The organism is Bradyrhizobium sp. USDA 4369, assembly GCF_054056435.1.
This window is the reverse complement of the sequence record NZ_JBSRYH010000001.1, coordinates 5,620,783-5,678,453: the sequence shown is the minus strand read 5'-3', so window position 1 is coordinate 5,678,453 and position 57,671 is coordinate 5,620,783. Positions and strand designations below refer to the sequence as shown.

41 protein-coding genes, 1 tRNA gene and 2 pseudogenes (2 of these 44 only partly in view) are annotated in these 57,671 nt (G+C 65.3%); 13 read left to right on the top strand and 31 right to left on the bottom strand.

The window, feature by feature from the left end; translation table 11 throughout:
• The 11 genes and pseudogenes from ACVIJ6_RS25745 to secE form a co-directional block, all read right to left on the bottom strand.
• Positions 1 to 1,801: the 5' portion of an ABC transporter ATP-binding protein gene (locus tag ACVIJ6_RS25745; protein ID WP_456775005.1), read on the bottom strand. The gene continues 272 nt to the left of window position 1, outside the view; only the first 1,801 of its 2,073 coding nucleotides appear in the window; it begins with the start codon at positions 1,799 to 1,801; its stop codon lies off the left edge, out of view.
• 209 nt (positions 1,802 to 2,010) lie between these two features.
• Complete coding sequence (locus ACVIJ6_RS25740; RefSeq protein WP_456775004.1) at positions 2,011 to 4,074, bottom strand: FAD-dependent oxidoreductase; 2,064 nt, start codon at positions 4,072 to 4,074, stop codon at positions 2,011 to 2,013.
• Positions 4,075 to 4,410: 336 nt separating this feature from the next.
• On the bottom strand, positions 4,411 to 8,610 hold the full coding sequence (gene rpoC, locus ACVIJ6_RS25735; RefSeq protein ID WP_012045051.1) for a DNA-directed RNA polymerase subunit beta': 4,200 nt from the start codon (positions 8,608 to 8,610) through the stop codon (positions 4,411 to 4,413).
• A 134-nt stretch (positions 8,611 to 8,744) separates the two neighbouring features.
• Positions 8,745 to 12,863, bottom strand: a complete 4,119-nt coding sequence (rpoB, locus tag ACVIJ6_RS25730) for a DNA-directed RNA polymerase subunit beta (protein ID WP_456775003.1) — start codon at positions 12,861 to 12,863, stop codon at positions 8,745 to 8,747.
• 547 nt (positions 12,864 to 13,410) lie between these two features.
• Positions 13,411 to 13,788, bottom strand: coding sequence for a 50S ribosomal protein L7/L12 (rplL, locus tag ACVIJ6_RS25725; RefSeq protein ID WP_456775002.1), 378 nt, complete (start codon positions 13,786 to 13,788; stop codon positions 13,411 to 13,413).
• A 61-nt stretch (positions 13,789 to 13,849) separates the two neighbouring features.
• Positions 13,850 to 14,368: a 50S ribosomal protein L10 gene (rplJ, locus tag ACVIJ6_RS25720; protein ID WP_008963452.1), complete on the bottom strand. Its 519-nt coding sequence runs from the start codon at positions 14,366 to 14,368 to the stop codon at positions 13,850 to 13,852.
• Between the two features lie 661 nt (positions 14,369 to 15,029).
• Positions 15,030 to 15,983 carry a 2-hydroxyacid dehydrogenase gene (locus ACVIJ6_RS25715; protein ID WP_456775001.1) on the bottom strand — a complete coding sequence of 318 codons (954 nt, stop codon included), beginning with the start codon at positions 15,981 to 15,983 and terminating at the stop codon, positions 15,030 to 15,032.
• Between the two features lie 77 nt (positions 15,984 to 16,060).
• Positions 16,061 to 16,753, bottom strand: a complete 693-nt coding sequence (gene rplA, locus ACVIJ6_RS25710; protein WP_456775000.1) for a 50S ribosomal protein L1 — start codon at positions 16,751 to 16,753, stop codon at positions 16,061 to 16,063.
• A 5-nt stretch (positions 16,754 to 16,758) separates the two neighbouring features.
• Positions 16,759 to 17,189: pseudogene (rplK, locus tag ACVIJ6_RS25705) on the bottom strand (50S ribosomal protein L11).
• Between the two features lie 398 nt (positions 17,190 to 17,587).
• On the bottom strand, positions 17,588 to 18,145 hold the full coding sequence (gene nusG / locus ACVIJ6_RS25700) for a transcription termination/antitermination protein NusG (protein ID WP_012045057.1): 558 nt from the start codon (positions 18,143 to 18,145) through the stop codon (positions 17,588 to 17,590).
• Positions 18,145 to 18,336 (bottom strand): preprotein translocase subunit SecE, encoded by a 192-nt coding sequence (gene secE / locus ACVIJ6_RS25695; protein ID WP_041750849.1) that lies wholly within the window; start codon positions 18,334 to 18,336, stop codon positions 18,145 to 18,147. The genes nusG and secE overlap by 1 nt, the downstream gene beginning before the upstream one ends.
• Positions 18,337 to 18,754: 418 nt before the next feature.
• Here secE and ACVIJ6_RS25690 point away from each other — a divergent pair, with 418 nt between their 5' ends.
• Positions 18,755 to 20,005 (top strand): ABC transporter substrate-binding protein, encoded by a 1,251-nt coding sequence (locus ACVIJ6_RS25690; RefSeq protein ID WP_456774999.1) that lies wholly within the window; start codon positions 18,755 to 18,757, stop codon positions 20,003 to 20,005.
• 67 nt (positions 20,006 to 20,072) lie between these two features.
• On the opposite strand, the gene ACVIJ6_RS25685 is transcribed toward ACVIJ6_RS25690, so the two are convergent.
• Complete coding sequence (locus ACVIJ6_RS25685; protein ID WP_456774998.1) at positions 20,073 to 20,666, bottom strand: MarR family winged helix-turn-helix transcriptional regulator; 594 nt, start codon at positions 20,664 to 20,666, stop codon at positions 20,073 to 20,075.
• A gap of 407 nt (positions 20,667 to 21,073) precedes the next feature.
• On the opposite strand from ACVIJ6_RS25685, the gene ACVIJ6_RS25680 reads away from it, so the two are divergent.
• From ACVIJ6_RS25680 to ACVIJ6_RS25665, 4 genes are all read left to right on the top strand, one after another.
• Positions 21,074 to 21,865 (top strand): crotonase/enoyl-CoA hydratase family protein, encoded by a 792-nt coding sequence (locus ACVIJ6_RS25680; RefSeq protein ID WP_456774997.1) that lies wholly within the window; start codon positions 21,074 to 21,076, stop codon positions 21,863 to 21,865.
• A gap of 122 nt (positions 21,866 to 21,987) precedes the next feature.
• The gene (locus ACVIJ6_RS25675) at positions 21,988 to 24,063 is read left to right on the top strand and encodes an acetate--CoA ligase family protein (protein ID WP_456774996.1); all 2,076 of its coding nucleotides are present in this window, start codon (positions 21,988 to 21,990) and stop codon (positions 24,061 to 24,063) included.
• Between the two features lie 101 nt (positions 24,064 to 24,164).
• The gene (locus ACVIJ6_RS25670) at positions 24,165 to 25,352 is read left to right on the top strand and encodes a thiolase domain-containing protein (RefSeq protein ID WP_456774995.1); all 1,188 of its coding nucleotides are present in this window, start codon (positions 24,165 to 24,167) and stop codon (positions 25,350 to 25,352) included.
• 3 nt (positions 25,353 to 25,355) lie between these two features.
• Complete coding sequence (locus tag ACVIJ6_RS25665) at positions 25,356 to 25,742, top strand: Zn-ribbon domain-containing OB-fold protein (RefSeq protein ID WP_456774994.1); 387 nt, start codon at positions 25,356 to 25,358, stop codon at positions 25,740 to 25,742.
• Between the two features lie 98 nt (positions 25,743 to 25,840).
• Here ACVIJ6_RS25665 and ACVIJ6_RS25660 read toward each other — a convergent pair.
• Positions 25,841 to 25,916, bottom strand: a tRNA-Trp gene (locus ACVIJ6_RS25660).
• 150 nt (positions 25,917 to 26,066) lie between these two features.
• On the opposite strand from ACVIJ6_RS25660, the gene ACVIJ6_RS25655 reads away from it, so the two are divergent.
• Positions 26,067 to 27,302 (top strand): serine hydrolase domain-containing protein, encoded by a 1,236-nt coding sequence (locus ACVIJ6_RS25655; RefSeq protein ID WP_456774993.1) that lies wholly within the window; start codon positions 26,067 to 26,069, stop codon positions 27,300 to 27,302.
• Positions 27,303 to 27,607: 305 nt separating this feature from the next.
• On the opposite strand, the gene ACVIJ6_RS25650 is transcribed toward ACVIJ6_RS25655, so the two are convergent.
• Together ACVIJ6_RS25650 and ACVIJ6_RS25645 are read right to left on the bottom strand one after the other, a co-directional pair.
• Entirely contained in the window at positions 27,608 to 28,375 is a 768-nt protein-coding gene (locus tag ACVIJ6_RS25650) for an SDR family NAD(P)-dependent oxidoreductase (protein WP_456774992.1), read from the bottom strand.
• Between the two features lie 197 nt (positions 28,376 to 28,572).
• On the bottom strand, positions 28,573 to 29,280 hold the full coding sequence (locus ACVIJ6_RS25645; protein WP_456774991.1) for a histidine phosphatase family protein: 708 nt from the start codon (positions 29,278 to 29,280) through the stop codon (positions 28,573 to 28,575).
• A gap of 145 nt (positions 29,281 to 29,425) precedes the next feature.
• Here ACVIJ6_RS25645 and ACVIJ6_RS25640 point away from each other — a divergent pair, with 145 nt between their 5' ends.
• Positions 29,426 to 30,211: an SDR family NAD(P)-dependent oxidoreductase gene (locus tag ACVIJ6_RS25640; RefSeq protein WP_456774990.1), complete on the top strand. Its 786-nt coding sequence runs from the start codon at positions 29,426 to 29,428 to the stop codon at positions 30,209 to 30,211.
• 824 nt (positions 30,212 to 31,035) lie between these two features.
• On the opposite strand, the gene ACVIJ6_RS25635 is transcribed toward ACVIJ6_RS25640, so the two are convergent.
• The 3 genes from ACVIJ6_RS25635 to istA all read right to left on the bottom strand — a co-directional run bounded on the left by ACVIJ6_RS25635 (position 31,036) and on the right by istA (position 34,486).
• Positions 31,036 to 31,389, bottom strand: a complete 354-nt coding sequence (locus ACVIJ6_RS25635) for an NIPSNAP family protein (RefSeq protein WP_456774989.1) — start codon at positions 31,387 to 31,389, stop codon at positions 31,036 to 31,038.
• A gap of 743 nt (positions 31,390 to 32,132) precedes the next feature.
• On the bottom strand, positions 32,133 to 32,957 hold the full coding sequence (gene istB / locus ACVIJ6_RS25630) for an IS21-like element helper ATPase IstB (RefSeq protein ID WP_456771792.1): 825 nt from the start codon (positions 32,955 to 32,957) through the stop codon (positions 32,133 to 32,135).
• On the bottom strand, positions 32,954 to 34,486 hold the full coding sequence (istA, locus tag ACVIJ6_RS25625; protein WP_456771791.1) for an IS21 family transposase: 1,533 nt from the start codon (positions 34,484 to 34,486) through the stop codon (positions 32,954 to 32,956). Before istA ends, istB begins: the two co-directional genes overlap by 4 nt.
• Before the next feature lie 200 nt (positions 34,487 to 34,686).
• Between istA and ACVIJ6_RS25620 the strand changes: the two genes are divergently transcribed.
• Positions 34,687 to 35,844, top strand: a complete 1,158-nt coding sequence (locus ACVIJ6_RS25620; RefSeq protein WP_456772950.1) for an IS481 family transposase — start codon at positions 34,687 to 34,689, stop codon at positions 35,842 to 35,844.
• Positions 35,845 to 35,948: 104 nt separating this feature from the next.
• On the opposite strand, the gene ACVIJ6_RS25615 is transcribed toward ACVIJ6_RS25620, so the two are convergent.
• Both ACVIJ6_RS25615 and ACVIJ6_RS25610 read right to left on the bottom strand, forming a co-directional pair.
• Complete coding sequence (locus ACVIJ6_RS25615; RefSeq protein ID WP_456774988.1) at positions 35,949 to 37,007, bottom strand: phosphotransferase family protein; 1,059 nt, start codon at positions 37,005 to 37,007, stop codon at positions 35,949 to 35,951.
• A gap of 263 nt (positions 37,008 to 37,270) precedes the next feature.
• Positions 37,271 to 38,506 carry an acyl-CoA dehydrogenase family protein gene (locus ACVIJ6_RS25610; RefSeq protein WP_456774987.1) on the bottom strand — a complete coding sequence of 412 codons (1,236 nt, stop codon included), beginning with the start codon at positions 38,504 to 38,506 and terminating at the stop codon, positions 37,271 to 37,273.
• Between the two features lie 227 nt (positions 38,507 to 38,733).
• Between ACVIJ6_RS25610 and ACVIJ6_RS25605 the strand changes: the two genes are divergently transcribed.
• Positions 38,734 to 39,405: a TetR/AcrR family transcriptional regulator gene (locus ACVIJ6_RS25605; RefSeq protein ID WP_456774986.1), complete on the top strand. Its 672-nt coding sequence runs from the start codon at positions 38,734 to 38,736 to the stop codon at positions 39,403 to 39,405.
• 36 nt (positions 39,406 to 39,441) lie between these two features.
• Positions 39,442 to 39,681 carry a hypothetical protein gene (locus ACVIJ6_RS25600; protein WP_456774985.1) on the top strand — a complete coding sequence of 80 codons (240 nt, stop codon included), beginning with the start codon at positions 39,442 to 39,444 and terminating at the stop codon, positions 39,679 to 39,681.
• Between the two features lie 197 nt (positions 39,682 to 39,878).
• Here the strand turns inward: ACVIJ6_RS25600 and ACVIJ6_RS25595 are convergent, their stop codons facing one another.
• Together ACVIJ6_RS25595 and ACVIJ6_RS25590 are read right to left on the bottom strand one after the other, a co-directional pair.
• Entirely contained in the window at positions 39,879 to 41,105 is a 1,227-nt protein-coding gene (locus ACVIJ6_RS25595; protein WP_456774984.1) for a CaiB/BaiF CoA transferase family protein, read from the bottom strand.
• 319 nt (positions 41,106 to 41,424) lie between these two features.
• Positions 41,425 to 42,436, bottom strand: a pseudogene (locus ACVIJ6_RS25590) (methyl-accepting chemotaxis protein).
• Between the two features lie 1,345 nt (positions 42,437 to 43,781).
• Here ACVIJ6_RS25590 and ACVIJ6_RS25585 point away from each other — a divergent pair.
• Positions 43,782 to 44,351, top strand: a complete 570-nt coding sequence (locus tag ACVIJ6_RS25585; RefSeq protein WP_456774983.1) for a hypothetical protein — start codon at positions 43,782 to 43,784, stop codon at positions 44,349 to 44,351.
• Positions 44,352 to 44,487: 136 nt separating this feature from the next.
• Here the strand turns inward: ACVIJ6_RS25585 and ACVIJ6_RS25580 are convergent, their stop codons facing one another.
• Positions 44,488 to 45,246: an NUDIX hydrolase gene (locus ACVIJ6_RS25580; RefSeq protein WP_456774982.1), complete on the bottom strand. Its 759-nt coding sequence runs from the start codon at positions 45,244 to 45,246 to the stop codon at positions 44,488 to 44,490.
• Positions 45,247 to 45,354: 108 nt separating this feature from the next.
• Here ACVIJ6_RS25580 and ACVIJ6_RS25575 point away from each other — a divergent pair, with 108 nt between their 5' ends.
• The gene (locus ACVIJ6_RS25575; RefSeq protein ID WP_456774981.1) at positions 45,355 to 46,392 is read left to right on the top strand and encodes an SPFH domain-containing protein; all 1,038 of its coding nucleotides are present in this window, start codon (positions 45,355 to 45,357) and stop codon (positions 46,390 to 46,392) included.
• Positions 46,379 to 47,308 carry a sugar kinase gene (locus ACVIJ6_RS25570; protein ID WP_456774980.1) on the top strand — a complete coding sequence of 310 codons (930 nt, stop codon included), beginning with the start codon at positions 46,379 to 46,381 and terminating at the stop codon, positions 47,306 to 47,308. Before ACVIJ6_RS25575 ends, ACVIJ6_RS25570 begins: the two co-directional genes overlap by 14 nt.
• Before the next feature lie 212 nt (positions 47,309 to 47,520).
• Here ACVIJ6_RS25570 and ACVIJ6_RS25565 read toward each other — a convergent pair whose 3' ends face one another.
• The 8 genes from ACVIJ6_RS25565 to ACVIJ6_RS25530 form a co-directional block, all read right to left on the bottom strand.
• Positions 47,521 to 49,482, bottom strand: a complete 1,962-nt coding sequence (locus ACVIJ6_RS25565; protein WP_456774979.1) for an alpha amylase C-terminal domain-containing protein — start codon at positions 49,480 to 49,482, stop codon at positions 47,521 to 47,523.
• Between the two features lie 22 nt (positions 49,483 to 49,504).
• Complete coding sequence (locus tag ACVIJ6_RS25560) at positions 49,505 to 49,876, bottom strand: tRNA-binding protein (RefSeq protein ID WP_456774978.1); 372 nt, start codon at positions 49,874 to 49,876, stop codon at positions 49,505 to 49,507.
• A gap of 667 nt (positions 49,877 to 50,543) precedes the next feature.
• Positions 50,544 to 51,518 (bottom strand): ABC transporter ATP-binding protein, encoded by a 975-nt coding sequence (locus tag ACVIJ6_RS25555; protein ID WP_456774977.1) that lies wholly within the window; start codon positions 51,516 to 51,518, stop codon positions 50,544 to 50,546.
• Positions 51,515 to 52,504, bottom strand: a complete 990-nt coding sequence (locus tag ACVIJ6_RS25550; protein ID WP_456774976.1) for an ABC transporter ATP-binding protein — start codon at positions 52,502 to 52,504, stop codon at positions 51,515 to 51,517. The genes ACVIJ6_RS25555 and ACVIJ6_RS25550 overlap by 4 nt, the downstream gene beginning before the upstream one ends.
• Positions 52,505 to 53,087: 583 nt before the next feature.
• Positions 53,088 to 54,005, bottom strand: a complete 918-nt coding sequence (locus ACVIJ6_RS25545) for an ABC transporter permease (protein ID WP_456774975.1) — start codon at positions 54,003 to 54,005, stop codon at positions 53,088 to 53,090.
• Positions 54,002 to 54,943: an ABC transporter permease gene (locus ACVIJ6_RS25540; RefSeq protein WP_456774974.1), complete on the bottom strand. Its 942-nt coding sequence runs from the start codon at positions 54,941 to 54,943 to the stop codon at positions 54,002 to 54,004. The genes ACVIJ6_RS25545 and ACVIJ6_RS25540 overlap by 4 nt, the downstream gene beginning before the upstream one ends.
• Positions 54,944 to 55,035: 92 nt before the next feature.
• Positions 55,036 to 56,640: an ABC transporter substrate-binding protein gene (locus ACVIJ6_RS25535; RefSeq protein WP_456774973.1), complete on the bottom strand. Its 1,605-nt coding sequence runs from the start codon at positions 56,638 to 56,640 to the stop codon at positions 55,036 to 55,038.
• Between the two features lie 277 nt (positions 56,641 to 56,917).
• Positions 56,918 to 57,671 carry the 3' portion of an N-carbamoyl-D-amino-acid hydrolase gene (locus ACVIJ6_RS25530; protein ID WP_456774972.1) on the bottom strand. 203 nt of this gene lie beyond the right edge of the window, so the window shows 754 of its 957 coding nt (coding positions 204-957); its start codon lies off the right edge, out of view; its stop codon occupies positions 56,918 to 56,920.

Sequence of the window (57,671 nt, the reverse complement as noted above, 5' to 3'; positions counted from 1 at the left end):
CCGCCTCCGTGGTCTGGTCGAGCGCCGAGGTCGCCTCGTCGAGCAGCAGCACCGAGGGGTTGCGGATGATGGCGCGGGCGATCGCGATGCGCTGGCGCTGGCCGCCGGACAGCGTGTCGCCACGCTCGCCGACGATGGTGTCGTATTTCTGCGGCAGGCTCATGATGTAGCGGTGGATCTCGGCCTTCTTGGCCGCCTCCTCCACCTCGGCGTCGGTGGCGCCCTCCTTGCCGAGCCGGATGTTCTCCCGCAGCGACATGTTGAACAGCATGTTCTCCTGGAACACGACCGCCATGCTGCCGCGCAGCGAATCGCGCGTGACCTTGCGGATGTCGACGCCATCGATGGTGACGCGGCCCTCATCGGGCACGTAGAGCCGCAGGATCAGGTTCAGCAGCGTGCTCTTGCCGGAGCCTGACGGGCCGACGATGGCGATCCGCTTGCCGACGTCGAGCTTGAGGCTGAGATTGTCGAGCACCGGCGTCTCGCTGCCCTCATACTGGAAGCTGACGCGCTCGAAGGTGATGTCGTGGCTGATGCGCGGCAGGTCCGGCGCGCCCGGCCGGTCGGCGCCGCGGGTCGGCTCGTCCAGCAGCTCCTGCATGTGGCGGATCGCGGCCGCCGAGGAGATCGACACCGGGAGGAAGTGCATGACGTGGGCGATGTTGTAGGACACCTCCCAGAACGCGCTCTCGAAGGTGACGAAGGTGCCGACCGTGATCTGGCCCTTGGTGGCGAGATAGGCGCCGATCGCGAGTACCACCAGATGCAGCAGCAGCACCGCGATGGTCACGGTGCGCTCGACCATGGTCGAGAGGAACATCGCGTCCGCGATCTTCCGCCTTGCCTCGTCGTTGCGGAAGCTGAACCAGCCGAACACCTTGCGGTGCAGGCTGAACGCCTTGATCACCGCCTGGGCAGCGATGTTCTCCTGGATCACGCCGAGCAGCGAGGCCTCGTTGAGCTTCTGCTCGTAATTGGCCTGCACCGCCTTGGGGGTCAGGATGCGCGGGCCGATCAGCGTGATCGGGAACACCAACAGCGCGATCGCGGCGAGCTGCCAGTTGAGGAACAGCATCAGGATGATGCCGGCGATGAGCTCGAGCAGCGGCAACGCAGCGCTGTTGGCGAAGGTCTTGACCACGCCTTCGAAGGCCGACATGTCGACCGAGAAGCGTGACAGGATCTCGCCGCGCTTGGTGCGCTGGAAATAGGCTGCCGGCAGGTTCTGCACGTGATCGAACAGACGGGTGCGGACATCCGAAATGATGCCGGCCGCCAGCCGCGCATCCCAGCGCTCATAGAGCACGGCGACGATCGAGGTGAAGATCCCGGCGACCGCAAGCACGCCCAGGATGCGATAGAGCGCCTCGAAATCCTCCTCGCCGAGCGCGTCGTCGATCAGGAACTTGAGGCTGAGCGGCATGATGACGTTGAACAGCGTCTCGATCAGGACGCCGATCGTCACGAAGGCCAGCATCTTCTTGTATTTGGCCAGCAGCGGCGAGACGAAGCCGTAGATCGTGGCGAGCGCACCGGCGGCCTCGCGCGCGGTGTAGACGACGAGCTCCTCGTCGTCGTCATCATCGTCGAGCTCGAGGCCGGCCGCATCGCCGTCCTCCTCGTCGTCATCCTCATCCTCGACGAGCGGCGGCTTGTCGCTCGGCAACGTCTTTGCCGTTCCGGCTTTGGGAACCACGGCGACGGCTGCAGCCGTGGCCCCCGGCTTGTCCACAGTGTCGGCCGGATCAGCGGCCGACCTGGATTTCTGATTTTCCGGCGGTGAAGATTTGGGCGCCATTCAACGAACCGATCCTGCACGGCCATATGACCGTAACGGATGAAAGCGGTCCGGCTTTAACATCTGTGTCCGCCGGCCGCCAGCATTCTCGCGACACGGTGCCGCATCGGCGGCCGAACCAGAGGCTGTCACGCACCCAGCGACTGCCGCCGTTCGGAGACAAGGCCCGGAGCCTTACCCCAGGATGACGGGGCGTCCGACGACAAGCCCTAGTCCTCGTCGTCCTCGACCTTGTCGAAGAAGGAGTAGCGCAGGCTGTCAGCGTCCGCGTACCACTGGCCCGGGCCCTTGTTGGCAGCGAGCGTCGCGGCCCACACCTCGTCGGTGCAGTCGCGGCGGTGCATCGCGAGGTCGAAGCCATTGCCGAAGAACAGCTCGGACCATTCCCACCAGGTGCCGAGCTTCTTGACGCCGCGCAGCAGGTCGTAGCGATCGACCAGCGCCGGCGCCATGTCCGAGGTGATCGATCCGAATACCAGGCCGGTCTTGACCACGCGGTTCAGTTCGCGGATCGCCCGCGCCACCTGCTTGTCGCCGAGATGACAGAGGCTGGTCTCGAACACGAAATCGAACTCACCTGCCTTGAACGGCAGGTCGGTAATCGTCCCGAGCTTGTTGTACTTCTTCAGCGCCTTCGGCGTCTTGCCGTGGATATAGCGGTTGTTCTCGATGCCCCAGGCATCGATGCCGCGGTCGCGCAGCGCACTGACCAGCTCGCCGCTGGCAGAGCCGGCGACGAGAAGCTTGTAGCCTTTGCCTTTGCCTTTGTTCCAGACGATCTTGATCAGGCTGGTCAGATAGTCCGGATCGGTGAACTGCGACCAGGCTTCGCTGTACGGCCCCTGCCCGCGGTAATTGTCGAAATAGTCGCGGTCGATCTTGTCCGACAGCGGCTTCTCCGCCTGCGCGCGGGCGCGGCGCAGCCGCATCATCTCGGTCAGGATGATGTCGGTGGCGGCATCCGACGAATCGAGCAGGCCATTGAGCGTCGAATCGAACAGATAGTCGCCGACCACGACGATGCCGGGATGCTCCTTCGGCTCTGGCCGGTGATTCGTCATGACGTCGCGCACCGGCAGGCCGCCCGGCAACGCGTTCACCGACGACAGCCAGCGATGGATCTTGCCTTCCATGAAATGCGCCCGCGCATCGCCGAGCGCCGCCGGCAGCGATTTCAGCGCGGCGTCGATCAGCTCCTGATCGGACAGATTGGCGAAGGCCAGCGCATCGGAGCCGGCGATCAGCCAGTTCAGCACGCCGTGCTTGCCGACGTCGTGGCGCGAGCCTTCATTGTAGATGCAGCAGCCGCCGAACGCCTCGGACATGAACCAGGAGCCCGGGATCTTGTCGCCCCAGAACGGCTTGTCGAACAGGATCGAGACGCGCAGGTAATGCGCGGGACGGTCGAAATAGGCGATGTGCTTGACCATCGACCGGCGCAGCTTCTCGCCCTCCCAGCCGACCGTCGACAGCCAGGAATGCGGCAGGCACACCAGCACGAGATCGAACTCGCGGGTCTCCGGGCCCTTGCCGTTCATCATGTTGAGCCGGTAGCGGCCCTGCTCGGTCTTGCCGATGCGCAGCACACGATGATTGAGCTGGATGTCGGCGTCGACCTCCGAGCGCAGGCACTCGATCAGCTGCTCATTGCCGTTCTGGATGGAATACAGACCGATATAGTCGTCGATATCCATCACGAAGTTCTTGAGCGCGTTGAGGCCGTTGGTGTTGTGGGCCTCGGTTGCGATGTCGGAGCGCGACATCACCTTGAAGAAGCGCTTGGCGGTGGGATCCTCGACCTCCTCGTCGAGCAGCTCCTCGCAGGTCTTGTAGGCCCAGGGGTGCTCGTTGTCGTGCGCGCCGACGCCCTCGTAATACTCGACCGGCGACATCACCTCGGAGCAGCGCTTGCGGAACGCCTCGACGGCGGCTGCCGTCTTCGGCCCGTATTTGCGGCGCAGGCCCGGCACGTCGTCGAGCAGCTCGCCGTCGAGCTGCACCTGAAGCGCGTCCATCGGAATCGTCTGCAGGCCGAAATGCTGGATCAGCTCGCGCAGCGGATCGGGCCCGGTCATCGAGTAGTCGTAGATCTCAGCGACACCCGCTTCATACATCGCCGGCGCCGTATCGAATTTTCGCGTCACGATCTTGCCGCCGAGCCGGTCGGAGGCTTCGAAAATCGTGACCTTGCAGAGATCGCCAAGCTTCCGTCTCAAGTACCAGGCGCTCATCAGGCCGCCCGGACCGCCACCAACAATCGCAAGGTCAAGCATCGAAGTTCCGCCATCTCCGGCTGTCAGCGACATCGCCGGTCGTCCGTATCACGGGTCCCGCCACCCTTGGGGCTCGATCGGCCATAGCGCGCCCGAGCCACCCGGAGTTTGCGCCTGAGCAAATCGGCGCATCGCCACGACGGACAAGGACATCAGCCTAGCGGATCTGATGCTCCCAGAAGCGCCTTTGTGCCTGAAGGATAGATGAACAACCGGGCAGCAGCGCGGCAACAGGAGAAGATAATGTCAAAAAAAGGCCGGCAACCGCCGGCCTTTTCTATCGTCGATGAACGAACGGCAGCACCTGACACCTCAGGTGCTGTCGCTCCGCTCGATTTACTCCGCCGGCGGCAGCGCCAGCGGCTGCGGCTCGGGCTGCGACGGCACGATCGCCGCCTGCTTCTCGCGCTCGTCGAGAATCAGCTTGTCGCGCTTCAGCGCGACCTCGCGGATGCGGGCCATGGAGGCGCCGGTGCCGGCCGGAATCAGGCGGCCAACGATGACGTTCTCCTTGAGACCCTCGAGCGGGTCGATCTTGCCATTGACCGCCGCCTCGGTGAGGACGCGGGTGGTCTCCTGGAACGAGGCCGCCGAGAAGAACGACCGGGTCTGCAGGCTCGCCTTGGTGATGCCGAGCAGAACCGGATTGCCGGTGGCGGGCTTCTTGCCTTCCTCCACGGCCTTCGCGTTCAGCGCGTCGAACTCGATCTTGTCGACCTGCTCGCCGGCGATCATGTCGGTGTCGCCCTGGTCGGTGACCTCGATCTTCTGCAGCATCTGACGGACAATCACCTCGATGTGCTTGTCGTTGATGAGCACGCCCTGCAGCCGGTAGACCTCCTGGATCTCGTTGACCAGATAGGCCGCGAGTTCCTCGATGCCCTTGATCGCCAAGATGTCGTGCGGCGCCGGGTTGCCTTCGACGATGAAGTCACCCTTCTCGACGATGTCGCCATCCTGCAGATGGATGTGCTTGCCCTTCGGGATCAGGTACTCACGCGGCTCCTCGGTCTTGTCGACCGGCTCGATCGAGATGCGACGCTTGTTCTTGTAGTCCCGCCCGAACCGGATGGTGCCGGCGATCTCAGCGATGATCGCGGCATCCTTCGGCTTGCGCGCTTCGAACAGCTCCGCCACCCGCGGCAGACCGCCGGTGATGTCGCGCGTCTTGGCGCTCTCGGTCGAGATACGCGCCAGGATGTCACCCGGCTTCACCGTCGTTCCGACGTCGACTGACAGAATCGCGTCGACCGACAGCATGTAGCGGGCATCGCCACCGCGGGCGAGCTTGAGCACCTTGCCATCCTTGCCCTTGATCACGATCGCCGGACGCAGATCCGCGCCACCGCGCGTTCCACGCCAGTCGATGACCACGCGCTTGGCGATACCGGTGGACTCGTCGAGCGTTTCGGAGATCGACAGACCTTCGGTCAGATCCTCGAACCCGATCGTGCCCTCGGCCTCGGTGAGGATCGGACGGGTGTACGGATCCCACTCGGCGATACGCTGGCCGCGCTTGATCATGTCGCCGTCGTCGACATGCATGCGCGCGCCGTACTGGATGCGGTGCGTCGCACGCTCCGAACCGTCGGGGTCGACGATGGTCACGACCATGTTGCGGACCATCGCGATCAGGTGACCCTCGCTGTTGCGGGCGATCGCCTTGTTCTTGATGACCACTCTGCCTTCGAAGTTCGACTCGACGAAGGACTGCTCGTTCAGCTGCGCCGCGCCGCCGATATGGAAGGTGCGCATCGTCAGCTGGGTACCGGGCTCACCGATCGACTGCGCGGCAATGACGCCGACAGCCTCACCATGGTTGACCGGCGTACCGCGCGCGAGGTCGCGGCCGTAGCACATCTTGCAGATGCCGTTGACCAGCTCGCAGGTCAGCGCCGAGCGGATCTTCACCTCCTGCACGCCAGCCTGCTGGATGGCGTCGATGTGGCTCTCCTCCATCAGCGTGCCGGCCTTGACCAGCACCGCATTGGTCGCGGGATCGCGCACGTCGTCGCAGGGCACGCGGCCCAGGATGCGCGAGCCGAGCGATGCCACCACCGTACCGGCATCGACGATGGCGCGCATCTTGATGCCGAGATGGGTGCCGCAATCGTCCTGCGTGATGATGCAGTCCTGCGCGACGTCGACCAGACGGCGGGTCAGGTAACCCGAGTTCGCGGTCTTCAACGCGGTGTCCGCGAGGCCCTTGCGGGCGCCGTGGGTCGAGTTGAAGTACTCGAGAACCGAGAGACCTTCCTTGAAGTTCGAGATGATCGGCGTCTCGATGATCTCACCCGACGGCTTGGCCATCAGGCCGCGCATGCCGGCGAGCTGACGCATCTGGGCCGGCGAACCGCGGGCACCGGAATGCGACATCATGTAGATCGAGTTGATGTCGGCATCTGCTCCCGTCGCCGTCTTCTTGGTGACGGAGATCTCCTTCATCATCTCCTTGGCGATCTCTTCCGAGGCCTTCGACCAGGCGTCGACGACCTTGTTGTACTTCTCGCCATGGGTGATCAGACCATCATTGTACTGCTGCTCGAAATCCTTCGCCAGAGTACGGGTGGTGTCGACGATCTTCCACTTGCCGGCCGGCACGACCATGTCGTCCTTGCCGAACGAGATGCCCGCCTTGAAGGCGTTGTAGAAGCCGAGCGCCATGATGCGGTCGCAGAATATCACCGTCTCCTTCTGACCGCAGTGACGGTAGACCTGATCGATCACGCCGGAGATTTCGCGCTTGGTCATCAGCTTGTTGATGATCTCGTACGAAATGCGCGGATGACGCGGCAGCACGTTGCCGAGCATGACGCGGCCGGCGGTGGTCTCGATCCAGCGCTTGGAGATCTTGCCGGTCTCGTCCATGCCCTCCCAGCGGTACTTGATCTTGCTGTGGAGATGGATGGCCTTGGCGTGCAGCGCATGCTCAAGCTCGGCCATGTTGCCGAACGTCATGCCCTGGCCGTTCATGCCCTCGCGCATGATCGAGAGATAATACAGGCCGAGCACGATGTCCTGCGACGGCACGATGATCGGCTGACCATTGGCCGGATGCAGGATGTTGTTGGTCGACATCATCAGGACGCGCGCTTCCAGCTGCGCTTCGAGCGACAGCGGAACGTGCACGGCCATCTGGTCGCCGTCGAAGTCGGCATTGAACGCCGAGCAGACCAGCGGATGCAGCTGGATCGCCTTGCCCTCGATCAGCACCGGCTCGAACGCCTGAATGCCGAGACGATGCAGGGTCGGCGCGCGGTTCAGCAGCACCGGATGCTCGCGGATGACCTCGTCCAGAATGTCCCAGACCTCCGGACGCTCCTTCTCGACCAGCTTCTTGGCCTGCTTGACCGTGGTCGACAGACCCTTGGCGTCGAGCCGCGAATAGATGAACGGCTTGAACAGCTCGAGCGCCATCTTCTTCGGCAGACCGCACTGGTGCAGGCGCAGCTCCGGACCAACCACGATGACCGAACGGCCCGAATAGTCGACGCGCTTGCCGAGCAGGTTCTGACGGAAGCGGCCCTGCTTGCCCTTGAGCATGTCGGCGAGCGACTTCAACGGCCGCTTGTTGGCGCCGGTGATGACGCGGCCGCGGCGGCCGTTGTCGAACAGCGCATCCACCGCTTCCTGAAGCATGCGCTTCTCGTTGCGGATGATGATGTCGGGCGCGCGCAGCTCCATCAGCCGCTTCAGGCGGTTGTTGCGGTTGATGACGCGGCGGTAGAGGTCGTTGAGGTCGGAGGTCGCGAAGCGGCCGCCGTCAAGCGGCACCAGCGGCCGCAGATCCGGCGGGATCACCGGCACGACGGTCATGATCATCCATTCCGGCTTGTTGCCGGAGTGGCGGAACGCCTCGACGATCTTCAGGCGCTTGGCGAGCTTCTTGTGCTTGATGTCGGAGTCGGTCTCCTGCATCTCGGCACGCAGCGTCTGCTCGAGCTTCTCCAGCTCGAGGCCGCGCAGCAGCTCACGGATGGCTTCCGCACCGATCATGGCGGTGAAGCTGTCCTGGCCGTACTCGTCCTGCGCCTTGAGGTACTCGTCCTCGGACAGGAGCTGACGGTCCTTGAGCGCGGTCAGACCCGGCTCGAGGACGACGTAATATTCGAAATACAGGATCCGCTCGAGATCCTTCAGCGTCATGTCGAGCAGCAGGCCGATGCGCGACGGCAGCGACTTCAGGAACCAGATGTGCGCGACGGGGGCGGCGAGCTCGATATGGCCCATGCGCTCGCGCCGGACGCGCGACAGGGTCACCTCGACCGAGCACTTCTCGCAGATGATGCCCTTGTACTTCATCCGCTTGTACTTGCCGCACAAGCACTCATAGTCCTTGATCGGCCCGAAGATGCGGGCGCAGAACAGGCCGTCGCGCTCGGGCTTGAAGGTCCGGTAGTTGATCGTTTCCGGCTTCTTGATCTCGCCGTAGGACCAGGACAGAATCTTCTCAGGGCTCGCGATCGAGATCCGGATCTGGTCGAAGACCTGAGCCGGGGTCGTCGGATTGAAGAGATTCATAATTTCTTGGTTCATCGTATTCTCCTCGCGTGCCGATCGGGGGTCGGCCGCAAATTCGAAAATCTCTTGCAGAGGGCGCCCTGTCCTGACCCGTGGGACAAAGGCGCCGGCACCCGGCCGTCAAAGACGGCCAGGCCGGATCTCTTGAACTACTCGGCGGCTTCCGACGTCGGCGCCGGTCCGAGCTTGGAGTTGTGCAGGTCGACGTTCAGGCCGAGCGAGCGCATTTCCTTGACCAGCACGTTGAACGATTCCGGAATACCGGCCTCGAACGTGTCGTCGCCACGCACGATCGCCTCATAGACCTTGGTGCGGCCGGCGACGTCGTCCGACTTCACCGTCAGCATCTCCTGCAGCGTGTAGGCCGCGCCATAGGCTTCGAGCGCCCACACCTCCATTTCGCCGAAGCGCTGGCCGCCGAACTGGGCCTTGCCGCCCAGCGGCTGCTGGGTGACCAGCGAATACGGGCCGATCGAACGCGCATGGATCTTGTCGTCGACCAGATGGTGCAGCTTGAGCATGTAGATGTAGCCCACCGTGACCTTGCGATCGAACGGATCGCCGGTGCGGCCGTCATAGACGGTCGACTGGCCGGACGCGTCCATGCCGGCGAGCTTCAGCATCTCCTCGATGTCGGCCTCCTTGGCACCATCGAACACCGGGGTGGCGATCGGCACGCCGCGGCTCAGATTGTGACCGAGTTCAAGCAGCTCATTGTCGTTGAGCGACTTGATGGTCTCGTCCTCGCCGTAGATCCGCTTCAGCGTTTCCTTCAGCGGCTTGACGTCCTGCTTCGACAGATAGGCATCGACCGTCTGGGCGATGCGCCTGCCGAGGCCGGCGCAGGCCCAGCCGAGATGCGTCTCGAGGATCTGACCAACATTCATGCGCGAGGGCACGCCCAGCGGGTTCAGCACGATGTCCGCATGGGTGCCGTCCTCAAGGAACGGCATGTCCTCGATCGGAACGATCTTGGACACGACGCCCTTGTTGCCGTGACGGCCGGCCATCTTGTCGCCCGGCTGGATCTTGCGCTTCACCGCGACGAAGACCTTGACCATCTTCATCACGCCCGGCGGCAGCTCGTCGCCGCGCTGCAGCTTCTCGACCTTGTCGAGGAAGCGCTGTTCCAGCCCCTTCTTCGACTCGTCGTACTGCTTCCGCATGGCCTCGATCTCGGCCATCAGCTTGTCGTTCGCCGAGGCGAACAGCCACCATTGCGACTTCGGATACTCGTCGAGCACCGCGCGGGTGATCTTGGTGTCCTTCTTGAAGCCCTTCGGACCGGAGATGCCCTGGCGGCCGTCCAGCATGTCGGCAAGACGGCTGTAGACGTTGCGGTCCAGGATCGCCTGCTCGTCGTCGCGGTCCTTGGCCAGACGCTCGATCTCTTCCCGCTCGATCGCCAGCGCACGCTCGTCCTTGTCGACGCCGTGGCGGTTGAACACGCGGACCTCGACGATCGTGCCCTGCACGCCCGGCGGCACCCGCAGCGAGGTATCACGCACATCCGAGGCCTTCTCGCCGAAGATGGCGCGGAGCAGCTTCTCTTCCGGCGTCATCGGGCTCTCGCCCTTCGGCGTGATCTTGCCGACCAGGATGTCGCCGGCGCGCACTTCCGCACCGATATAGACGATGCCGGCTTCGTCGAGATTCTTCAGTGCCTCTTCCGACACGTTCGGAATGTCGCGCGTGATTTCCTCCGGCCCCAGCTTGGTGTCGCGGGCCATCACCTCGAACTCCTCGATGTGGATCGAGGTGAAGACGTCCTCCTTCACGATCCGCTCGGAGAGAAGGATCGAGTCTTCGAAGTTGTAGCCGTTCCACGGCATGAACGCGACCAGCACGTTGCGGCCGAGCGCGAGCTCGCCGAGATCGGTCGACGGACCGTCGGCGATGATGTCGCCCTTCTTGACGATGTCACCGACCTTCACCAGCGGACGCTGGTTGATGCAGGTCGACTGGTTGGAGCGCTGGAACTTCATCAGCCGGTAGATGTCGACGCCCGACTTGGTCGGATCGAGATCCTCGGTGGCGCGGATGACGACGCGGGTGGCGTCGATCTGGTCGACCACGCCCGAGCGGCGCGCCGCGATCGCAGCACCCGAGTCACGCGCGACGACGCCCTCCATGCCGGTGCCGACGAACGGCGCCTCGGCACGCACCAGCGGCACCGCCTGGCGCTGCATGTTCGAGCCCATCAGCGCGCGGTTGGCGTCGTCGTTCTCCAGGAACGGGATCAGCGCGGCGGCGACCGAGACGAGCTGCTTCGGCGACACGTCCATGTAGTCGACCTTGTCCGGCGTCATCGGCACGACTTCGCCGGCATGACGGCAGACCACGAGGTCCTCGGTGAAGCGGCCCTTGGCATCGAGCGGCACGTTGGCCTGCGCGACGCGATAGCGCCCCTCCTCCATGGCCGACAGATAGACCACCTCGTCGGTGACCCGGCCGTCCCTGACCTTGCGGTACGGCGTCTCGACGAAGCCATACTTGTTGACGCGCGCAAACGTCGCCAGCGAGTTGATCAGACCGATGTTCGGACCTTCCGGCGTCTCGATCGGGCAGATGCGGCCGTAATGCGTCGGATGCACGTCGCGCACCTCGAAGCCGGCGCGCTCGCGGGTCAGACCACCCGGTCCGAGCGCCGACAGGCGGCGCTTGTGGGTGATCTCCGACAGCGGGTTGGTCTGGTCCATGAACTGCGACAGCTGCGACGAGCCGAAGAACTCGCGCACCGCGGCCGCGGCCGGCTTGGCGTTGATCAGGTCCTGTGGCATCACGGTGTCGATGTCGACGCTCGACATGCGCTCCTTGATGGCGCGCTCCATGCGGAGCAGACCGATGCGGTACTGGTTCTCCATCAGCTCGCCGACCGAGCGGACGCGGCGGTTGCCGAGATGGTCGATGTCGTCGATCTCGCCCTTGCCGTCGCGCAGGTCGACCAGGGTCTTGATGACCGCGAGGATGTCCTCCTTGCGCAGGGTGCGCTGGGTGTCCGGCGCGTCGAGCTCGAGACGCATGTTCATCTTGACGCGGCCGACCGCGGAGAGGTCGTAGCGTTCGGCATCGAAGAACAGCGACTGGAACATCGCCTGCGCGGAATCCAGCGTCGGCGGCTCGCCCGGACGCATCACGCGATAGATGTCGAACAGCGCGTCCTCACGCGTCATGTTCTTGTCGGCCGACAGCGTGTTGCGGATGTAGGGGCCGACATTGACGTGGTCGATGTCGAGCAGCGGCAGATCCTTGTAGCCCTGCTCGTTCAGCACCTTGAACAGCTTGTCGGTGATCTCCTCGCCGGCCTCGGCGTAGATCTCGCCGGTCTTCGGGTTGACGAGATCCTCGGCGATATAATTGCCGAGCAGCTCCTCGTCCGACATGCGCAGCGCCTTCAGCCCCTTCTCCTGAAGCTGGCGGGCGGTGCGGACGGTGAGCTTCTTGCCGGCCTCGAGCACGACCTTGCCGGTGTCGGCATCGATCAGATCGTTGACCGTCGAATAGCCGCGGAAACGGTTGGCGTCGAACGGAACGCGCCAGCCTTCCTTGATGCGCTTGTAGATCAGCTTCTTGTAGAAGGTCGACAGGATCTGCTCGCCATCCAGGCCGAGCGCGAACATCAGCGACGTCACCGGCAGCTTGCGGCGGCGGTCGATGCGCGCGAACACAATGTCCTTGGCGTCGAACTCGATGTCGAGCCAGGAGCCGCGATAGGGAATGACGCGGGCGGCGAACAGCAGCTTGCCCGACGAATGGGTCTTGCCCTTGTCGTGGTCGAAGAACACGCCCGGCGAGCGGTGCATCTGCGAGACGATGACGCGCTCGGTACCGTTGACGATGAAGGTGCCGTTCATGGTCATGAGCGGAATGTCGCCCATGTACACGTCCTGCTCCTTGATGTCCTTGACCGACTTGGCGCCGGTCTCCTCGTCGATATCGAACACGATGAGGCGCAGCGTCACCTTGAGCGGCGCAGCGAAGGTCATGCCGCGCTGGCGGCATTCGTCCACGTCATATTTCGGCGGCTCGAACTCGTAGCGGACGAATTCCAGCATCGAGGTGCCCGAGAAGTCGGAGATCGGGAACACCGAGCGGAATACCGCCTGCAATCCCTCATCCGGCCGTCCCCCTGTGGGCTCGTCGACCATCAGGAACTGGTCGTAGGACGCCTTCTGAACCTCGATGAGGTTCGGCATTTCCGCGACTTCCTTGATGTGCCCAAAGAACTTGCGAACGCGTTTGCGACCGGTGAATGTCTGCTGCGCCATCGTGGCCTCTCATTTCGTCGCCCGGAGGGGCGAACCTTCCGAAACAGCGGCTGCCACCGCCCTTCCGGGTTGAATTTCGATCCATTTCGAGGATCTGAGCCCAGAGCCCGGAACGGAAACGTCCCAGATCTGTTCTTCAGACCAGCAAAACGCAAAACGACGCGCGAGGCGCGAGGACGCACCCGCTCGTCACAACCATCTCGTCACGGACTGCAAAAGCCCGAAATTGCCTATCTCCCAACGGCTTACGATGGAGACGCTGCTCCACCGCCAAAACCGGCTATTCGTGCTGCCGACCCAATATGGGTTGACAATAGCCGAGATTCGAGAACGAAGCCCCCAAATCTCTACACTTTTCCGTGTTCGGCCTGCAGCGGGCGATTCCGTTGCACGCCTTTTGCAGCGATTCCGGCCGATCCCCGATACCCCCGCAAACGTCCCTGGTCTTATGATGACCGGGTGATATTACCACCCGGTCATCAAAATCGTTCTGAAACGTCCCGCTTGTTGCCGTCAGGCCGCGGGATGCTCCATGGCCAATCGCCGATTACTTGAGCTCGACCTTGGCGCCAGCCTTCTCGAGCTGGGTCTTGATCTTCTCGGCCTCGTCCTTGTTGACGCCTTCCTTGACCGGCTTCGGCGCACCCTCGACGAGGTCCTTGGCTTCCTTCAGGCCCAGGCCGGTGATGGCGCGGACTTCCTTGATGACCTCGATCTTCTTGTCGCCGGCCGAAGCCAGGACAACGGTGAACTCGGTCTTCTCTTCCGCCGGAGCGGCGGCGGCGCCACCAGCGCCCGGAGCAGCGACAGCCACGGCAGCGGCGGCGGACACGCCCCACTTCTCTTCCAGGAGCTTGGCGAGCTCAGCGGCCTCGAGAACGGTGAGGGCCGAGAGGTCGTCGACGATCTTCTGCAGGTCAGCCATTGATGTAGTTCCTTAGATTAGGTTCGGTTCGAAACTAGGTTGTGAGTGTTTGCGAAGGGCGTCAGGCCGCTTCGCCCTTTGAGGCATGAGCCTGAATGACGCGCGCGACCTTGGCCGCGGGAGCGTTGGCGAGCTGGGCCAGCTTGGTCGCCGGAGCCTGGATCAGGCCGACGAGCTTGCCGCGCAGTTCGTCCAGCGACGGCAGCGAGGCCAAAGCCTTCACGCTGTCGACATTCAGGACGGTTGAGCCCATCGAGCCGCCGAGGATGACGAACTTTTCGTTCGCCTTGGCGAATTCGATGGCAACCTTGGGCGCCGCGACAGGATCGTTCGAAGTTGCGATCACGGTCGGCCCCTTCAACAGGGGGCCAATGCCGACGACGTCCGTGCCTTCAAGAGCAATTTTGGCGAGACGGTTCTTCGAGACCTTCACCGACGCACCAGCCTGCTTCATCTGCTTGCGCAGGTTCTGCATCTGGGCCACGGTGAGGCCGGAATAGTGAGCGACGACGGCAACGCCCGTGGTCTTGAAGACCTCGTGCAGCTGCTCGACCGCCTCTTTCTTTGCCGCTCGTTCCACAGCAAGCTCTCTCCGGTTGGCGGCCTTCGCCCAAGACCTTAGCCCAAGGGCGGGACCGCCGGGTTGCACCCGCCGCCCCACCACACCTGACCTCCGGACGGATAACCCCGAGGACACGCAAGGCAAGACGGCGACGATTAGCCTGCCCTTCCGAAAGCCCAGGCAAAGCCCATGAGCTCGCGGAGTGTCGAGGTTCGAACCAAACCTGCATGCCACCGCGATGCGCAGTGAACATGCCGAAATCCGGTCTTCACCCGTCTATGCAGGCCATACGATTAAGCCATTGAGGAAATTGCATTTCCGCGTTGGCGCCTGCAGTCTCGGACAGGATCGGGGTGATCGGCGGACCGACCTCCCCTGCGGCATTTCGAGAGCAGAAAGATCCCTGTTCCTTCCGAGTCATCCTGACGGATATCCTCAAAAGGAATTCTGGTTCTCTCCAAGTCTTTCGGAATGCACGCACAGGCGCGCCAGCAACAGCCGGCCCGCCTAGAAGACGGTTCTTTAACGGGTCGATGGCGACTTGCCAAGACCCCGAGAGCAAATTTCGCACCAGTTTCGTGGGTTCACAGGGGGACTCGGCCTTGCCGCAGCCCTCAGATGCGATCGCGACTGCCCCGCGCCACGTTGATCGCCCGGGGCGGGACCTCACCCGGCCCGCTTACGACTTCACCTGATATGGCAGCTTCTCGCCCGCGAAGAACGCCATGAGATTGGCGACGACGCAGGCCTGCATCGCAACATGCGCCTCGCGGGTGTTACCGCCAATATGAGGTGTCACCACCAGGTTTGGCTGCGCGGTCAGTTCATCCGGCACATGAGGTTCGGTCTCGAACACGTCGAGGCCGGCCCCCGCGATATTGCCGTCCTTGAGCGCCGACAGCAGCGCGGCCTGGTCGATGACCGAGCCGCGCGAGATGTTGACGACATGGCCGTCCGGACCGAGCTTCTTCAGAAGGTCGGCGTTGACCGCATTGGTGGTTTCGGCACCGGCGCGGACCGCGATCATCAGCACGGTGCACCATTCCGCGAGCGCATCGAGGCTTTGGAAATATCGGTACGGCAGGTCGTCGTAACGGGTGCGGCTGAAATAGCCGATGTCGGCCTCGAACGCGGCAACACGGGCGGCGATCTTGCGGCCGATCGCGCCCATGCCATAGACGCCGACCTTGCAGCCGGCAAGGCTCGGCGGCGGCTTCATCAGCGGCGACGGCTTGGCCTCGGCCCAGCTGCCGTCGCGGACATAGCGATCGGCGACCACCAGCCGCCGCATGGTCGCCAGCATCAGCATGACCGCGACGTCGGCGACCGCCGCAGCATTGGCGCCCGGGCTGTGGCCGACCGCGATGTTGCGCGCGGCCGCGGCCTTGAGATCGACCCCGTCATAGCCGGTGCCGTAGCAGATGATGACCCCCAACGACGGCAACCGGTCCATGTCGGCCGCCCCGAGCGGCGTGCCACCGGCCGTGATCAGCGCCCGGATCTGCGCGACCTCTTCAGCCGGAAACACCTCGTGCGCAGGTCGGCCGCCGCTGTCGAGCAGGTCGAAGCGGTCGGCAAAGCGCTGGGTCATTGACTTCGGCAGGCGGGAATAGATCAGGACCTTGTCGGGCATGTCGTCGGGTACCACCAAATGCGAAGGGCGGGACCGATGAACGATCCCGCCCTGCTTATCTGCCAGTGTCCGTCGGCTTACGCCAGTACGGTGCCCGGCTCGACCTTGACGCCCGGGCCCATCGTCGACGACACCGCGACGCGCTGGACATAGGTGCCCTTGGCGCCTGCCGGCTTGGCCTTCACGACCGCGTCCGCCAGCGCCTTGATGTTCTCGACCAGCTTGTCCTCGGCGAACGAGGCCTTGCCGACGCCGGCCTGGATGATACCGGCCTTCTCGACACGGAACTCGACCGAGCCGCCCTTGGCCCCCTTGACGGCGCCGGCGACGTCCATGGTCACGGTACCGATCTTCGGGTTCGGCATCATGCCGCGCGGACCGAGCACCTTACCGAGACGGCCGACCAGCGGCATCATGTCGGGGGTGGCGATGCAGCGGTCGAAATCGATATTGCCGTTCTGCACCTTCTCGACCAGGTCCTCAGCGCCGACCACGTCGGCGCCTGCGGCCTTGGCCTCGTCGGCCTTCGCGCCGCGGGCGAACACGCCGACGCGGAGCGTACGGCCGGTGCCATTCGGCAGCATCACGACGCCACGGACCATCTGGTCAGCGTGACGCGGATCGACGCCGAGATTGATTGCGACCTCGATGGTCTCGTCGAACTTCGAGGTGGCGCGCTCCTTGATGAGCTTGATCGCGTCAGCAAGCGGATACAGCTTGGTGCGGTCGATGCCCTCGCGGGCCTTCTTCAAACGCTTTCCGATCGCCATGGCGCTTACCCCGCAACTTCCAGACCCATCGAGCGGGCAGAGCCCTCGACCATCTTCATGGCCGACTCGATCGAGTCGCAATTCAGGTCCTTCATCTTCTTCTCGGCGATCTCGCGCACCTGCGCCTTGGTCACCTTGCCGGCCTTGTCGCGACCCGGAGCCTTGGAGCCAGACTGGATCTTGGCGGCCTGCTTGAGGAAGTAGGACATCGGCGGGGTCTTCATCTCGAAGGTGAAGGACCGGTCCGCATAAATGGTGATGACCACCGGGATCGGGGTGTTCTTCTCTTCCTTCTGGGTCTGGGCGTTGAACGCCTTGCAGAACTCCATGATGTTGAGACCGCGCTGACCCAGCGCGGGGCCGATCGGCGCGGCGACGGGTTGGCCGCGCCGGCCGGAACCTGAAGCTTCAGGTAACCGGTTACTTTCTTTGCCATTGTGACTCTCCAACGCGTTCGCGATCTTGCCTGATGCGAACGCACCGCCGTCGGGCGACAAAACCCGAAAGCGAGGTTTGGGACCGTGGTCCGGCGCGCTGGATCCGGCTGGCAAAGCCGGTCACGCCTCCCACGAACGAAATCGCCCCCCGTTCGGGGAGCGAAGCGCGCCCGATACACGAGATCGGACGAAAAGGAAAGGGTGTCGAGGGCTGAACTCCCTCCTCCCGTCATTCCGGGGCGCCCCGCAAGGGCGAGCCCGGAATCCATAGCCACAGGGCGTGGTTAGATGCACGCCGGAGATGGCACTTCGCCGTCCAATCGCCGCCTCGGGGTATGGATTCCGGGCTCAGCCCTTCGGGCTGCCCCGGAATGACGACGAGAGCTGATGGCCGGCGTCAGCCGACGATCTTCTCGACCTGGTTGAACTCGAGCTCGACCGGGGTGGCGCGGCCGAAGATCGACACGGCGACCTTGACCCGCGAGCGGGCCTCGTCGATTTCCTCGACCACGCCGGAGAACGAGGCGAACGGGCCGTCGGCGACGCGCACATTCTCGCCGATCTCGAACGACACCGAGGATTTCGGCCGCTCCACGCCTTCCTGCATCTGGTTCAGGATGCGCATCGCCTCGCTCTCGGAGATCGGCATCGGCTTGTTCTCGGCGCCGAGGAAGCCGGTCACCTTGGGCGTGTTCTTGATCAGGTGAAACGCCTCGTCGGTCAGCTTCATCTTCACCAGCACATAGCCGGGGAAGAACTTGCGCTCGGCGTCGATCTTGCGGCCGCGGCGCACTTCGGTGACCTTCTCGAGCGGCACAAGCACCTGCTCGAACAGGTCCTCAAGATTGCGCTGCTTGGCCTGCTCGCGGATCGACTCGGCGACCTTCTTCTCGAAGTTCGAATAGGCGTGGACGATGTACCAGCGCTTGTCGGACGAATGCGTTGCGGTTGCCATCAGTGAATGCCCAGCACGAGGGTGATGAGGTAGCGGATGATCTGATCGGCGGCGAAGAAGAAGATCGAAGCCAGCGCCACCATCACGAACACCATGATCGTGGTGATCGTGACCTCGCGGCGGCTCGGCCAGGTGACCTTGGCGGTCTCCGAGCGCACTTCCTGCAGAAATTTGAACGGGCTGATAGCCATCGTCAGGGGTCCGCGTCCGTCATCAGACGATTGAAGAGTTTACAGGGAAAACCGAACAGCCGTCCTTAGCCCACCCTCTTGTCGGAGAGATGAGCCGATACACGGGCTCGCTTGTTCGGGGAGTGAAAAAGCCGCGCCGGATATCCGCGTTCCACGGGCCGGCTGCAGGTGCACAACATCTACTGTCGGACCGGCCAAAGGTCAAGATATGGGCAGCCCCGGCCTGCACATCCCCTCCATCGCAGACCCCGGCTGTCCCGCCTCACGCCGGTCTTTCGTTTCGTGGGGCGCCATTTCCGCAGGGCGGCAGGTTGAGCAGGTGCCGCGACGAAATGCCCGTGGCGGAGCGGTTCCGGCTCTTGCCGGGCCTGCGCCACCCGCTCATGCTCATCGACACAAGAATAATCAGGAGGAAACAATGACCTTTGCCCCGCGCAAGGGACGGACGCATCTTGCCGCCGTCAGTCTTGCTGTTCTCAGCCTCGCCGCTCTCAACCTTGCCGCGCTTGCCCTCACCGCCGCCCCTGCCCGCGCCCAGGCGCCGCTCAAGATCGGCGTTCTCAGCGACTTCTCATCGGTCTATTCGGACATCGGAGGCCAGGGCAATCTGGAGGCGACCAAGCTCGCCGTCGAGGAGTTCGGCGGCACCATGTTCGGCAAGCCGATCGAGGTGATCAGCGCCGATCCGCAGAACAAGGCCGACATCGCCGCCTCGATCGCGCGCAAATGGTATGAGAACGAAGGCGTCGACATGATCATCGACATGCCGACCTCGGCGACCGCGCTCGCCGGCATGGAAATGTCGAAACAGTTCGAGAAGCTGATGATCGTGACGGACGCCGCAAGCTCCGACATCACCGGCAAATCGTGCTCGCCCTATACCGTGCACTGGACCTACGACACCTACGGCAACGCGCATACGGTCGGCAGCGCCATCGTCAAGACTGGCGGCACCAGCTGGTTCTTCATCACAGCCGACTATCTGTTCGGCCATTCGATCGAGCGTGACACCGGCGATGTCGTGCGCGCGGCCGGCGGCACGGTGGTCGGCAGCGCCCGCCATCCGCTCAACAACCAGGACTTCTCGTCATTCCTGCTGCAGGCGCAGGCCTCCAAGGCCAAGATCATCGGCATGGCCAATGGCGGCGGCGACACCATCAACACCATCAAGCAGGCGGCCGAGTTCGGCATCGTCGCCGGCGGCCAGAACCTCGCCGGCATCGTGATGTTCATCTCCGACATCCACAGCCTCGGCCTGAAGCTGGCGCAGGGCCTGATCATCACCGAGGCCTATTACTGGGATCTCAACGACCGCACCCGCGCGTTCGGCAAGAAGTTCTTCGACAAGATGAAGCGGATGCCGACCATGAATCAGGCGGCGACCTACAGCGCCACCCTGCACTATCTCAACGCCGTCAAGGCCGCCGGCACCCGCGACACCAAGCCGGTGCTCGCCAAGATGCGCGAGACCCCGGTCCGCGACGCCTTCACCGACAACGGTACGTTGCGCGAGGACGGCCGCATGGTGCATTCGATGTTCCTGTTCGAGGTCAAGAAGCCGGAGGAATCGAAAGGCCCGTGGGACTATTACAAAGTGCTGGCCGAGGTCCCCGGCGACCAGGCGTTCCGGCCGCTGAAGGACGGCAACTGTCCCTATGTGAAGAATTAGGTTGGACGTGAAGAATGAGGTTGGCGTGGCCGGGCTGCACCCGTTGCAGGCCGGCCATATCACCGGGCTAAGGTCCCTGGTCTTTCGCTTTGGCCGCCGCAAGCTCTTGCGCGGATGGTGGGACCGCTGACACCGCGACCTTCTCCAGCAATGAGATCAACAGAGCGCGCTCCTGTGCCGTCAAGCGCTCGGCGATGCGCGCTTCGTACTGGCGAGTCTTTTCGTGCATGTCGCGCAGCTCGCGCCGCCCCTGCTCGGTGAGCGCCAGCGAGTAGCTGCGGCGGTCTCCCGGAATCGCGCGCCGCTCCACCAGGCCGAGCCCCTCGAGACTGTCGATCACCTTTACCATGCTCGGGCGGGTGACGCGAAGCTGCTCGGCCAGCGCCGACTGGTTGATGCCCGGCTGCGCGCCAATGATGGACAGAGCCGTCATCCGCGCCGGTGAAATCGCGTCCGGGCCGAGGGTGGCAAACAGCACCTCGTAGGTGCGCACCTGCGCGCGCTTGATGGCATAGCCGAGGGAGTCCTGCCGTAGGTCCAATTCCGCCGGCCCGGCACCGCCGTCGGACATCTCGACCCGTCCGACGGCTTGGAGCGAGCGACGTCGCCCGCGTTCCGTTTGCGCAGGCTGCACCGCGTGCTTGGCTGGTTTCGATTTCACTGAGGCGACTCCGACTCCGGGGCTTGACGTAAAAATTTACCGGCATTAATGTTTACCAGGTAAACAATAATCCAAGCTAACGGTATGGCTGCATCCATGATGGTGGTCAGGAACGCGTCGAAACTAGCGCCCGACTGCCAACTTTTGGCAAGCCGCGCTGCTTTGGCTGACTTGCGCGTGGATGTCAGCTGGTCGCTGATGCCGGGCTCCTATGCAGCGGCTCGGCGTCAGCACGCCGCTCGCTTCGCCGCGACCGGCAGGAGATGCCGGACTTATCCGCCTCCCGTCTGATCCCCAGCCTGCCCCCGAAGACAGTCCGTGCTTGGCGGGAGTTCGATCCGCCTGGCGGTGACCGATCCATTTGCCATGACCGCATCAGGCCGTACCCCCGACCGGAGAATCCAGCCTTGAACGCCTCCACTCCCGACGAGACCCGCTTGGTGACCCTCGATATCGAGGGTCCTGTTGCCACCATCGTGCTCAACCGGCCCGAGAAGCGCAACGCGCTCAGCCTGAGCGTGATCGAGCGTCTGCGCGGTTGCTTTGCCGAACTACCCGCCAGTGTGCGCGTGGCCATTGTTGCCGGAGCTGGTCCGCATTTCAGCGCCGGACTCGACCTGTCGGAATTGTCAGAGGCCGATACGGCCGAGGGCCTGCAACATTCGTTCGCCTGGTACGAGGTGTTCTCGAAGATCCAGTTCGGTCGGGTGCCGGTGATCGGCGTGCTGCAAGGCGCGGTCGTCGGCGGCGGGTTGGAGCTGGCGTCCTGTCTGCATGTGCGCATCGCCGAGGAAAGTGCCTATTTCGCGCTCCCCGAGGGCCAGCGCGGCATCTTCCTCGGCGGCGGCGGCTCGGTGCGCGTCACCAAGCTGATCGGCTTCTCGCGGGTCACCGAGATGATGCTCACGGGCCACGTCGTCGATGCGCATGAAGGCCACGCGATCGGCCTGGCGCACTACGTGGTGCCGCCCGGTGAAGGCATGCGCAAGGCGCGCGAGCTGGCCGACCGCATCGCCGCCAACGCGCCGCTGTCCAATTTCGCCATCCTCAACGCACTGCCGCTGATTGCCGAGCAACCGATGTCGCACGGCCTGCTGACCGAGGCCCTGATGGCGACGGTGACCCAGAGTGCGCCCGAGGCGAAGGAACGCGTCAACGCCTTCCTGAACAAGCGGGCCGCCAAGGTTGGTCCGGCCTGACCCCATCAACACCAAAACACAAGACCCGGGAGGATTTCGCCATGACTGCACACACCCAAGATCCTGCCGCACCCGGTGCATCCCTGCGCCCAAGCCTCGCCGCGATCTTCCGGCCCACATCGGTGGCCATCATCGGCATGTCCGCCAAGCCCGGCTCCGCCGGCCAGGTGGTGCTGGGCAACCTGCTGCAAGGCGGCTACACCGGCGCGGTGCATCTCGTCGGCCGCAGCGGCGGCGAGATCATGGGCTATCCGGTGTTCACCGAGATGTCGGAGCTCCCTGACGGCGTGGACTTGGCCATCCTGATACTGCCGGCCGATGCGGTCCTCGCCGGCATCGAAGCCTGCGTCACGCGACGGGTGCGCGGCGCGATCTGTTTCGCCTCGGGCTTCGCCGAAATGGGCGAGCAGGGTCGGGAGCAGCAGCGCCGCATCGGTGAGGTCGCGCGCGACGGCGGTCTTGCTTTGTTGGGGCCGAACACCGTCGGCTATTTCAACTATGTCGACGCCTTCCACGTCTTCATGGTCGAGCAGAATCTGCCACCAAGGCTGGATCCCGCCGCCGGCCCGGCGGTGGCCGTGGTCGCGCAAAGCGGCGGCATCGGTGCCCATCTCGCAACGTCCTTGCGCATGCGCGGCGTGCCGTTGTCATACATGATGACCACCGGCAATGAGGCCCAGCTCGGTCTTGCCGAGATGATCGACTTCTTCGTCGACGACGCGCACACCGGATCCATCGTGGTCTATGCCGAGCAGATCCGCAGTGCGCCGGACTTTCTGGCCGCGACCCGGCGCGCACGGACGGCGGGCAAGCCGGTGGTGCTACTGCATCCGGGCCGCAGCGAGCGTTCACAGGCCGCGGCGCAGTCTCATACTGGCGCGCTGGCCGGCAATCATGCGGCCATGCAGCTCATGCTCGATCACGTCGGCGTGGTGACGGTCGACAGTCTGGAAGAGGCCATCGACCTCGGCCAATTGCTGCTGCGTTACCCGCATGCACCGACCGGTGGCCTCGGCCTGGTCACCGCCTCCGGCGCACTGTGCGGGATCACGCAGGACTATGTGGAGCCGCTCGCCCTGGACCTGCCCGCGCTATCGGCCCAGCAGGCCGAACAGCTGCGCGAACACCTGCCAGTATACACCCCGCCGCGCAACCCCCTCGACCTCGGCACCTTGGTCGCCTGGAAGCCCGAGCTGATCTCGCTCGGCATCAGCACGCTGCTGGCCGACGCGCAGCTGGGCAGCCTGCTGGTGTCGCTGCCCATGCCTGGATCCGACACCGCTGTGGTCTGGCTCCGGCAATACCTGGAGGGCATCCAAGGCAGCAGCAAGCCTGCCATCCTGGTGATGCAGAACGAGGACGATCCATTGCCGCCTGCCTTCATCGAGGAGGCGCGGCAACGCCGTGCGATCGTGATGCGCTCGCCCGAGCGCGCGCTGCGGGCGCTGGCCCGCGTAACGCGGTTCGGGCGTTGGCGCGCCGCCGCAAGCGAAGCCGATGCCGTCCAGCCTGCACGTATCGAAGGTCCGCTGGGCCTGGGCCGCGGCACGCAGGCCGAATGGGTCGGCAAACAGTTGCTCGCCCGCCTTGGCGTGCGAGTTCCGGCCGGCGCGCTGGCCACCAGCCCGGACGATGCGGTGCGCATCGCCGCCGACATCGGATATCCGGTCGCGCTCAAGGCTCAGGCGGCCACACTGGCGCATAAGAGCGAAGTCGGAGGCGTGTTGCTGAACATCTCCGACGAAGCGGCGCTGCGTGCAGCCTGGCAACGGCTGCTTGACAACGTCGCACGCGCCGAACCGGGCCTGGTGCTGGATGGCGCACTGGTCGAGAAGATGGGCGAGCGGGGCCTGGAGCTGGTCGTCGGCGCGAGCCGCGACGCGCAATGGGGCCCGATCCTGATGGTCGGTCTCGGCGGCATCTGGGTCGAAGCGCTGGGCGACGTGCAGTTGCTCGCGCCCGACCTGCCGCGCGCAGCGATCATCGAACGGCTGCGCCGTCTGAAGGCCGCCAAGCTGCTCGACGGCTTCCGCGGCGCGCCCCCCATCGATCTCGATGCTGTCGCCGAATTGGTCGCGCTGCTCGGCCAGCTCATGCTGCAATATCCTGAGGTGACGGAAGTCGACATCAACCCGCTGGTCGCCTACGGCCGCGGACAGGGCGTGGTCGCGTTGGACGCGCTGATCGTCACGCAGTGAATGCTTCCAGAGGACTCCGATGCCCCATCACAGCACGGCTCTGAGCTGGACGCCGCTCCAGCCCCAGACGCAGCGCCGCCGGCAGACGCAGGGCTGATGACATGTCACTCAAGGGACAGGCCTACATCGTCGGCGCCTATGAACACCCCACGCGCCACGCGGTGGACAAATCACTCGGGCAACTGCACGCCGAGGTCGCAGCAGGCGCGCTGGCAGATGCCGGGCTGTCGTGGCAGGACGTCGACGGCTATTTCTGCGCCGGCGACGTGCCCGGCTGGGAAGGCCAAGGCGCCGGTCCGCTGTCGATGGTCGAGTATCTCGGGCTCCGGCTGCGACACCTGGACACGACGGAGAGCTGGGGATCGGCCTACCTCAATCATGTGGCGCATGCCGTGCAGGCGATCGCCGCCGGCAAATGCCGCGTCGCGCTGATCACCCAGGCCGGACGCCCGCGCGCCGAGAAGTTCTCGCCCGAGGCGAGCCACCGCCAACAGGCGCAGACGGCGGCCGAGGCCCAGTTCGAGGCGCCTTACGGTCCGGTCGTCACCAATGTCTACGGCATGTGCGCGATGCGCCACATGCACCAGCACGGCACCACCGCGGAGCAACTGGCCTGGATCAAGGTGGCCGCCTCGCATCACGCGCAGCACAATCCCCACGCCATGCTGCGCAAGGTCGTGTCCGTGCAGGACGTGCTGGACTCGCCGATCGTCGCCACACCGCTGCACCGGCTGGATTGCTGCGTCATCAGCGACGGCGGAGGCGCGCTGGTGGTGGCGCATCCCGAGATCGCGCGCAGCCTGAAGCGCCCGTTGGTCACGCCGATCGGGACAGGCTTCGCGGTCAAGCACCTGAATGGCGGCTACTTCGACATCCTGGCTTCCGGCGCGGTCCAGACGGGCCGCGAAGCCTTCGCCCAGGCCGGCGTCAGCCCGAGCGACATTCAATACGCTTCGCTGTACGACAGCTTCACCATCACGGTGCTTGTGCAACTGGAGAATCTCGGCTTCTGCGCGGCTGGTGACGGCGGCCGCTTCGTGGCCGATGGCGGCCTGATCAGCAGCGTCGGTCGGCTGCCCGTCAACACCGACGGTGGCGGCCTGTGCAGCAACCACCCGGGCAATCGCGGTGGAATGACCAAAGTCATCGAGGCCGTTCGCCAGTTGCGTGGCGAAGCCCACCCTGCCGTGCAGGTGCGCGACTGCCGCTTGGCGCTGGCGCATGGCACGGGCGGCCAACTCGGCGCGCGCCACGGCAGCGCCACCCTGATCCTGGAACGAGAGGCGTAGAGCATGGACACTCGCATCCCGCCATCGCCACAGGTCTGGCCCGAAACGGCGGAATACTGGGCCGCCGCCAATGACGGCCGCCTGCTGCTGCGCCGCTGCTGCGACACCGGCCGCGCCTATCATTATCCTCGCCTGCACAGTCCCTTCACCGGCAGCTTCAACACCGAGTGGTTCGAGGCCAGCGGCACCGGCACATTGTACGCATTCAGCGTGTTGCCGCGGGCTCAGCCGCCCTACTGCATCGCCTATGTCGAGCTGGCAGAGGGGCCGATCATGCTGACCAACATCCTGACCGACGATTTCGACAGCCTGCGCATAGGACAGCCGGTGCGGGTGCAGTTCGTGCGCAGCGCCGACGGCCAGCGCGTGCCGATGTTCGTGCCCTGCTGAGCCGGGCTCAGCCCGACGCGGTCACGCTGGCTTGCGCGAATGGCTGGCAAGCGCCTGACGGCGTGGGACCAAATGTTTCAGGATATCAGAGGCTTCGCTGGCAGGAGTGGAGAGGCTCGAACTCCCAACCCCCGGTTTTGGAGACCGGTGCTCTACCAATTGAGCTACACTCCTAGCGAGCCGGGACTGCGTCGCCGGTTCGGGCGCTTTCAAGCATAGACCTCCCCTCCAATGCAAGGGTGCAATGGGACAAATCGACTGGTCAGACCACAACTTCCGCGCCAGACTTGATGCAAACCGACAACATTGCCCCAGGGAGAGCCCATGACCCCGTCCACCGCTGCCCCCAGCGTGCCCTTCTCCGCGCTGCGCTCCCTGAGCCCGCCGCTGCCCGATGACCGGCCGGAGGCGCTCGGCCTCTCGGCCGCGCGGCTGCGGCGGGCCTCGGATGCCTTCAAGCGCGAGGTCGACAAGGGAACCCTCCCCGGTGCCACCTTGCTGGTCGGCCGGCGCGGCCGGATCGGCTGGTTCGACGCCATCGGCCGCCAGGCGCCGGACTCGGACACGCCGATGCGCCCGGATTCGATCTTCCGCATCTTCTCGATGACCAAGCCGATCGTTTCGCTCGGGATCATGATGCTGGCCGAGGACGGCGAGCTGCTGCTGTCCGATCCGGTCGCCAAGTTCATCCCGGAATTCGGCGACCAGAAGGTCGGCATCGACAATGCCGGCAAGCTCGAGCTGGCGCCGGTCGTCCAGCCGATGACGGTGCAGGACCTGCTGCGCCACACCTCGGGCCTCGCCTATGAGCACACCGGCACCTCGGCGGTGCACCAGCTCTACCAGCAGTCGCGGGTGCGCAGCCGCAAGATCAGCAATGCCGAGCACGCCGCCATCGTCGCCGGCCTGCCGCTGATCTGCCAGCCCGGCGCCGAGTTCAACTACAGCCGCTCCACCGACATCCTCGGGCGCATCATCGAGGTCGTCTCAGGCCAGTCGCTCGGCGCGTTCCTCGCCGCGCGCATCCTCATCCCCCTCGGCATGAACGAGACCGCCTTCTTCGCCAGCGAGACCAATGCCCACCGGCTGGCCGAGCCGTTCGCCAAGGACCCGTGGACCGGCGAGGCGGTCAACCTGTTCAAGATGACCGAGCAGCCGGTGATGGAATCCGGCGGCGGCGGTCTGGTCGCGACCACCATGGACTACGCCCGCTTCTGCGCGATGCTGCTCAACCATGGCAGCCTCGATGGGACGAGGCTGGTCGGCCGCAAGACGCTGGAGCTGATGGCCTCCGACCATCTCGGTCCCGACGTGAAGACGGTCGGCACCTTGCTGTCGCCCGGTCACGGCTTCGGCCTCGGCTTCGCCGTGCGCCGCGAGTCCGGCATAGCCCCCTTCCCCGGCTCGCCCGGCACCTTCTTCTGGAGCGGCATCGCCGGCACGTTCTTCTGGATTGATCCGAAGGAGGAGCTGTTCTGCGTGTTCATGGCCCAGGCCCCGGGACAGCGGGACTATCTGCGCACGCTGGTGCGCGACGTGGTGTATGCGGCGGTGGAGTGAGACTGGCGCTGCTCGTCGCTTCGTAGCCCGGATGAGCGCAGCGACATCCGGGGTCTCGCGTGCTCCTCGTGTGAACCCGCATGTCGCTGCGCTCATGCAGGCTACGAGCCCGTGCGCTTTTGCCCGGGCGTAACGACAACCACAGTCGTCGTCCCGGCGAACGCCGGGATCCAGACCGCGTGATTTGTCGAGGGACGTCACTGCCAGTGACCTGCCTCATGCCGGCCGGTGGTTATGGGTCCCCGCGTTCGCGGGGACGAAACTGTTGGGTGAGGCCATTGCACCGGCCTTACTGACAGCTCTCCTCAACTGATCGTCGCGCCGCCGTCGATCACCATGGTCTGGCCGGTCATGAAATTGCCGGCGGCCGAGCCGAGGAACACCGCGGCGCCGGCGATCTCGTCGGGGATGCCGATGCGGAGCAGCGGCGAGCGGGCGGTCGAGGCCTTCAGGTTCTCAGGATTGTCCCACAGCGCTTTCGCAAAATCGGTCTTGATCAGGCCGGGCGCGATGCAGTTCACGCGCACATTATGCGGGCCGTATTCGCAGGCGAGATTGCGCGCCAGCTGCATGTCGGCGGCCTTCGAGATCGCATAGGCGCCGAGGATGGTCGAGCCCTTCAGGCCGCCGATCGAGGACACGATGATGATCGAGCCGTCCTTGCGCGCGATCATCTGCGGCACGACCATGCTGATCAGCCAGTTGTTGGCGACGATGTTGTTGTCGAGAATCTTGCGGAACTGATCGTCGGAGATGCCGGCCAGCGGACCATAATAGGGATTCGACGCGGCGTTGCAGACGAGCACGTCGATCTGGCCGTAGACGCGGTTGGCTTCGTCGACGAGGTTCTGCAGGTTCTCCTTGCTGGAGATGTTGGCAGCCACCGCCGTCGCAGTGCCAGCGCCGAAGCGCTCGTTGAGCTCCTTGGCGACGGCCTCGCAGACATCGGCCTTGCGCGACGAGATCACCACCTTGGCGCCGTGCTCGGCCATGCGCTCGGCAATGGCGAGCCCGATGCCGCGGGTGGATCCGGTGATAACGGCGACCTTGCCGGTCATGTCGAACAGGGTCATGGGGGAGTCCTCCTGGGTTGACTTGTTATTAGCAAAAGATGATGGCCGCGAATTCAGTTTGTTCCTTGGCGCCCTCTAACTCCATGAGCTCAAATCACGCAGCTTGCTCGGTGTTCACCTCGCCCCGCTTGCGGGGCGAGGGATCTCACCGTCCGCAAAGCGAGAGCCCGAACTCAACTGCTGACCGTGCGGGCTTCTCACGCCAGCTTGCTCGTCGTCACTTCCGGCCCGGCCGGCCGATGCATCGCGCGGTGCGCGGCATCGGCGATCCAGGGCTGCTGATTGACCATCGGCAGGCGCCATAGGCTGGTCTCGCCGCTCACGATATGATCGAGCCGGGTCACCGAGCAATTGTCGATGTCGAAGGCCAGGCCCTTCTCGACGAGGCCGCCGAGCGCCAATCCCACCGCCGCCTTGATGGTGCCGCCATGGCCGACGGCGATGATGTCGCGGCCGGCCTCGGACAGCGTGATGCGCGCAATCGCGGCGGTGACGCGGGTGTACAAATCCATGTAGCTCTCGCCGCCCGGCGCCGGCTCATCGATGGCGGCGAACCAATGGCTGCCGACGGGACGGCTGGCCAGGAACGCTGCGCGATTCATGCCCTGCCACTGCCCGAGATGCTGCTCGGCAAAGGCGGCCTCCCTGATCATCGTGGCAGGGCGCGGGAAACCCACCTGCCAGATCGCCTCGGCGGTCTGATGCGTGCGCATCAGGTTGCTCGCATACCAGACCGCGCTGCGCGGCAGGATCTTGGCCACCGCCGCGAACACCTCGCGATCTGACGTGTCGCAGGCGATGTCGGACTGGCCGTAGATGTTGCCGCCGTCGCTGCGCACCGGCGCGTGGCGTACCCACCACCAGCGCGTGGTGACCACAGCAGGCTTGCTTCCATCCCCCGTCATCGCTCACCCTTCCCTCTGCTGGCCTCTCGCTGTACGTGAAGGCCCAGATCGTCTCAAGCCGCTTCGCGATCGCGCGCGCGTTTGAAACGGCGTTTGAATTCCGTTGCGCGGCACGCAACTGATCAACAACGAAGCAGGAGGAAACATGGGCCGTCTCGAAGGCAAATCCGTCATCATCACCGGCGCCGGCAGCGGCATCGGCCGCGCCGCATCGCTGCTGTTCACACGCGAAGGCGCACGGCTGATCGCGGTCGACCGCAGCGAGGCCGTCAAGGAGACGGTCGATCTCGTCAAGCAGCAGGGCGGCATAGCCGAAGCCGTGCTCGCCGACGCCGGCTCCGAGGCCGACGTCTCCGGCTTCATCGATCGCGCGGTCGCGACCTTCGGCAAGCTCGACGTGATCTGGGCCAATGCCGGCATCTCCGGCGGGCTGAAGCCGATCGCCGAGCAGACGGTCGAGCACTGGCAGGAGATCCTGCGCATCAACCTGATCGGCCCGTTCCTGGCGGTGAAATACGCGATGCCGCACATGGTGCGCCAGCAGCGCGGCGCCATCGTCTGCACGGCATCGGTGGCCGGCCTGAAGTCCGGTGCCTCGGGCCATCCCTACGCGGCGAGCAAGGCCGGCGTCATCAGCCTGGTGCAGACCACGGCCTACTCGCTGTCCGGCACCGGCGTGCGCATCAACGCCGTCTGTCCGGGTCTGATCGAGACCGGCATGACCAAGCCGATCTTCGACGGCGCCAAGGAGCGCGGCACCGAGGGCAAGATCGGCCAGCTCAATCCGCTGAAGCGCGCCGGCCAGCCGCACGAAATCGCCGCGATGGGCCTGTTCCTCGCCAGCGACGAGGCCTCCTACGTCAACGGCCAGGCCTTCCCGGTCGACGGCGGCCTGACCGCGTCGATGCCGTATGCGGGCAAGCCGATCTAGCGCTTTCGCCTTTTGCTGGCGCCCCGACATGGCCCCTCCTCTCTCATCCGTCATGGCCGGGCCTGTCCCGGCCATCCATGTCGAGCGGCATGCACGGAGAGACGTGGATGCCCGGGACAAGCCCGGGCATGACGAGCTTGAGATTCCGGCCATCGCATCACACGACCCGTTCGCTCTTGAACCGACTAGGCATGATTGATTCTTCCCGCGACGCCTTCGCGCCCGAGTGATCCCGACATTCACCGCCCTCTCGATCAGAGGGCGCAGGGAAGGCCAGGCGTCGGCTGACGCCTGCGGCCCGCCTGCGAAAAAGAATGCAGGCGGCAGGTACCACAGGTGCAGCCGGACACGCCCGGCCTTCCCTGCGCGATGGTCTTCACGCTTATACGCAGTCTGCCTGGTGCACCGGGCTTGTTGGCCACCATTCGCGACAATGCGCTCACGCGCACCACCGCGGGACACCAGCATCGGGGTGTCAGCACGCTGCGACTTCACGTCCGCGAGCTGCCGTTCGTCCACGTAGCCAGGCTACGCTGCGGCATCTCCGCGGCCACCGCTCCCCGCCTCGCGTGTCGTGACGATCGCGCGCAACGCCCCTTCGGTGAGGCGGGATGTCGGCAACAGAGCACGATTTCCGATAAAACGAAAGATATTTCTTTCGGCATGTCAATGTGGCGAGGCTCATATGCTTGAGCCATCGAGCCAAATTCGTTACCGCCCGCGACGGATCGACAGCATTCAGCGCTCTGCCTTCGCCGCACACCGGACGGCACATGTCGGAACCGAGTCGCCCGTCGGGCAAGCGACCCATCGGATGATCCTCCTTAGCCTGCCGGCCACAGGCTCCCTCCCGCCACCGGCGAATAATCGACCGGCGCGAGCAGCCGGTCCTCGATCTGGCCGACCATCAGCCCGTGCTCGGCATGGGTGACGCGCTTGATCTCGGCCCATTCGGAATCCGCCATGAAGGCCGCCCACCCCGCGATCTTGGCCGCCTCGTCGGGCCATTCCAGCACGTAGACGAACTCGGTGCGCTCGCCGGACCTGCTCTCCCACATCGCGACGATCTGGAAATCGTAGCGCGTACGCATGATGCGGGCGGCATGGTCGCGGAAGCGGGCGTGAAACGCCGCCTTGTTGTGCTCGAAGATCTCGTAGATGCGCAGCTGATGGATCATGGCGGCTCCTCGTCATCCGGGGATATGGGAAAAGCCATGCCGATGTGCCAGCCGGAAAGAGCGGCGCGCCGGAGCGGCGCGAGGCGCAGACGATGTCGGGGTTTTAAGAGACTACGTCGCCTTCGCTCATCCGAGTGACGTGCGCCGTGCCTCGCCTACGGTGCTCACAAATTGTGAGCATTCCGGCGCCGCACCGAACGGGGCCGCTATGACAGTGACACCCGGCCAGAGACAGTGCGTAGCCCGGATGAGCGAAGCGACATCCGGGGTCTCACGAGCTGCGCGTGATGCCCCGCATGTCGTTCCCGCCGACGCGCGTTCCGCGCGCCGGCTGTCGCTCATGCGGACTACGGGATGCTAATCCTTCCCGCGCTCTGCCGGCCGACGGATTCCGGGCTTGCGCTCCGGAATAACAGCGATGGTCGGGCGGCGCGGCGGACGCCCTCCTCCGTCATTGCGAGCGCAGCGAAGCAATCCAGGCTGTCTCTGCGGAAAGATTCTGGATTGCTTCGCTTCTGTTTAGCCCGGGGACATGGCTGACGGGTGTTCGGGGACATGGTTGACACGTCAAAATCGGCTCGATTCGTCAAACAAGGGGGCGAGCTGTAGCGCGACGATCAGGATGAGAACTGGGCGTCAATCTGGATGAGAAGATTGGGGCCGGGATCCTGGGATCATTGTCGCGGACGTCCGGCTTGGCAAGTGCTGATTGACGCTGGGCGACAATCAGCGGTGCGGCAGCGTCAATCAGCGGAGCTTTGAACCTCCTTCGGCGTAGCATGGACTGGTGGCCGGCTGGCGCCGCGCTTGCGGCCGAGGGCGGCCTTGCGGCGGTAGCTCTCGACGTTCATCTCGATGATCGTGGCGTGGTGGACGAGGCGGTCGACGGCGGCGAGCGTCATGGCCTGATCGGGGAAGATGCGGCCCCACTCGCCGAACGGCTGGTTGGCGGTGATCAGGAGCGAGCGCCGCTCGTAGCGGGTGGCTATCAGCTCGAACAGCACGCTGGTCTCGGCCTGATCCTTGGAGACGTAGGTGATGTCGTCGAGGATCAGCAGGTCATAGCGATCAAGCTTGGCGATCGCGGATTCCAGAGCCAGTTCACGCCGCGCCACCTGCAGCTGCTGCACGAGGTCCGTCGTGCGCGTGAACAGGACGCGCCAGCCGTTCTCGACGAGGGCAAGCCCGATCGCCGCGCTGAGATGGCTCTTGCCGCCGCCGGGCGGACCGAACAGCAACAGATTGGCCCCGGTCTCGAGCCAGACGTCACCTGCGGCGAGTGCCATCACCTGCGCCTTGGACAGCGTCGGCACGCTCTCGAAGTCGAATGTCGCGAGCGTCTTGCCCGCAGGCAGGCGTGCCTCCGTCATGTGCCGCTCGATGCGGCGACGGCCACGATCGGCCACCTCGTGTTCGGCGAGCGTGGCGAGGAAGCGCGCCGCGGGCCAGCCTTCCTTGTCAGATTGCGCGGCGAGCTTTGGCCAGATCGCCTTGACGCTCGGCAAGCGCAACTCTGTGAGAAGGAGTTCGACACGCGCGGCATCGATGGATGTGGTCGTGCTGGTCATGCTGCATCTCCCGTATTCGAGGTTGCCGGCACGAAGCCGATGGACGCCAGTTCGTCGTAGGCGGCGAGCGGTGCGAGCTCGACGGCGACGTGCGGGATCGCGGCCTGCTCCGGGCGAAAGCGGATGCGCAACGCGGCAAGGTCAGGCAGCCGTCCCGCATCGAGATCTCTGGCGACGATCTCGGCAAGCTCTGCCTCGCAGGCCCGCTCGTGAGCGAGGGCGAGAAGCTCGACCGTCACCTTGCAGGCATGACGATCGTCATATCGTTCCTGCAGAGTCTCGAACGCGCGTCGATAGGCGGCCCGTGGGAACAGCTGATCGCGATAGACGAGATTGGCGAGCGCCATCGGCTTGCGCCGCAGGGCGTGGATGACGTGCCGATAGTCGACGACATGTCCGCCCTTTTTGTCCGACACCGGACGACCACGACGCAGCGTCGCGACCTGCGTGGTGCCTATGAAGCATTCGAGGCGATCATCGTAGATGCGCACGCGCAGACGATGACCGATCAGCTTCGACGGCACCGTGTAGAACACGCGGCGCAGGATGAAGCCGCCCGACGAGGTCACGTGGATCACCTTCTCCTCGAAGTCACTGCTGCGACCTCTCGGCAGTGGCGCCAGCGTCTCCTTCTCGATTGCGATCCGCTTGACGAGATGGGCGTTGCGCCGGCCGACGACCATGTCGACGAAGGCGCGATAGGCATCGAGGTCGGCGAAGTCGCGCGTCCCCCGCAAAAGCAGCGCGTCCTCCAGCGTCTTCTTGAGATGGCCATGTGGGCTCTCGATCGAACCGTTCTCATGCGCGATGCCGGCATTGTTGCGGGTCGCCACCATGCCGTAATGCCGCATCAGTTCGTCGTAGCGTTGCGTGATGTCCTCGCGCGCATCGATCGTGAGGTTGCGGAACGCTGCCGACAGGCTGTCGCTGCGATGCTCTCTGGGGACGCCGCCGAGCGCCCACAGCGCATTCTGCAGGCCTTCGGCCAATGCGACGAAGCTCTCGCCACCGAGCACGACATGGGCGTGCGCGAAGCCGGAGAACGCCAACCGGAAGTGATAGAGCCGGTGGTCGAGCGCCACGCCCGCGATGGTGATACCCAGCACGCCGGCATCGGTGAAGTCCGACAGGCCGAGCCGCCCGGGCTCATGCTCCTGGCGGAAGATGACGTCCTGCTCGGGCCCATTGAAGGCGCGCCAGGCCGTGATGCGCCGCTCCAGCGTGCGGCGGATGTTGGGATTGAGATCGGGATGGCGCCGGCGCAGCTCCTCCAGCACACCGACCGCCCGGATACCCGGTGCGGCCTTCAGGATCGGCTCGATCTCGGCGTCCCAATAGGGCGCCAGCGGATCAGGCCGCCGCCGGCCACGCGGCTCCTGCTTCTGCGACGGCAGCCGCGGATCGGCCTCGATCCGGTAGGCACTCGCCGTCGAAAACCCGGCTTTGGCCGCCGCGGCCTCGGCCGATAACGTCAATCGGTAACTCATGTATAGCCTCATCTGGTGGTCGGTGATGTGGAGGCCAGGCAAGCCGTCGATCCTCTCTTGTCGAGACGAATCAACAGCTTGCGCTAACCACACCCGGCCGCCAGACGGCCTGAAAGGGACGCGCCGCCGGCGGGAGCGGTCCTCCGGTCGGGCTACGCCCTCCCTTCGTCCCGCTCCCGCCGGCACTCTCTCATCCTGATTGTCGCTGGGTTCTCACCTTGATTGTCGTCGCGCAGCGAGCGATGCCGTGGCGAGAGGTGTCTGTCATGGATCAGCGACGAGAGTTTGTGATGCTTGCCAAGCAGGAGGGAGTAAACTGGCGGCAGCTGTGTCGGCAGTTCGGCATCAGCCCCCAGACCGGCTACAAGTGGATCCAGCGGGATGATGCTGGCGATACGACGCTGGCGGACCGATCGCGGCGGCCGCATCGGAGTCCGGAGCGCACGGCGGCTGCGACTGAGCAGCAGATTGTCGCGCTGCGCGATGCTCACCCGGCCTGGGGCGCGCGCAAGCTCGCACGTCGTCTCGAGCGCGATGGGCAAGCTGTCCCGGCGATATCCACCGTGCACTCCATCCTGCGCCGTTACGATCGCGTGAGCGAGCCTGCAGGCACGCCCGGGCAGCCCTACACGCGCTTCGAGAAGGATGCGCCCAATCAGCTTTGGCAGATGGACTTCAAGGGGCACAGCGCGCTGGAGAACGGCGTGTCCTGTCATCCGCTGACGGCGTTGGACGACCACTCGCGCTTCTCCTTGTGCCTGGCCGCCTGTGACAACGAACGAGGCTCTACGGTACAAGGCCATTTGGAGACGACGTTCCGCCGCTACGGACTGCCGGATGCGATGTTCGTCGACAATGGCGGCCCCTGGGGCTTCACCCTTGAAGACCCCTGGACCACGCTGACGGTGTGGCTTCTGAAGCTCGGCGTCCGAACGATCCACAGCCGGCCCTACCATCCTCAGAGCCGGGGCAAGAACGAACGCTTCCACCGCACCTTGAAGGCCGAGGTCTTTGCCCTCAAGCGCTATCGCGACCTGATCGACGTCCAGCGGGCGTTCGACGACTGGCGGGCCGTCTACAATCTCGACCGGCCGCACGAGGCGTTGGACTTCGATGTGCCCGCAAGCCGCTATCGACCCAGCCAGCGCACGATGCCGGATCGCCTTCCGACGGTGGAATACGACGATGGCGAGATCGTCCGTTCGGTATCCACCACCAAGGCCTATGTCAGTTTCAAGGGACGGCTCTGGAAAGTCCCGCAAGCCTTTCGCGGTGAGCGGCTCGCTATTCGTCCGCTCAGTTCCGACGGAAAATTCGGAATTTTCTTTGCCGCGCATCAGATCGCAGCGATCGATTTGCGCTGCCCGAAAAGTGTCAACTATGTCTCCGAACAGGTGTAAGCTATGTCCCCGGTCTGAACACTGCGCTCGCAATGACGCGGTGAGAGCGGGGGCGCGAAGGGCCGCGCGACGCGCAAGGCCCGGTCCGCCCCGGTCGCGGCCCGTCAGGTCGCGCCGGCCTTTTGCGCGTAGGACCAGGCCTGCTTGGTCATCGGCACCATGCGCTTGACGGACTCGATCGCCTTGTCGTTGGCGGCGGTGCCGTCGCGAATGCGGCCGATGATGCCCTGCAGGATGCCGGCGAGGCGGAACAGATTGTAGGCAAAGTACCAGTTGAGGTCGGGCAGCTCCACGCCGGTGACGGCGCAATAGATCGCGGCCGCCTCCTCCATGGTCGGGATGTTCAGCGCTTTCAGGTCGACGCCGTCGAGGCCGGGCATGATCCACTGCATCAAGAGGTAGGTGAAATCGGCCATGGGATCGCCGAGCGTCGACAGCTCCCAGTCGAGCACCGCGATGACGCGCGGCTCGGTCGCGTGGAAGATCATGTTGTCGAGCCGGTAGTCGCCATGCACGATCGAGACGCGCTGCTGCGCCGGCAAGGTGCGCGGCAGCCATTCGATCAGCTTCTCCATCTCCGGCAGATGCTCGGTCTCGGACGCGCGGTACTGCTTGGTCCAGCGGTCGACCTGGCGAGCAAAATAGTTGCCGGGCTTGCCGAAATCGGCGAGGCCGATCGCTGCCGGATCGTAGGTGTGCAGCTTCGCCAGGGTCTCGATCTTGCTGGTGAAGATGGCGCGGCGCTCGGCGGCGTCGACATGCGGCAGGGTTGGATCCCAGAACACCCGGCCCTCCTCCATCGACATGATGTAGAAGGCGGCGCCGATGACGCTGTCGTCGTTGCACAGCGCGTAGGCCTTGGCGACGGGAAAGCCCTGCTTACCGAGCGCGGCAATGACGCGGAATTCGCGGTCGACCGCATGGGCCGACGGCAGCAGCTTGCCGAACGGTTTTCGCCTGAGCACGTAGGAGCGGCCGGGCGTGTTCAGCCGGTAGGTCGGGTTGGACTGGCCGCCCTTGAACTGCTCGACGGTCAGCGGGCCGGCATAGCCCTCGACATGCTGGTCCATCCAGGCCGCGAGCTTGGCCTCGTCGAAGCGATGCCGCTCCTCGACCGGCTTGGTGCCGGAGAATTCTTCGTCCTTCTTGACGCCGTCGGCCACGACGAACTCCCTTGGTGTTACGTCTCATCTTACGAGCGGCGGCCATTGTCGCCGGTCGTTGCTTCCGTCATTGCGAGCGCAGCGAAGCAATCCAGGGTTACGCCGGGACTCTGGAGAGCTTCGCTAAGCTCGCAATGACGGAGTACGTGATTGTGAGCGTCGCGTACAAACCATGGCGGCGAACCCGGAACTGCGGTCTGGGCATGCCTCCATCATCGCGCTTCGCGCGACGATGGAGGTTGCCCACCCCTGCGAGGTCTGCGTCAGTGCCGCGGCTCGTTGGCGTATTTCTTCATCTCGAGCCGGGCGATGGCACGGTTGTGCACCTCATCGGGACCGTCGGCAAGACGCAGCGTACGAATATTGGCGTAGTCCTTTGCAAGGCCCGCATCGTCAGACACGCCGGCACCGCCGAAAGCCTGGATGGCGTCGTCGATGATCTTGAGCGCCATGTTCGGGGCGGCGACCTTGATCATCGCGATCTCGCCCTGGGCGGTCTTGTTGCCGACCTTGTCCATCATGTCGGCGGCCTTGAGACACAACAGCCGGCACATCTCGATGTTGGTGCGGGCCTCGCCGATGCGCTGCTCCCACACCGAATGCTCGATGATCTTCTTGCCGAAGGCGGTGCGCGTCATCAGTCGGCGCACCATCTTCTCCAGCGACTCCTCGGCCTTGCCGATGGTGCGCATGCAGTGATGGATGCGGCCGGGACCGAGGCGGCCCTGCGCGATCTCGAAGCCGCGGCCCTCGCCGAGCAGGATGTTCTCCTTGGGCACCCGGACGTTCTCGAGCAGCACCTGGGCGTGGCCGTGCGGCGCGTCATCGAAGCCGAACACCGGCAGCATCTTCTCGACCTTGATGCCGGGGGTGTCGAGCGGCACCAGGATCTGCGACTGCTGCTGATGCTTGGCGGCCGACGGATCGGTCTTGCCCATCAGGATCGCAATCTTGCAGCGCGGATCGCCGACGCCCGACGACCACCATTTGCGGCCGTTGATGACGTAATGATCGCCGTCACGCACGATCCGGGTCTCGATGTTGGTGGCATCCGACGAGGCCACCGCCGGCTCGGTCATCAGGAAGGCCGAGCGGATCTCGCCGTCCATCAAGGGGCGCAGCCATTTGCGCTTCTGCTCCTTGGTGCCGTAGCGGATGAACACCTCCATGTTGCCAGTGTCCGGCGCCGAGCAGTTGAACACCTCCGACGCCCAGGAGATGCGGCCCATCTCCTCCGACAGCAGCGCGTATTCGAGATTGGTCAGGCCGGCGCCGCGGAACTCGTCGTCCTCATGCGGCGACGGCGGCATGAACATGTTCCACAGACCTTCGGCCTTCGCCTTGGCCTTGAGGTCCTCCAGGATCGGAATCACCTTCCAGCGATCGCCCTCGGCGTCCTGCTGCTTGTAGATCGGCACCGCCGGGCGGACATGCTTGGTCATGAAGCTGCGCACGCGCTCCAGCCATTCCTGCTGCTTCGCCGACATCGTGAAGTCCATGGGACTCTCCTTGAGCGTTTCCTCTGGAATTTTGGCCGCAGTGTCGGCCCGCTTACGGCGTCCGCGCAAGTGCGATCTTGCGCGACACGACCGCGCGAGCCGTCGCTGCAGCGCCGAAATCTCGTCCCGCGGAAGCACCGCGATTGACATTCCGGCCGTCTCAAACAATAGTTTCATACAATTGTTTGAAACGCAACTCCCCGCCCTCATCGTTCGGGAGCACGAGCATGGCGACTGACCAGACCCGGACTGCGATCCTCGCCGCCGCCGAGCGGCTCTATGCCGAGCGCGGCTTTTCCGAGGTGACGCTGCGCGACATCGTGGCCGAGGCCAACGTCAATCTGGCCGCGGTGAACTATCATTTCGGCTCCAAGGACGAATTGATCGCCGAACTGTTCGTGACCCGCTCGATCGCGCTCAACCGCGAGCGCCTGCGCGAGTTGCGCGCGGCCGAGGAGGCCGGCGGCGGCCGCGCCGATATCAGCGACATCCTGCGCGCGCTGGTCGGCCCGATCCTGCGCGGCTGCCTGGGACCGGAGAACCAGCGCTCGCCGGTGGCACAGTTCATGATCCGTGCCTCGATCGAATCGGTGCCACCGATCCGCCGCATCAAGACCAAGGAAATCGACCATTTGCGCAAATTCGCCGCGGCGATGAAGCGCGCGCTGCCCGACGGCTCCGAAGTCGACCTGTTCTGGGGCCTGCATTTCGCGCTTGCCATGGCGCATCACACCATTCGCGAGAGCGAGCGGTTGACCAAGCTGTCCGACGGACAATGCGATCTCGACGATGTCGAGGATGTGATCGCGCGGGTGGTGCGCGGCGCCGTGCTTGGCTTGACCGCGCGCGATCAGGCGGCAAAGTCGCCGCCCAAGGTCGCAGCGCGCGGGGCGCGCTAGGCCTCGTGTCTCGCTGATGAGAATGGAGCCCGCCCGATGACGGACCGTGCGAGATGGATACTGGCGGCCGCGGCGCTCACGCTGTTGACCGCAAGCGAGCCGGTGCTGGCCCGCGGCGCCGCCGCCAACATCATGAACTCACCCGGCTATCAGCGCCGCCTGCAGGAATCGCGGCAACAGCTCGGCGCCCCGGGGCCGGCCCCTTTCGTGGCAGACCCGCGCTACCATTCGCCACGATACAAGGCGAAACGGCACCGTCATCACCACACGCATTGATCACGGGAGCTCGTAGTCTCTCCCCGTCATTGCAAGCGCAGCGGCGCAGCGAAGCAATACAGGGTGGCGGGCGGGACTCTGGATTGCTTCGCTGCGCGCTGTGCTCGCAATGACGGTGGAGAGACCGGACATTGATTGCTGGCATCGTTGTCCGCGCCGCCAGCACAGCGCGGACGGAGGTCTCGACCAATGGCGTCCTACACCACGCCCTGCTGCTTCAGCGCGGCGATCTTCGCGTCGTCATAACCGAGGCTCGACAGCACGTCCTGCGTGTCGGCGCCGAGCAGCGGCGGTGCGCGGTAATCGGTGATCGGCGTGCCCGAAAAGGTCAGCGCGTTGCGGATCAGTGACAGCTGCGGCTCGAACGGGTGGTTGACCTTCACCTCCATGCCGCGCGAGCGCACATGCGGATCGGCGAACACATGGGCGAAATCGTTGACGGGGCCGCAAGGCACGCCCGCCTTCTCCAATTGCTCCAGCCAATGCGCGACCGAATTTTTCAGGAACAGGCCGGCATAGATCGCCATGATCTCCTTGCCGTTGACGACCCGGTCGTTGTTCTTGATGAATTTCGGATCGGTGGCCAGCTCCGGCGCGCCGAGCACGGCGCAGGTGCGCGCGAATTGCGCGTCGTTGCCGACCACCAGCATCAATTCGCCATCGGTGCAGCGGAACACGCCGGCCGGCATGCCGCCATTGCCCCAGGTGCCGCGGCGCGGCGGCGACTTGCCGTTGACCAGGAAGATCTGGGCGTAATGCGACAGCGAGGCGATCACGGTGTCGAACAGGCAGACGTCGATATGTTGGCCGCCGCCGCCATTGACGTCGCGGTGATACAGCGCCGACAGAATGCCGATCGACGTGTTCATCCCGGTCATGTAGTCGACGATCGACGGCCCGACCTTCATCGGCCCCGCCCCCGGCTCGCCGTCCATGTGGCCGGTCACGCTCATCAGCCCGCCCATCGCCTGGAAGATCGCGTCATAGCCGGCGCGCGGCGCATAGGGGCCGGTCTGGCCGAAGCCGGTGACCGAGCAATAAATCACGTCAGGATTGACGGCCTTGATCGCCTCATAGTCGAGGCCGTAGCGCTTGAGATCGCCGACCTTGTAGTTCTCCATGAACACGTCGCAATCCTTCGCCAGGGCGCGGATGATCTCCTGGCCCTCGCTCGAGGCGATGTTGACCGTGACCGACTTCTTGTTGCGGTTGGCGCAGAGATAGAACGAGTTGTTGTTGTTGGCCTTGCCGTCGGGATCCTCGAGGTAAGGCGGCCCGAAGGCGCGCGCATCGTCGCCGGTGCCGGGCCGTTCGATCTTGATCACCTCGGCGCCGAGATCGGCCAGCATCTGGGCCGACAGCGGACCGGCCAGCACGCGCGTGAGGTCGAGAATCTTGATGCCAGACAGCGGCAGGGCCGACATGGATGTTCCTCCGGGAGCATATTCCTTGTCGCGGACATGCCCTGGGAGGCCGCCCGCTCTCTCCTCGCGGATACACCATTTCGCGCGCCCGAGCACTGCGCTGGCGGCATGCCGCCTTGTCAATGCTGCTGCGGGCGGGCGTCATCCATACGCCGCTCCAAATGACGCCGTCATTCCGGGGCGTGCGCAGCACGAGCCCGGAATCCATTGCTCCGCGCGTTCTGCCGCCCGATGGATTCCGGGCTCGCGCGACCGCGCGCCCCGGAATGACACCGCTGGAGGGGCGGCCAGCGATGGCATCAGCTCCAGATCAAAAGCCCTACGCCGCGCGGAGCTGGCTCACGAACTGGTCGACGTCGTGGCGCAGGTCGGCCGACAGTTTCGACAGCGTGCGCACCGACTCCAGCACCCCGCCGGCCGCCTGGCCGGTGGCGGCGGTGGCCTCCGACACGCTGGAAATATTGTCCGGTACCGCGTTGGTTCCCTCCGACGCCTGCTGCACATTGCGCGCGATCTCGCGCGTCGCCGCCCCCTGCTGCTCGACGGCGGCTGCGATCGCCGAGGCGATCTGGTTGACGCGCTGGATGGTCGAGGAGATCGCCTGGATGGCCTCCACCGAGGCCTTGGTCGCGCCCTGGATGCCGGCGACCTGCGAGGTGATCTCCTCGGTCGCCTTGGCGGTCTGGTTGGCCAGCGTCTTGACCTCGGCGGCCACCACCGCGAAGCCCTTGCCGGCCTCACCGGCGCGCCGCCTCGATGGTCGCGTTCAGGGCGAGCAGATTGGTCTGCTCGGCGATGCCGCTGATCAGCGCGACGACATCGCCGATGCGCTGCGCGGCATCCGACAGCGCCCGCACCTCGTCATTGGTCTTCTCGGCCTGCGTCACCACGGCGCTGGCGATCGAGGTCGATTCGGTCACCTGACGGCTGATCTCGGTGATCGAGGCCGACAGCTCCTCCGTCGCCGCCGCCACCATCTGGACGTTGCCGGAGGCGCGGTGCGACACCTCGGCAACGGCGGACGCCTTGGCGCGCCCCTGGTCGGCGATGGTCGACATCGATTGCGCTGTCGCGTTCAGCTCGTTCGAAGCCGAGGTCAAGGTCTGCAGCGACGAGGTGACGGTCGCCTCGAACTGGCGGATCAGCTGGTCGACGGTGCTCTGGCGGCGTTCGCGGCGGCCCTGCTCGGCCTCCTTCTCGCTCGCCAGCCGGTCGCCCGCGATCATGCTGTCCTTGAACACGGCCACCGCGCGCGACATCTCCCCGATCTCGTCGCGGCGGTCGAGCCCGGCGAGCTCGATCGTGTAGTCGCGATCGGCCAGCCGGCGCATCGCCGCGTCCAAAGAGCGGATCGCCGCCGAGATGCGACGCTGCACCACTGCCAGGCCCACCAGCGCAACCGCCAGCGCCAGCACCATCATGACGGCATTGAGGACGAGACTCTCACGCGCCTCGCTGATCCGCCGGCCGGCGACCGCCACCATTTCGGCGAGCGCGGCATTCGCGGCATCGACGCTGTAGGACAGCAGCGCGGTGTTGAGCTTGGACAATTCGGCGAATTTGAACTCGATGGTCTGGTTGTTGCGCAACGCCTTGACCAGGCCGGCCTGCTGCTCGGCCATCGCCGCCGCATCGGGCTGCCTGGAGCGGTTGACCGCATCGACCAGCGCGGCTGGAGCATCGGCCCGAGCCGCGGCGGCGACGACCTGGCTCCAGGCCTGCATCTGCCGGCCGGATTCCTCAGCGCCGCCGACGATGTCCGCCACACTCCACGGCTTGCCGGAGGCTGCGGCATTCTCGATGCGCACGGCAAACTGGCCGCCGAAATTGCGCGCGGCCCAGGCCGATTGCTTGACCTGGACCATCTGGTCGATGACGGGATCGACGAGCTTGATGGTCTCCTCGAGATCGGCGGCGATCACCAGCAGCGCGTCGAGATAGTCCTGCGCAGCCTTGCGGAACGCATCCGCAGCCTGCATGTCGCGCGAGGCCTTGGGCTGATGGATGGCGCGTTCGGCGTCGGGGCGCAAGCCCGCGAGACGGTCATGCGCAGTGACGAGGCTGCTCAACCGGCCGGCGATGCGGGCGTCGGCAAAGCCGGACAACGCGTCCTGGACCTGCTTGTAGGCGGTCTCCGAGATCTGGCGATTGGTCGTAATGCGGGTGTCGGCCGCCGCATCCGCCGTCCCCTCCGCCACCAGCGTCGCCAGGAAGGTGCCGCGCTCCAGCCGGAAGCCCATCAACGTGTTGAACAGCTGCTGGTCCGCTCCCGCCAGCCGGGCGATGCGCTGGGCCGACTGGGTGCGGTTGAAGGCGTCGAGCAGGCCGTTCGCCAGGCTACCGATCAACAACAGGGCCAGGGCTCCGATAATCACCCCGAGCATGGTTCGTATCGTCAGGCCGTTGAAGAGTCGCATCTGTCGAATCCCACCCGTGAACTTGTTGGTCGGAGAATCGGGGGGCTGATTAATTTTCCGTCCTATGTAAGTCCGTTGCTAAGCATAGCGACGTTCCCTCAGGCCATTCCCCTGCATTTCTACGGAGCCCGGTGAACTTTCTTGCTTCGTTTTGTGTGCGACGGGACTCGAGACACATCGGGACATACGCAACAAGGAGCTGTTAAAAATTACCATCGCACCTGGACGCAGGCTTGATGTCTCAACCCCGGAGCATGCCATGACATCGATCTCTGCCTCCTCGATGAGCGGCTACTCGCCGCTCGACCTGCTCAAGCAGGAACTCTCCAAGGAAGTCTCGGCCGGCAAAGTCAGCGCCACCGACCAGACGGCGCTGTCGTCGGCGCTGGACGACATCGATTCCGCACTGCAGAGCGGCAGCAGCAGCTCATCGTCCACGACGAGCTCCAGCACGCCGCCCTCGCCCAAGGAGATGCAGTCGAAGATCGACAATCTCATCCAGAGCGAAGTCGACAGCGGCAAGCTCACTGCCGACCAGGCGAGCGAGCTGAAGAACGTCTTCGCCAATGCCTTCTCGGGCGGCCCGGGCGGCGCCGGCGGCCCGCCGCCGGCCGACGACAGCAGCAGCGACAGCACCTCAAGCACGTCGTCCTCGTCATCGTCGTCCTCCTCGTCGTCAAGCACGTCCTCCGACCTCGAAGAGCTGCTGAAGAAGCTGCTCGAAGCGCTGCAAAGCTCGAACAGCAGCAAGACCTCGTCCTACAGCGCCAACGGCAGCAGCTCGTCGAGCTCCAGCAGCAAATCGCTGGTGGTGGACTTCTCGGCCTGACGGACCGGCAACGCGCCGCGTAGCCGGATGAACGCAGGCCACCGCCCGCCAGGGCGGCGGCGGGAGCGACATCCGGGATCACCGCAACAGTCCGTGAGACCCCGCATGTCGCTGCGCACATGCGGGCTACGGACCGTCACTCCGGCGCGTTGAACGTCCTGGCGAAATACACCGGCGCGGCCGTCTTCTTCAGCCGATAGAGCTGCGCCGGCCGGTTCGGCCCTTTCCGCATCTTGGCGATCGGCTCGATCAGGTCCGCCGACAGCATGCGGGTGCGGAATGCGCTCTTCTCCAAGGGACGATCCAGCACGATCTCATAGGTCTGCTGCAGCTCGGGCAGCGTGAACTCCTCGGGCATCAAATAGGCCGGCAGCGAGGTGTACTCGACCTTGCTGCGCAGCCGCTGCACGGCGGCCTGCAGGATCTCGGCATGATCGAAGGCGAGCTTCGGCATCACGCCTGCGCCGTCGAGCGGAAACCATTGTGCATCGGCTGCGAGCGCCGTCTCCGCTCCTGAGCTGGGGATCAGCGCAAAATAGGCATGCGTGGCCGACCAGCCGCGCGGGTCGCGGTCCGCGCTGCCCCAGCTGCCGAGCTGCTCCAGATACGGGCTCACGACGCCGGTCTTCTCGGCGAGCTTGCGCCGCGCGCAGGCTTCGAGATCGCGATCCCTGGCGATGTCGACGAAGCCGCCCGGCAAGGCGAAGGTGCCCGGGAACGGCTCGCCGGGCCCGCTGCCGCGTCGCACCAGCAGCACCTGCAGCGCCTCCTGCCGGATCGTGAAGATGACGATGTCGACCGTCGTCAATGGCCGCGGGAAATCGAGCCCGGGCGTCTTCGCCCGGCTCCGCCCCTGGTCCCCCGCCGCATCGCCCTGCCCGTGCCGTCCCGCCATACCGCTCGCCCCGCCAAAATGCCGCTTGACACTAGCACACTTAGTTGTACTGTCCAACTTACTTAGTTGTCGTGACACACTTATGTAACAAAACGTCAGGAGGCCGCCATGTTCGGCATTCGCTTCATCAAGGCCCAGCCCACCACCTATCTGCTCAAGTACCGCGCCGGAACGGTGGTCGAGGAAGGCGCCGGGCTCTCCACCTTCTATTACGGGCCCGCGACCTCGCTGGTCGCGATCCCCATCGGCAGCCGCGACGCCGCCTTCATCTTCCAGCAGATCGCCCGCGACTTTCAGACGCTGACGATCCAGGGCCAGGTCACCTACCGCATCGGCGAGCCGAAGAAGGCGGCGGCGATGCTGAACTTCACGCTCAAGCGCGACGGCAAGACGTATGAGTCCGACGATCCCGAGGAGCTGCCGCAGCGCGTGCTCGGCGCGGTCGAGGTGCTGGCGCAGCAGGCGGTCAAGGACATGACCCTGAAGGAAGCGCTGCGGGCGTCCGACCGCATTGCCGAGGCAATCGCGACGGGGCTGCAGCGCCGCGCCGATATCGATGCGCTGGGGCTGGAGATCCTCGGCGTCGCCGTGCGCGCGGTGAAGCCGACGCCAGAGACCGCCAAGGCGCTGGAGGCCGAAGCCCGCGAGGCGATCCTGAAGACGGCGGACGAGGCCATCTTCGCGCGGCGCAATTTCGCGGTCGAGCGCGAGCGCGCCATCCGCGAGAGCGAGCTCGATACCGAGATCGCGGTCGAACAGAAGAAGCGGTCGATCCGCGAGACGCAGATGGATGCGGAGGCCAGCGTCGCGGCGAAGACAAACGAGCTGCGCGAGGCCGGCATGGTCGCCGACATCGCCCTGGAGGCCAGGCGCAAGGATTTCGTCGCGCTGAATGCGGCCAACACCCGCACCCTCGCCGATGCCGAGGCCTATCGCGTCGGCGCGCTGATGAAGATCTTCGAGGGTGTCGACACCCGCGTGATCCAGGCGCTGGCCGCCACCGGCATGCAGCCGGGTCAGCTGATCGCGCAGGCTTTCTCCGGGCTCGCCGAGAAGGCCGAGAAGATCGGGCAGCTGAACGTCTCGCCGGAGCTGCTGAACAGCCTCATGCAGACGCCCGCGGAGGCCGCCCGTGTCCGGCAATGACCGCAAGGTGGTGCTGGTCACCAGGAGAACGCGGCTCGAGGAGCTGATCGCCAAGTTCCTCACCGCGGACCAGGCCCGCTTCTATGTCGAGCATCTCGGCGCCGACTTCTCCGACTATGAACGCGAGCACGCGGCCTACCAGGCCGCGCGCGCCACCGCGACGCAGACGCTGGAGCGCTGGGGCCGCTACCAGATCGTCGACCGCAGCTTCCTGCCGAACTTCCTGTTCGGCCCCGCCGACATCGTCGCGGCGCTCGGGCCCGACGGCCTCGTCGCCAACACCATGAAATATCTCGACGGCCAGCCGCTGCTCGGCCTCAACCCGGATGCGCAGCGCCATGACGGCGTGCTGCTGCCCTTCGCGCCGGAGGATCTTGCGAGCCTCCTGCCGGAGGTCGCCGCCGACAGGCGCGCGGCGAAAGCCGTAACCATGGCGCGCGCGAGCCTCGCCGATGGCCAGGTGCTGCACGCCGTCAACGACCTCTTCGTCGGCGCCCGCACCCATGTCTCGGCCCGCTACGAGATCGCGACGCGCGAGCGCCAGGAGCGGCAGTCCTCCAGCGGGCTGATCGTGACCACCGGCCTCGGCTCGACCGCCTGGTTCAAGAGCATCGTCACCGGCGCGCTCGCCATCGCCGGCAGCTTTGGCAGCCACGGCGATGGCGGCTACACCGCCCTGCCCTGGGACGCCCGCACGCTACGTTTCGCGGTGCGCGAGCCGTTCCCGAGCAAGACCTCGCAGACCTCGCTGGTCTGCGGCGGCCTCGACGGCGCCGAGACCCTGCGCCTGCGCTCGCTGATGCCCGAGAACGGCGTCATCTTCTCCGACGGCATCGAGACGGATCATCTCGATTTCAACGCGGGGACGGAGGCGGTGATCGGGATTGCGGAGCGGCAGGGACGGCTGATCGTGTAGGCTGCTCCTCCATGTCGCGCTGCTCATCGAGTGCCCCGCTCGCAATGACGGTGGAGAGAGCGCGTGTCCACGTCCCGCTCGTCACCCTGCGCATCCAGCGATGACGGCGGAGCGACCGCCGGTAGCCCGGATGAGCGAAGCGACATCCGGGATCATCGCGACGGTCCATGGGACCCCGGATGTCGCTTCGCTCATCCGGGCTACGCGTCCTTCTACCCCCGCGCAAACACCAGCACGCCATTCGCGGGGATCGTCACCATCGCCGAGTTGGGCTGGCCGTGCAGCGCCGGGCCGTTTGCGGTGACGGAGCCGTTGTTGCCGACCACGCCCGGATTGACCCAATTGTCGTAGACGTCGCTGTTGAACACCTCGTGCCACTGCCCAGGCGCCGGGAAGCCGATCGCGTAGTCGCGCCAGGGGGCCTCGCTGAGGCTCGCGATCACAATCACATCATCGCCCTGGCCGTCCCAGCGGTGGAAGGCGAGCACGCGGTTGCCGTCATGGGCGTGGACGATGGCGCAGCCCTCGGCCGTCAGCGCCGGATGGGCGCGGCGGATCGCGATCAGCTCGGCCGTGAAGCGGACGGCGTCGGCGGTGATCTTGTCCTCGCCGTCGAGCAGCGCCCATTGAATCGTGGTGTCCAGGCTCGGCGTGTCGCTCCAGGGCCGGTCCTCGAACAGCTCCTGGCCCATGAACAGCATCGGGATGCCCGGCGCGGTCAGCAGCAGTCCCGTGGCGACGCGGCTGCGGCTGCGCGCATACCAGCAGCGGCTATCGATGGGATCGGCCAGACGCGGAATGCGCGGCTCGCGGCCGGCATAGACGATGTCGTGGTTCTCGATCGAGTTGACCGCGCGCCAGCGCTTGTCGAGGCTGAGATCGGCGATCGCGGCGGCGATCGGCTGCATCGGAACGAGCGCCCCTGCCCCGCCGGCCGCGCTGGCGATCGCGCCGCGCACCGCGAGCCGCAGCCGATCGCTCCAGGTCGCGTCAAAACCGGCGCCGCCTTGCGCGATGTCCTTCACCACCCACGGATTGACCGGCCAGTATTCCGCGATCTGGATCGCATCCGGCTTCTCGGCGCGCAGCGCCTCGGTGAGCTGCTGGCAGGTCGCCCACCCGCCGAAGCGGTCCATCACGCTGACCTCGTCGAAGCGCAGGCCGTCGGCGTGATATTCGCGATAGAACATGATGGCGTTGTCGGCGAGGTACTGCCGCACGTCGGCATTCCAATAGGCGAACACCTGGCCGCCGGCCCAGCCCTGGTCGGTGAAATACAGGCTGCCGTTGGGATCGCCGTAAGGCTGGCGGTCGAAGAACCAGATGCTGGCCTCGTCAAAGCCGCCGCCGGCGTGATTGTAGACGACGTCGAACAGCACGGCGATGCCGTGGACATGGCAGACATCGACCAGCGCGCGCAACTGGTCGTCGCAATGCCTGACAACGTTGACATCGGCGTAAGGCGCCGCGCCGGCCGCCGCGAGGATCGCATTGGTGCGCGCGAAATAGGCCGCGAGATGGGCCTCCTCGCCTTCGCCATACTCGGTTTCCGGGCTGAACAAATCGGTGCCGTTGTAGCCCATGCTGAACATGGTCGGGAATTCCTGCACCGGCAGCAGCTCGATGGCGTTGACGCCAAGCTTGGCCAGATGCGGCACGCGCTCGATCACGTCGAAGAAGCAGCCGTCGGGATTGCCCGCCTTCATGTCGAAGCTGCCGACGTGAAGCTGGTAGATCACGAGCTCATTCCACGGCGGCGGCGTGAATGCCGTGTCGTGCCAGGGAAACGCCTGGGGATTGCGCAGCACGGAATGCGCCTGCGGAAACGGCGGATCGACGGTGAGCAGGCGCGCATGCGGATCGCGCTTGTAGCCCGAGGAGCCCTCGCCCTCGACGAAATACATGTAGGCGTCGCCGTCCTTCAGCCCGGGGATAAAGACCGCCCAATGGCCGTTGCCGATCGGCGCGAGACGGCAGCTCGCATCCTGCGCCCAGTCGTTGAACGGGCCGGAGACGTAGACCGCCTTGGCATGCGGCGCGAACACGCGGAACGTGGCGCCGCCGGTCACCAGGGTGCCGCCCATGGGAGCCTGGAGAAGATGCATCTGCCGCAGCGAAATCCTCAATCCTTCGGGGAATGGCGGCAGCGTAACAGGTTCCAGCAGCATATCCATGGCGGTCACTCTCCCCCGGCGCTCAGAACAGCCGCGCGCCGTTCGGCACGGCCTTGTCGGGCTGGAACAGCACGACATTGCCGGCCTCGTCCGGGAAGCCGAGCGTCAGCACCTCCGACATGAACTTGCCGATCTGACGCGGCGGGAAGTTGACGACGCCGGCGACCTGGCGGCCGACCAGCTTGGCCGGATCATACAGCGTCGCGATCTGGGCGCTGGAGCGTCTGGTGCCGATGCCCGGGCCGAAATCGATCGTGAGCTTCAGCGACGGCTTCTTCGCCTCCGGATAGGGCTCGGCGGCGACGATGGTGCCGATTCGGATGTCGACGGCGAGGAACTGGTCGAAGCTGATCTGATCTGCCGCCGGTGCCGTGGGATCGTGGGAGAGATGCATGGCGGCCTCATCGAACGCGGGACAGGCCGCGCGGAAGGCTTGGTTCCCGTGCGGCGTGGACTTGAGATTCCTCAACGAGACCAATTTCTAGTCGCCGAGGCGGAGGCTGACAATGCACCGCGCTGGGGACGGCGTCCCGCGCCCGCGATTGGCCGGACCGGTGTGGCCGATGGGTCGCAGGCTGGGCCACGCACCGGCTGTGGTGTCGCGGCGTCCCTGCAGAGCCCCGCCGCCACCACAAACTCCGCTGTCGTCCCTGCGCACGCAGGGACCATAACCACCGGCCGAAATCGTCGCGCGAGACGGCTTGCGCAAGCCAACGGCCGCCTCGGAGTATGTGTCCCGGGTCAGCGCCCCGCCGCCGCTTCGCGCCGTCGCGGCTTGCCCGGGACGGCAGCGGAGGTTGGCGGGAGAGCGGCGGCGCTCATACGGACTATGCGCCTGCACCACGATCCACGCGAGGGACAGAGCGTCTCTCCTCCGTCATTGCGAGCGCAGCGAAGCAATCCAGGCTGTCTCTGCGGAAAGATTCTGGATTGCTTCGCTGCGCTCGCAATGACGATGCCGCGGGAGTCTTGGGCATCAAGCTGTCATCGCACTTGGCACGGTGGGCACGTCGCTTCGCGGCTTCGCCGCGTAGCGCCTTTGCCACCCGACACTACGACAACTACACATTCTCCAGATGACACGCCACCCACTGGTCCTCGCCCTTGAGCCGCAACTCGGGCGCTTCGCTCCGGCAGCGGTCGAAGGCGAGCGGACAGCGCGTGTGGAAGCGGCAGCCCTTCGGCGGATTGACCGGGCTTGGCACGTCGCCTTTCAGGATGATCGGCGAGCGCTCGGCGCCTGGTTCGGGGATCGGGACGGCTGACAGCAGCGCCTTGGTGTAGGGATGGCCGGGCGAGGCGAAGATCTGGCGGCGCGGGGCGAGTTCGACGATCTTGCCAAGATACATCACGGCGACGCGGTGCGTCATGTGCTCGACGATGGCGAGGTCGTGGCTGATGAACAGCAGCGCCAAGCCGAATTCGCGCTGCAGGTCCTGCAGGAGATTGACGATCTGCGCCTTGACGGAGACATCGAGCGCGGACACCGCCTCGTCGCAGACGATCAGATCGGGCTTGGCGGCGAGCGCGCGGGCGATGCCGATGCGCTGGCGCTGGCCACCGGAGAATTCGTGCGGGCGGCGATTCACGGCGTCGCGCGGCAGGCGGACGATCTCCATCAACTCGCCGATGCGGGCGTCGAGCTCGGCTGTATCCTTGGCGAGGCCGAAATTGTTGATCGGTTCGGCCAGGATGTCGCGGATCCGCATCCGCGGATTGAGGCTGGAGAACGGATCCTGGAACACCACCTGCACGCGGCGGCGCATCTCGCGCAGCCGATGTGGGCCGAGATCGTCGATGCGCAGGCCGTCGAGCACGATCTGGCCGGCGGTGATGTCGAACAGCCTGAGGATGGCGCGGCCGACGGTCGACTTGCCACAGCCGGACTCGCCGACCAGCGACAACGTTTCGCCGCGCGCGATCTCGAACGATACGCCATCGACCGCGTGCACCTTGCTCTTGGTGCGGCCGAACAGGCCGCCCGAGATCGGGAAATGCTTCTTGAGGTCGTTGACCTGGAGCAGCGGCATGGTCATGCGGCGGCCTGCTCCTTGGCGGCGAAATGACAGGCGGCGATGTGATGCGGTGCCTTCTGCTCGAGGCCCGGCGCATATTGCCGGCAGAGATCGGTGGCGAGCGCGCAGCGGCCAGCGAATACGCAGCCCTCGATGCGCTGCTTGAGATCCGGCACCTGGCCGGAAATCTCGGCGAGGCGCCTGGTCTCGCCCGACAGCGACGAGCCGAGCTTGGGCAATGCGCCCAGGAGGCCTTGCGTATAGGGATGGCGTGGCGAGCGGAACAGCTGCTTCACCGGGGCCTCCTCGACCTTGCGTCCGGCATACATCACCATCACGCGCTCAGCGACCTCGGCGACGACGCCGAGATCATGGGTGATCAGGATGATCGCGGCGCCGACGCGCTGCTTCAACTCCAGCATCAGCTTGAGGATCTGCGCCTGGATGGTGACGTCGAGCGCGGTGGTCGGCTCGTCCGCGATCAGGAGCTTCGGATTGCAGGCCAGCGCCATCGCGATCATCACGCGCTGGCGCATGCCGCCCGACAGCTGATGCGGATATTCGCGCACGCGGCGTGCAGGCTCGGGGATACCGACCAGCGTCAGCATCTCGACCGCACGCGCCTCGGCCTGCGCCTGGTCGAGCCCCTGGTGCAGCCGCAGGGTCTCGCCGATCTGGCGCCCCACCGTCAGCACCGGATTGAGGCTCGTCATCGGCTCCTGGAAAATCATCGAGATGTCGTTGCCGCGCAACGCGCGCATTTCGCGGTCGGACAGCGCGAGGATGTCCCGGCCCTCGAGCTTGATCGAGCCCGCGATCTTGCCGGGCGGCTCCGGGATCAGGCGCATCATCGACATCGAGGTAACGGACTTGCCGCAGCCGGATTCGCCGACGATGGCCAGCGTCTCGCCGGGATCGACATGGAACGACACGCCATCGACAGCGCGGTTGATGCCGGTGGGCGTGCGGAAATGGACCTGCAGATTCTCGACCTCGAGCAGCGGCATCAGTTCAGCTCCTGGCCGCGGTGTGGGGCCTCGTGCGGTAAGATGGGGGCCTCATGGTTCGAGACGCGCCGCGCATGGTGACTGCTCCGCATCATGATCATCTCGGCGCAGCGCTCCTCACCATGAGGATTTGGCGCCGAGTGCGGCGCTGCACATTGGCCATGAGCAGCTTGCTCATGGAGAGGGTTTTGTTCGGAATCCGGTCTGTCCCCCGTCATTGCGAGCGCAGCGAAGCAATCCAGAATCTTTCCTCGGAGGGATCCTGGATTGCTTCGCTGCGCTCGCAATGACGAAGGAAGCAGTCTTGGCACATTGTCGTGCGGTGGGGAGGACGGGTTTGAGGCCTCATGGTTCTCACCATGAGTCGCGTGCGCCAACTGGCGCTGCACACAAACCATGAGGACGCGGCCGGTTACGGCAGCGTCCTCATGGAGAGGGTTTGACGTCGAGTCCAGCGCTGCACATCGGCCATCAGCCGCGCCCTCGCGGAGACGACTCTCACCCCTCACCCTGAGGAGCCCGCCGAAGGCGGGCGTCTCGAAGGGCGAGGCCCCCGTCTTTGACTCTTGCCTCACCACACCACTCATGGGCTCTTCGCCATGCGCGGGTCGAGGGCGTCGCGGAGGCCGTCGCCGACGAGGTTGACGGCGAGCACGGTGACCGACAGGAACGCGGCCGGGAAGAACACGATGTAGGGCTTGACCTGCCACAGCGCGCGGCCCTCGGCCATGATGTTGCCCCAGGACGGAATCGTCGGCGGCGTGCCGGCGCCGATGAAGGACAGGATGGCCTCGGTGATCATGGCGCTGGCGCAGATATAGGTCGCCTGCACCAGCATCGGCGCCATCGTGTTGGGCAGGATGTGCCGCAGGATCACCATCGGCGTGCGCGTGCCCGAGGCCACCGCGCCGTCGACATAAGGCTGTTCGCGCAACGACAGCACCACGCCGCGCACGAGACGCGCGACGCGCGGGATCTCGGCGATGGTGATGGCGAGGATGACGTTGCCGACGCTGCCGCGCGTCAGCGCCATCAGCGCCACCGCCAGCAGAATCGGCGGGATCGACATCAGCCCGTCCATGCAGCGCATCAGGACGCCGTCGGCCCAGCGCACGAAGCCGGCGACGAGGCCGATGGTCAGTCCGATCAAGGAGGCCGCGAGCGCCACCGCCAGCCCCACCGTGAGCGAGACGCGGGTGCCGTAGAGCACCCGCGAATATATGTCACGGCCGAGCGCGTCGGTGCCGAACCAGAAATCCGCCGAGGGCAGCCGCGTGCGCTTGGCCGGCGCGATCGCGGTGGGATCGACGGTGAACAGGAACGGCGCTGATACGCCGATGAAGACGAGCAGCAGCAACAGCGCGCCGCCGATCGCCACCGTCGGATGGTTGCGCAGGAAGCCGATCGTGCCGCGCCGGATCTTGGGCGCGGCCATCAGGTCCGGCAGGCGGGGCGCGACGACGAGGCCCGGCGGCGGCGATGTTGTGGTCGTGGCGGTCAATAGCGGATCCTCGGGTCGACCAATGTGTAGGTCACGTCGATCAGGAGATTGACGAGCACGTAGACGAAGCTGAACAAGAGCACGATGCCCTGGATCACCGGATAGTCACGGCGCAGGATGGCATCGATGGTGAGCCGGCCGAGGCCGGGAATGGCGAACACGCTCTCGGTCACGACGGCGCCGCCGATCAGCAGCGCGATGCCGATGCCAACCACGGTGACGATCGGCACCGCGGCGTTCTTCAGCGCGTGGATGAACAGGATGCCGCCCTGCCCGAGCCCCTTGGCGCGCGCGGTGCGGATATAGTCCTGCTGCAGCACTTCGAGCATCGCGGCGCGGGTGATGCGCGCGATCAGCGCGATGTAAACGCAGCCGAGCGCCACCGCCGGCAGGATCAAATTCTGCAGCCAGGGCCAGACGCCTTGCGACAACGGCGTATAGCCCTGCACCGGCAGCCAATCGAGCTGCAGCGCGAACACGTAAGCAAGGATGTAGCCGACCACGAACACCGGCACCGAGAAGCCGAACACGGCGAACGCCATAATGGTGCGATCGATCCAGGTGCCCGCCTTCCACGCCGCGATGACGCCGAGCGGCACCGCGATGAAGATGGTGAGAACCAGGGTCACCATCATCAGCGACAAGGTCGGCTCGATGCGCTGGGCGATCATCGCGGCCACCGGAAGATTGGTGAAGATCGATGTGCCCAGATCGAAGTGCAGCAGGCGCCACACCCAGCTGCCGAACTGGACCAGGAAGGGCTGGTCCAGTCCGAGATTGGCGCGGATGCGCTCGACGTCGGCCGGGCTCGCCTGGTCGCCTGCAATGACAACGGCCGGATCGCCCGGCGCGATGTACAGCAGGCTGAAGACGAACAGAGCGACGATCGCCATCACCGGCAAGGTCGACAGGACTCGTCGAAGCGCATAAGCGAGCATCAGATGTCTTTCACCTTGCGCATGATCTCCGCGACGGGCGCCACCGGCGCTCGTCGCGAGGACAACCGGTTCCCACTTTTCCGGATCATGCGTTATGCGGTCTTCGACACGCCCCAGAACAACGGGATCGGCCCCTTGGCCACGCCGGAGACGGTCTTGCGCCACGCGGTGTAGCCGAGGAAGAAGCCGGTGGGTGCGAACACCACATCGTCGATCGCGGCCTTGTTGATGCGTGCAGCGACCGCCTTCTCCTCGTCCAGCGACTTGGCGTTGAACCAGTTGGTGATCTCCGTCTCGACCGGCTCGCTGGTCGGCCAGCCGAACCAGGCCTTGTCGCCATTGGCGCGCAGCGCGTTGTAGGCTGCCGGGTTGATGCAGTCTGCGCCGGCATGCCAGGTGTGGAACATGTGCCAGCCGCCTTGCGCGGGCGGCGTCTTCTGGGCGCGGCGGGCGCCGACCGTGCCCCAATCGGTGGCGACGAAGTCGACATTCATGCCGAGCTTCTTGAGGAGATCGGCCGTGACGTCGCCGAAGGCCTTGGTAATCGGCTGGTCCTGCGCCACCACGCAGGTGATCGGCTCACCCTTGTAGCCAGCTTCTTCGAGCAGCTTCTTTGCCGCCGCGAAATCGCGCTTGCCTTTCAGGATCTCGCCGCCGGCCTCGGTGTAGAGCGGCGTGCCCGGCGTGAAGAAGCCCGGCAGCGGCTTCCACAGCGAATTGTCGTCGCCGACCAGCGCGCGCATGTAGTCTTCCTGGCTCATCGCCATCAGGATGGCCTGGCGCGCCTTCACATTGTTGAACGGCGCATGCAAATGATTGATGCGGAACGCGCCGACATTGCCGAGCGGATCACCGATGTCGACGCCGATGTTCTTGTTGCCCTTCAAGACCGGCACGAGATCAGTGATCGGGTTCTCCCACCAATCGACCTCGCCATTCTGCAGCGCGGCAGCAGCGGTCGCGGGATCCGGCATGATCACCCATTCCACGCGATCGACCAGCACCTGCTTGCCGCCGGCGAGCCACACCGGCTTCTCCTGGCGCGGCACGTAGTCGGTGAACTTCTCGAACACGGCCTTCGCGCCCGGCACCCATTCGCCCTTGACGAATTTGAACGGGCCGGAACCGACATATTCGGTCATCTGCTTGAACGGATCGGTCTGCGCGATGCGCTCGGGCATAATGAAGGCGCAGGGCGCATTGCCCTTGCCGAGCGCGAACAGCATCTTCGGATAAGGCTGCTTCAAGACCCATTTGAAGGTCTTGTCGTCGACCGCCGTGAGCTCGTTCTGAATTGCTTTCAGCATCAGGCCCATCGGGTCGCGCGCCGACCAGCGCGTCAGGCTCGCCACGACGTCCTTGGCGAGCACCGGCGAGCCGTCATGGAATTTCAGGCCGGGACGCAGCTTGAAGGTCCAGGTCAGGCCGTCGGAGGAGACCTCCTCCGACTCCACCATCTGGCGCTGCGGCACGAACTGGTCGTCGATGCCGTACAGCGTGTCCCACACCATCGCCGCCGCATTGCGCACGACATATTGCGTGCCCCAGATCGGATCGAAATTGGCGAGATTGGCCTGCGGCACAAAGCGCAGGGTGCGAGCGGCAGCGCCTTGCGCGATCGCCGGCGCCGCGAAGCCACCGGTCAGAGCGAGGCCACCTGCGCCCGCCAATCCCTTCAATACCGTTCTGCGATCCATGTTCTCTCCTGATGCAACATGCCCTGAGTTCAACTGCCGAAAATGTAAGCAAGGCCCATGCCATGCGCCCGGAGTGCATTCATTTGAACGCAAATGAGGCATCGGGCGCAAGGATGTCGTAGCCCGGGCGAGCGCAGCGACCCCGGGTTCTCCGAGACGGCACGTGAGACCCCGGATTCCCAACACGCCGCGTGAGAACCCGGATGTCGCCGCCGCCTTCGCCCTGCGGGCGCAGGCGTCCGCTCATCCGGGCTACGGACCTGCGCAACATCGCACATCACGGCGCCCTCACCGGCGCGCCGTCGGCCATCAGCGCCGTGCCCTTGCGGTCGACGATCATGCGATAGGCCTGCGGCTGGCGATGGACGTCGAAATTGAAGATCGTCTGCTTATAGGAGTTGCACAGATCGAGGTCACAGCGCGCCAGTGCGATCTCGTCGCCCTTGGTGGCGCAAGCGGCCACGATCTCGCCCGAGGGTGCGATGATGCAGCTGCCGGCGATGTGGTCGACGCCTTCCTCGATGCCGCCCTTGGCGACGCCGATCACCCAGGTGCCGTTCTGATAGGCACCGGACTGCATCACGAGGCGATTGTGGAACAGCGAGAGGTCGTCATGCTCCGGCGCGGGCGGATTGTGCACCGGCGTGTTGTAGCCGATCAGCACCATCTCGACGCCCTGCAGCCCCATCACGCGATAGGTCTCCGGCCAGCGGCGGTCGTTGCAGATCGCCATGCCGATCACGCCCCCGAACGCATCGGTGACGCCGAAGGCCTTGCCGGGTTCGAAATAGCGCTTCTCGAGATGCTGGAACTTGCGCCACGGCTCGTGCTCGGCATGTCCCGGCAGGTGCACCTTGCGGTATTTCGCGACGATCTGGCCGGACTTGTCGACGAGAATGGCGGTGTTGTAGCGATGCACGACGCCGTCTTCGACCGTGAGCTCGGCATACCCTAAGCAGAAGCCGATGTGCAGCTCGTTTGCGAGTGCGAACAGCGCCTGCGTCTCCGGCCCCGGCATCTCGCGCTCGAAG

Bases quoted from the DNA above. Each gene is read 5' to 3' on its own strand.
- ACVIJ6_RS25740 (WP_456775004.1), bottom strand. From the start codon at position 4,074: ATGCTTGACCTTGCGATTGTTGGTGGCGGTCCGGGCGGCCTGATGAGC.
- ACVIJ6_RS25555 (WP_456774977.1), bottom strand. From the start codon at position 51,518: ATGACCATGCCGCTGCTCCAGGTCAACGACCTCAAGAAGCATTTCCCG.
- ACVIJ6_RS25595 (WP_456774984.1), bottom strand. From the start codon at position 41,105: ATGTCGGCCCTGCCGCTGTCTGGCATCAAGATTCTCGACCTCACGCGC.
- ACVIJ6_RS25665 (WP_456774994.1), top strand. From the start codon at position 25,356: ATGGACACTCGCATCCCGCCATCGCCACAGGTCTGGCCCGAAACGGCG.
- ACVIJ6_RS25605 (WP_456774986.1), top strand. From the start codon at position 38,734: ATGGCGACTGACCAGACCCGGACTGCGATCCTCGCCGCCGCCGAGCGG.
- ACVIJ6_RS25645 (WP_456774991.1), bottom strand. From the start codon at position 29,280: ATGACGGGGGATGGAAGCAAGCCTGCTGTGGTCACCACGCGCTGGTGG.
- ACVIJ6_RS25640 (WP_456774990.1), top strand. From the start codon at position 29,426: ATGGGCCGTCTCGAAGGCAAATCCGTCATCATCACCGGCGCCGGCAGC.
- ACVIJ6_RS25565 (WP_456774979.1), bottom strand. From the start codon at position 49,482: ATGGATATGCTGCTGGAACCTGTTACGCTGCCGCCATTCCCCGAAGGA.
- ACVIJ6_RS25635 (WP_456774989.1), bottom strand. From the start codon at position 31,389: ATGATCCATCAGCTGCGCATCTACGAGATCTTCGAGCACAACAAGGCG.
- rpoB (WP_456775003.1), bottom strand. From the start codon at position 12,863: ATGGCGCAGCAGACATTCACCGGTCGCAAACGCGTTCGCAAGTTCTTT.
- ACVIJ6_RS25580 (WP_456774982.1), bottom strand. From the start codon at position 45,246: ATGGCGGGACGGCACGGGCAGGGCGATGCGGCGGGGGACCAGGGGCGG.
- secE (WP_041750849.1), bottom strand. From the start codon at position 18,336: ATGGCTATCAGCCCGTTCAAATTTCTGCAGGAAGTGCGCTCGGAGACC.
- rplL (WP_456775002.1), bottom strand. From the start codon at position 13,788: ATGGCTGACCTGCAGAAGATCGTCGACGACCTCTCGGCCCTCACCGTT.
- ACVIJ6_RS25715 (WP_456775001.1), bottom strand. From the start codon at position 15,983: ATGCCCGACAAGGTCCTGATCTATTCCCGCCTGCCGAAGTCAATGACC.
- nusG (WP_012045057.1), bottom strand. From the start codon at position 18,145: ATGGCAACCGCAACGCATTCGTCCGACAAGCGCTGGTACATCGTCCAC.
- ACVIJ6_RS25540 (WP_456774974.1), bottom strand. From the start codon at position 54,943: ATGCTCGCTTATGCGCTTCGACGAGTCCTGTCGACCTTGCCGGTGATG.
- ACVIJ6_RS25670 (WP_456774995.1), top strand. From the start codon at position 24,165: ATGTCACTCAAGGGACAGGCCTACATCGTCGGCGCCTATGAACACCCC.
- ACVIJ6_RS25650 (WP_456774992.1), bottom strand. From the start codon at position 28,375: ATGACCCTGTTCGACATGACCGGCAAGGTCGCCGTTATCACCGGATCC.
- ACVIJ6_RS25600 (WP_456774985.1), top strand. From the start codon at position 39,442: ATGACGGACCGTGCGAGATGGATACTGGCGGCCGCGGCGCTCACGCTG.
- ACVIJ6_RS25535 (WP_456774973.1), bottom strand. From the start codon at position 56,640: ATGGATCGCAGAACGGTATTGAAGGGATTGGCGGGCGCAGGTGGCCTC.
- ACVIJ6_RS25610 (WP_456774987.1), bottom strand. From the start codon at position 38,506: ATGGACTTCACGATGTCGGCGAAGCAGCAGGAATGGCTGGAGCGCGTG.
- ACVIJ6_RS25620 (WP_456772950.1), top strand. From the start codon at position 34,687: ATGCCGTGGCGAGAGGTGTCTGTCATGGATCAGCGACGAGAGTTTGTG.
- ACVIJ6_RS25585 (WP_456774983.1), top strand. From the start codon at position 43,782: ATGACATCGATCTCTGCCTCCTCGATGAGCGGCTACTCGCCGCTCGAC.
- ACVIJ6_RS25550 (WP_456774976.1), bottom strand. From the start codon at position 52,504: ATGCCGCTGCTCGAGGTCGAGAATCTGCAGGTCCATTTCCGCACGCCC.
- ACVIJ6_RS25690 (WP_456774999.1), top strand. From the start codon at position 18,755: ATGACCTTTGCCCCGCGCAAGGGACGGACGCATCTTGCCGCCGTCAGT.
- ACVIJ6_RS25560 (WP_456774978.1), bottom strand. From the start codon at position 49,876: ATGCATCTCTCCCACGATCCCACGGCACCGGCGGCAGATCAGATCAGC.
- rplA (WP_456775000.1), bottom strand. From the start codon at position 16,753: ATGGCGATCGGAAAGCGTTTGAAGAAGGCCCGCGAGGGCATCGACCGC.
- ACVIJ6_RS25575 (WP_456774981.1), top strand. From the start codon at position 45,355: ATGTTCGGCATTCGCTTCATCAAGGCCCAGCCCACCACCTATCTGCTC.
- istB (WP_456771792.1), bottom strand. From the start codon at position 32,957: ATGACCAGCACGACCACATCCATCGATGCCGCGCGTGTCGAACTCCTT.
- ACVIJ6_RS25655 (WP_456774993.1), top strand. From the start codon at position 26,067: ATGACCCCGTCCACCGCTGCCCCCAGCGTGCCCTTCTCCGCGCTGCGC.
- rpoC (WP_012045051.1), bottom strand. From the start codon at position 8,610: ATGAACCAAGAAATTATGAATCTCTTCAATCCGACGACCCCGGCTCAG.